59 protein-coding genes, 1 tRNA gene and 1 riboswitch (1 of these 61 running past the window's edge) are annotated in these 57,671 nt (G+C 48.4%); of the genes, 29 read left to right on the plus strand and 31 right to left on the minus strand.

Translation table 11 applies throughout. The features are described from left to right. Positions 1 to 2 precede the first annotated feature (2 nt). The 7 genes from C4S60_RS17960 to pncC form a co-directional block, all read right to left on the minus strand. A tRNA-Ser gene (locus tag C4S60_RS17960) sits at positions 3 to 95 on the minus strand. A 208-nt stretch (positions 96 to 303) separates the two neighbouring features. Further along, on the minus strand, positions 304 to 501 hold the full coding sequence (csrA, locus tag C4S60_RS17965) for a carbon storage regulator CsrA (RefSeq protein ID WP_004415691.1): 198 nt from the start codon (positions 499 to 501) through the stop codon (positions 304 to 306). Positions 502 to 593: 92 nt separating this feature from the next. Next, on the minus strand, positions 594 to 1,781 hold the full coding sequence (locus C4S60_RS17970) for an aspartate kinase (RefSeq protein WP_103881740.1): 1,188 nt from the start codon (positions 1,779 to 1,781) through the stop codon (positions 594 to 596). 217 nt (positions 1,782 to 1,998) lie between these two features. Further along, positions 1,999 to 4,584 (minus strand): alanine--tRNA ligase, encoded by a 2,586-nt coding sequence (gene alaS / locus C4S60_RS17975; RefSeq protein ID WP_103881741.1) that lies wholly within the window; start codon positions 4,582 to 4,584, stop codon positions 1,999 to 2,001. A 147-nt stretch (positions 4,585 to 4,731) separates the two neighbouring features. Further along, the gene (recX, locus tag C4S60_RS17980) at positions 4,732 to 5,196 is read right to left on the minus strand and encodes a recombination regulator RecX (RefSeq protein WP_103881742.1); all 465 of its coding nucleotides are present in this window, start codon (positions 5,194 to 5,196) and stop codon (positions 4,732 to 4,734) included. 90 nt (positions 5,197 to 5,286) lie between these two features. After that, on the minus strand, positions 5,287 to 6,324 hold the full coding sequence (gene recA, locus C4S60_RS17985) for a recombinase RecA (RefSeq protein WP_103881743.1): 1,038 nt from the start codon (positions 6,322 to 6,324) through the stop codon (positions 5,287 to 5,289). Positions 6,325 to 6,508: 184 nt separating this feature from the next. Then, complete coding sequence (gene pncC, locus C4S60_RS17990) at positions 6,509 to 7,009, minus strand: nicotinamide-nucleotide amidase (protein ID WP_103881744.1); 501 nt, start codon at positions 7,007 to 7,009, stop codon at positions 6,509 to 6,511. Between the two features lie 143 nt (positions 7,010 to 7,152). On the opposite strand from pncC, the gene mutS reads away from it, so the two are divergent. After that, positions 7,153 to 9,714 (plus strand): DNA mismatch repair protein MutS, encoded by a 2,562-nt coding sequence (gene mutS / locus C4S60_RS17995; RefSeq protein WP_103881745.1) that lies wholly within the window; start codon positions 7,153 to 7,155, stop codon positions 9,712 to 9,714. 93 nt (positions 9,715 to 9,807) lie between these two features. Here the strand turns inward: mutS and C4S60_RS18000 are convergent, their stop codons facing one another. Next, on the minus strand, positions 9,808 to 10,608 hold the full coding sequence (locus C4S60_RS18000; protein WP_103881746.1) for a glycosyl hydrolase 2 galactose-binding domain-containing protein: 801 nt from the start codon (positions 10,606 to 10,608) through the stop codon (positions 9,808 to 9,810). Positions 10,609 to 10,730: 122 nt separating this feature from the next. Beyond that, the gene (gene rraB, locus C4S60_RS18005; RefSeq protein ID WP_103881747.1) at positions 10,731 to 11,147 is read right to left on the minus strand and encodes a ribonuclease E inhibitor RraB; all 417 of its coding nucleotides are present in this window, start codon (positions 11,145 to 11,147) and stop codon (positions 10,731 to 10,733) included. A 563-nt stretch (positions 11,148 to 11,710) separates the two neighbouring features. Between rraB and arcA the strand changes: the two genes are divergently transcribed. The 5 genes from arcA to C4S60_RS18030 all read left to right on the plus strand — a co-directional run bounded on the left by arcA (position 11,711) and on the right by C4S60_RS18030 (position 16,241). Next, the gene (gene arcA, locus C4S60_RS18010) at positions 11,711 to 12,931 is read left to right on the plus strand and encodes an arginine deiminase (RefSeq protein WP_103881748.1); all 1,221 of its coding nucleotides are present in this window, start codon (positions 11,711 to 11,713) and stop codon (positions 12,929 to 12,931) included. A gap of 125 nt (positions 12,932 to 13,056) precedes the next feature. Then, positions 13,057 to 14,061 (plus strand): ornithine carbamoyltransferase, encoded by a 1,005-nt coding sequence (argF, locus tag C4S60_RS18015; protein ID WP_103881749.1) that lies wholly within the window; start codon positions 13,057 to 13,059, stop codon positions 14,059 to 14,061. A gap of 279 nt (positions 14,062 to 14,340) precedes the next feature. Then, on the plus strand, positions 14,341 to 15,270 hold the full coding sequence (pyrB, locus tag C4S60_RS18020) for an aspartate carbamoyltransferase (RefSeq protein WP_103881750.1): 930 nt from the start codon (positions 14,341 to 14,343) through the stop codon (positions 15,268 to 15,270). A gap of 13 nt (positions 15,271 to 15,283) precedes the next feature. After that, positions 15,284 to 15,745 (plus strand): aspartate carbamoyltransferase regulatory subunit, encoded by a 462-nt coding sequence (gene pyrI / locus C4S60_RS18025; protein WP_103881751.1) that lies wholly within the window; start codon positions 15,284 to 15,286, stop codon positions 15,743 to 15,745. Between the two features lie 106 nt (positions 15,746 to 15,851). Beyond that, a complete protein-coding gene (locus C4S60_RS18030) occupies positions 15,852 to 16,241 on the plus strand; it encodes a RidA family protein (RefSeq protein WP_103881752.1) in 390 nt (129 codons plus the stop codon). Positions 16,242 to 16,289: 48 nt separating this feature from the next. Here the strand turns inward: C4S60_RS18030 and C4S60_RS18035 are convergent, their stop codons facing one another. From C4S60_RS18035 to mlaF, 8 genes are all read right to left on the minus strand, one after another. Continuing rightward, on the minus strand, positions 16,290 to 17,018 hold the full coding sequence (locus C4S60_RS18035) for a 1-acylglycerol-3-phosphate O-acyltransferase (RefSeq protein ID WP_103881753.1): 729 nt from the start codon (positions 17,016 to 17,018) through the stop codon (positions 16,290 to 16,292). Between the two features lie 72 nt (positions 17,019 to 17,090). After that, positions 17,091 to 18,356 (minus strand): UDP-N-acetylglucosamine 1-carboxyvinyltransferase, encoded by a 1,266-nt coding sequence (murA, locus tag C4S60_RS18040; RefSeq protein WP_103881754.1) that lies wholly within the window; start codon positions 18,354 to 18,356, stop codon positions 17,091 to 17,093. 9 nt (positions 18,357 to 18,365) lie between these two features. Next, the gene (ibaG, locus tag C4S60_RS18045; RefSeq protein WP_103881755.1) at positions 18,366 to 18,620 is read right to left on the minus strand and encodes a BolA family iron metabolism protein IbaG; all 255 of its coding nucleotides are present in this window, start codon (positions 18,618 to 18,620) and stop codon (positions 18,366 to 18,368) included. A gap of 9 nt (positions 18,621 to 18,629) precedes the next feature. Further along, a complete protein-coding gene (locus C4S60_RS18050) occupies positions 18,630 to 18,929 on the minus strand; it encodes an STAS domain-containing protein (RefSeq protein ID WP_103881756.1) in 300 nt (99 codons plus the stop codon). Further along, positions 18,929 to 19,570 carry an MlaC/ttg2D family ABC transporter substrate-binding protein gene (locus C4S60_RS18055; RefSeq protein WP_103881757.1) on the minus strand — a complete coding sequence of 214 codons (642 nt, stop codon included), beginning with the start codon at positions 19,568 to 19,570 and terminating at the stop codon, positions 18,929 to 18,931. The genes C4S60_RS18050 and C4S60_RS18055 overlap by 1 nt, the downstream gene beginning before the upstream one ends. A gap of 4 nt (positions 19,571 to 19,574) precedes the next feature. Further along, positions 19,575 to 20,060, minus strand: coding sequence for an outer membrane lipid asymmetry maintenance protein MlaD (gene mlaD / locus C4S60_RS18060; RefSeq protein ID WP_103881758.1), 486 nt, complete (start codon positions 20,058 to 20,060; stop codon positions 19,575 to 19,577). Positions 20,061 to 20,076: 16 nt separating this feature from the next. Next, complete coding sequence (mlaE, locus tag C4S60_RS18065) at positions 20,077 to 20,865, minus strand: lipid asymmetry maintenance ABC transporter permease subunit MlaE (RefSeq protein ID WP_103881759.1); 789 nt, start codon at positions 20,863 to 20,865, stop codon at positions 20,077 to 20,079. A 1-nt stretch (position 20,866) separates the two neighbouring features. After that, positions 20,867 to 21,661, minus strand: a complete 795-nt coding sequence (gene mlaF / locus C4S60_RS18070; protein WP_103881760.1) for a phospholipid ABC transporter ATP-binding protein MlaF — start codon at positions 21,659 to 21,661, stop codon at positions 20,867 to 20,869. A 291-nt stretch (positions 21,662 to 21,952) separates the two neighbouring features. Here mlaF and C4S60_RS18075 point away from each other — a divergent pair, with 291 nt between their 5' ends. The 12 genes from C4S60_RS18075 to mgtE all read left to right on the plus strand — a co-directional run bounded on the left by C4S60_RS18075 (position 21,953) and on the right by mgtE (position 31,153). Then, complete coding sequence (locus C4S60_RS18075) at positions 21,953 to 22,924, plus strand: calcium/sodium antiporter (RefSeq protein WP_103881761.1); 972 nt, start codon at positions 21,953 to 21,955, stop codon at positions 22,922 to 22,924. An 11-nt stretch (positions 22,925 to 22,935) separates the two neighbouring features. Next, on the plus strand, positions 22,936 to 23,904 hold the full coding sequence (locus C4S60_RS18080) for a KpsF/GutQ family sugar-phosphate isomerase (RefSeq protein WP_103881762.1): 969 nt from the start codon (positions 22,936 to 22,938) through the stop codon (positions 23,902 to 23,904). Continuing rightward, entirely contained in the window at positions 23,904 to 24,461 is a 558-nt protein-coding gene (gene kdsC, locus C4S60_RS18085; RefSeq protein WP_103881763.1) for a 3-deoxy-manno-octulosonate-8-phosphatase KdsC, read from the plus strand. Before C4S60_RS18080 ends, kdsC begins: the two co-directional genes overlap by 1 nt. Then, positions 24,458 to 25,021 carry an LPS export ABC transporter periplasmic protein LptC gene (gene lptC / locus C4S60_RS18090; RefSeq protein WP_103881764.1) on the plus strand — a complete coding sequence of 188 codons (564 nt, stop codon included), beginning with the start codon at positions 24,458 to 24,460 and terminating at the stop codon, positions 25,019 to 25,021. Before kdsC ends, lptC begins: the two co-directional genes overlap by 4 nt. After that, positions 25,002 to 25,499: a lipopolysaccharide transport periplasmic protein LptA gene (gene lptA, locus C4S60_RS18095; protein WP_103881765.1), complete on the plus strand. Its 498-nt coding sequence runs from the start codon at positions 25,002 to 25,004 to the stop codon at positions 25,497 to 25,499. The genes lptC and lptA overlap by 20 nt, the downstream gene beginning before the upstream one ends. 7 nt (positions 25,500 to 25,506) lie before the next feature. Beyond that, the gene (gene lptB / locus C4S60_RS18100; protein WP_103881766.1) at positions 25,507 to 26,232 is read left to right on the plus strand and encodes an LPS export ABC transporter ATP-binding protein; all 726 of its coding nucleotides are present in this window, start codon (positions 25,507 to 25,509) and stop codon (positions 26,230 to 26,232) included. Between the two features lie 46 nt (positions 26,233 to 26,278). Then, entirely contained in the window at positions 26,279 to 27,745 is a 1,467-nt protein-coding gene (locus tag C4S60_RS18105; protein ID WP_103881767.1) for an RNA polymerase factor sigma-54, read from the plus strand. 25 nt (positions 27,746 to 27,770) lie between these two features. Continuing rightward, a complete protein-coding gene (gene hpf / locus C4S60_RS18110) occupies positions 27,771 to 28,058 on the plus strand; it encodes a ribosome hibernation promoting factor (RefSeq protein ID WP_103881768.1) in 288 nt (95 codons plus the stop codon). Between the two features lies 1 nt (position 28,059). After that, positions 28,060 to 28,506, plus strand: coding sequence for a PTS IIA-like nitrogen regulatory protein PtsN (gene ptsN / locus C4S60_RS18115; RefSeq protein WP_103881769.1), 447 nt, complete (start codon positions 28,060 to 28,062; stop codon positions 28,504 to 28,506). An 18-nt stretch (positions 28,507 to 28,524) separates the two neighbouring features. Beyond that, positions 28,525 to 29,385: an RNase adapter RapZ gene (rapZ, locus tag C4S60_RS18120; RefSeq protein ID WP_103881770.1), complete on the plus strand. Its 861-nt coding sequence runs from the start codon at positions 28,525 to 28,527 to the stop codon at positions 29,383 to 29,385. Between the two features lie 8 nt (positions 29,386 to 29,393). Next, a complete protein-coding gene (locus C4S60_RS18125) occupies positions 29,394 to 29,669 on the plus strand; it encodes an HPr family phosphocarrier protein (RefSeq protein ID WP_103881771.1) in 276 nt (91 codons plus the stop codon). A 125-nt stretch (positions 29,670 to 29,794) separates the two neighbouring features. Continuing rightward, entirely contained in the window at positions 29,795 to 31,153 is a 1,359-nt protein-coding gene (gene mgtE, locus C4S60_RS18130; protein ID WP_103881772.1) for a magnesium transporter, read from the plus strand. 68 nt (positions 31,154 to 31,221) lie between these two features. Here mgtE and pmbA read toward each other — a convergent pair whose 3' ends face one another. Next, a complete protein-coding gene (pmbA, locus tag C4S60_RS18135) occupies positions 31,222 to 32,565 on the minus strand; it encodes a metalloprotease PmbA (protein ID WP_103881773.1) in 1,344 nt (447 codons plus the stop codon). Between the two features lie 118 nt (positions 32,566 to 32,683). Between pmbA and yjgA the strand changes: the two genes are divergently transcribed. Then, positions 32,684 to 33,211: a ribosome biogenesis factor YjgA gene (gene yjgA / locus C4S60_RS18140; protein ID WP_103881774.1), complete on the plus strand. Its 528-nt coding sequence runs from the start codon at positions 32,684 to 32,686 to the stop codon at positions 33,209 to 33,211. Positions 33,212 to 33,287: 76 nt separating this feature from the next. On the opposite strand, the gene thiQ is transcribed toward yjgA, so the two are convergent. From thiQ to mpl, 5 genes are all read right to left on the minus strand, one after another. Next, positions 33,288 to 33,992 (minus strand): thiamine ABC transporter ATP-binding protein, encoded by a 705-nt coding sequence (gene thiQ / locus C4S60_RS18145; RefSeq protein WP_103881775.1) that lies wholly within the window; start codon positions 33,990 to 33,992, stop codon positions 33,288 to 33,290. Between the two features lie 2 nt (positions 33,993 to 33,994). Continuing rightward, positions 33,995 to 35,590 carry a thiamine/thiamine pyrophosphate ABC transporter permease gene (gene thiP / locus C4S60_RS18150; protein WP_103881776.1) on the minus strand — a complete coding sequence of 532 codons (1,596 nt, stop codon included), beginning with the start codon at positions 35,588 to 35,590 and terminating at the stop codon, positions 33,995 to 33,997. Between the two features lie 83 nt (positions 35,591 to 35,673). Beyond that, entirely contained in the window at positions 35,674 to 36,648 is a 975-nt protein-coding gene (gene thiB, locus C4S60_RS18155) for a thiamine ABC transporter substrate binding subunit (RefSeq protein ID WP_244183139.1), read from the minus strand. A gap of 68 nt (positions 36,649 to 36,716) precedes the next feature. Then, positions 36,717 to 36,823, minus strand: a riboswitch (TPP riboswitch). Between the two features lie 52 nt (positions 36,824 to 36,875). Further along, a complete protein-coding gene (locus tag C4S60_RS18160; protein WP_103881778.1) occupies positions 36,876 to 37,496 on the minus strand; it encodes a flavin prenyltransferase UbiX in 621 nt (206 codons plus the stop codon). Continuing rightward, positions 37,496 to 38,845, minus strand: a complete 1,350-nt coding sequence (gene mpl / locus C4S60_RS18165; RefSeq protein ID WP_103881779.1) for a UDP-N-acetylmuramate:L-alanyl-gamma-D-glutamyl-meso-diaminopimelate ligase — start codon at positions 38,843 to 38,845, stop codon at positions 37,496 to 37,498. Before mpl ends, C4S60_RS18160 begins: the two co-directional genes overlap by 1 nt. 284 nt (positions 38,846 to 39,129) lie before the next feature. Here mpl and fbp point away from each other — a divergent pair, with 284 nt between their 5' ends. Both fbp and ppa read left to right on the plus strand, forming a co-directional pair. Next, positions 39,130 to 40,140 carry a class 1 fructose-bisphosphatase gene (fbp, locus tag C4S60_RS18170; protein ID WP_103881780.1) on the plus strand — a complete coding sequence of 337 codons (1,011 nt, stop codon included), beginning with the start codon at positions 39,130 to 39,132 and terminating at the stop codon, positions 40,138 to 40,140. A 134-nt stretch (positions 40,141 to 40,274) separates the two neighbouring features. Continuing rightward, positions 40,275 to 40,805, plus strand: a complete 531-nt coding sequence (gene ppa, locus C4S60_RS18175; RefSeq protein ID WP_103881781.1) for an inorganic diphosphatase — start codon at positions 40,275 to 40,277, stop codon at positions 40,803 to 40,805. A 64-nt stretch (positions 40,806 to 40,869) separates the two neighbouring features. On the opposite strand, the gene C4S60_RS18180 is transcribed toward ppa, so the two are convergent. From C4S60_RS18180 to tamA, 4 genes are all read right to left on the minus strand, one after another. Then, positions 40,870 to 41,229 carry a DUF2799 domain-containing protein gene (locus C4S60_RS18180; RefSeq protein WP_103881782.1) on the minus strand — a complete coding sequence of 120 codons (360 nt, stop codon included), beginning with the start codon at positions 41,227 to 41,229 and terminating at the stop codon, positions 40,870 to 40,872. Positions 41,230 to 41,250: 21 nt separating this feature from the next. Beyond that, positions 41,251 to 41,598, minus strand: coding sequence for a DUF2799 domain-containing protein (locus C4S60_RS18185; RefSeq protein ID WP_103881783.1), 348 nt, complete (start codon positions 41,596 to 41,598; stop codon positions 41,251 to 41,253). A gap of 92 nt (positions 41,599 to 41,690) precedes the next feature. Further along, the gene (gene tamB, locus C4S60_RS18190; RefSeq protein ID WP_167390998.1) at positions 41,691 to 45,452 is read right to left on the minus strand and encodes an autotransporter assembly complex protein TamB; all 3,762 of its coding nucleotides are present in this window, start codon (positions 45,450 to 45,452) and stop codon (positions 41,691 to 41,693) included. Beyond that, the gene (gene tamA / locus C4S60_RS18195; protein ID WP_103881785.1) at positions 45,452 to 47,167 is read right to left on the minus strand and encodes an autotransporter assembly complex protein TamA; all 1,716 of its coding nucleotides are present in this window, start codon (positions 47,165 to 47,167) and stop codon (positions 45,452 to 45,454) included. Before tamA ends, tamB begins: the two co-directional genes overlap by 1 nt. A gap of 169 nt (positions 47,168 to 47,336) precedes the next feature. Here tamA and msrA point away from each other — a divergent pair, with 169 nt between their 5' ends. After that, a complete protein-coding gene (gene msrA, locus C4S60_RS18200; RefSeq protein ID WP_103881786.1) occupies positions 47,337 to 47,957 on the plus strand; it encodes a peptide-methionine (S)-S-oxide reductase MsrA in 621 nt (206 codons plus the stop codon). Positions 47,958 to 48,050: 93 nt separating this feature from the next. On the opposite strand, the gene C4S60_RS18205 is transcribed toward msrA, so the two are convergent. Further along, positions 48,051 to 48,257 (minus strand): DUF1107 domain-containing protein, encoded by a 207-nt coding sequence (locus C4S60_RS18205; RefSeq protein WP_103881787.1) that lies wholly within the window; start codon positions 48,255 to 48,257, stop codon positions 48,051 to 48,053. A gap of 278 nt (positions 48,258 to 48,535) precedes the next feature. On the opposite strand from C4S60_RS18205, the gene C4S60_RS18210 reads away from it, so the two are divergent. The 7 genes from C4S60_RS18210 (at position 48,536) to C4S60_RS18240 (ending at position 54,102) form a co-directional block, all read left to right on the plus strand. Continuing rightward, complete coding sequence (locus tag C4S60_RS18210; RefSeq protein ID WP_103881788.1) at positions 48,536 to 49,087, plus strand: YtfJ family protein; 552 nt, start codon at positions 48,536 to 48,538, stop codon at positions 49,085 to 49,087. Between the two features lie 139 nt (positions 49,088 to 49,226). Then, positions 49,227 to 49,544 carry a DUF2607 family protein gene (locus C4S60_RS18215; RefSeq protein ID WP_103881789.1) on the plus strand — a complete coding sequence of 106 codons (318 nt, stop codon included), beginning with the start codon at positions 49,227 to 49,229 and terminating at the stop codon, positions 49,542 to 49,544. A gap of 25 nt (positions 49,545 to 49,569) precedes the next feature. Further along, entirely contained in the window at positions 49,570 to 50,241 is a 672-nt protein-coding gene (zrgA, locus tag C4S60_RS18220) for a zinc uptake protein ZrgA (RefSeq protein ID WP_103881790.1), read from the plus strand. A 56-nt stretch (positions 50,242 to 50,297) separates the two neighbouring features. Continuing rightward, positions 50,298 to 50,990, plus strand: a complete 693-nt coding sequence (locus tag C4S60_RS18225; protein ID WP_103881791.1) for an ABC transporter ATP-binding protein — start codon at positions 50,298 to 50,300, stop codon at positions 50,988 to 50,990. Next, complete coding sequence (locus C4S60_RS18230; protein WP_103881792.1) at positions 50,987 to 52,246, plus strand: ABC transporter permease; 1,260 nt, start codon at positions 50,987 to 50,989, stop codon at positions 52,244 to 52,246. Before C4S60_RS18225 ends, C4S60_RS18230 begins: the two co-directional genes overlap by 4 nt. A gap of 43 nt (positions 52,247 to 52,289) precedes the next feature. Further along, on the plus strand, positions 52,290 to 52,787 hold the full coding sequence (locus C4S60_RS18235; protein WP_244183140.1) for a DUF3299 domain-containing protein: 498 nt from the start codon (positions 52,290 to 52,292) through the stop codon (positions 52,785 to 52,787). Between the two features lie 412 nt (positions 52,788 to 53,199). Next, entirely contained in the window at positions 53,200 to 54,102 is a 903-nt protein-coding gene (locus tag C4S60_RS18240; protein WP_103881794.1) for a TIGR03899 family protein, read from the plus strand. On the opposite strand, the gene cysC is transcribed toward C4S60_RS18240, so the two are convergent. The 3 genes in view from cysC to cysN are tightly spaced (at most 56 nt apart) and all read right to left on the minus strand, a layout consistent with a single transcriptional unit that may run on beyond the window. Continuing rightward, positions 54,099 to 54,731 (minus strand): adenylyl-sulfate kinase, encoded by a 633-nt coding sequence (gene cysC / locus C4S60_RS18245; protein WP_103881795.1) that lies wholly within the window; start codon positions 54,729 to 54,731, stop codon positions 54,099 to 54,101. The genes C4S60_RS18240 and cysC overlap by 4 nt on opposite strands. Positions 54,732 to 54,755: 24 nt before the next feature. After that, on the minus strand, positions 54,756 to 56,480 hold the full coding sequence (locus C4S60_RS18250) for an SLC13 family permease (protein ID WP_103881796.1): 1,725 nt from the start codon (positions 56,478 to 56,480) through the stop codon (positions 54,756 to 54,758). A 56-nt stretch (positions 56,481 to 56,536) separates the two neighbouring features. Further along, positions 56,537 to 57,671, minus strand: partial view of a sulfate adenylyltransferase subunit CysN gene (gene cysN / locus C4S60_RS18255; RefSeq protein WP_103881797.1) — the 3' portion only. Its footprint extends 278 nt past the window's final position; 1,135 of the gene's 1,413 nt are visible here — the last part of the coding sequence; its start codon lies off the right edge, out of view — the gene reads right to left on this strand; the stop codon is at positions 56,537 to 56,539.

Here is a 57,671-nt window from a genome sequence, read left to right on the forward strand (position 1 = left end):
AATGGCGGTGAGGGAGGGATTCGAACCCTCGATACGGCTACAAACCGTATACTCCCTTAGCAGGGGAGCGCCTTCAGCCTCTCGGCCACCTCACCGTCTTGCGGAGGCACATATTACGATTTACCAAAAATAAGTCAAACATTTTCTTGGTAAAATTAGGAAAAAACAGACCGACCGTTGGCAAATTAACCAAACCACCATTTAATCGTAGCTTTCCTGGGCAAAATCCGACTTTACACCTCTATAAACTGCCGAATTTCACGCATCAAAAAGGCCGGCATAATGCCAGCCCTCTTTTAAGGATTAGTAGTTGCCAGACGCAACGTTACCATTACCTTTTTCCGCTTGAATGCGCATGTAAATCTCTTCACGATGCACTGAAACTTCTTTAGGAGCATTTACACCAATGCGAACTTGGTTACCTTTAACACCTAGTACAGTAACAGTGACTTCATCACCAATCATCAACGTTTCACCAACACGGCGAGTCAAAATCAGCATTCTTAGCTCCTTGAGTATTCTCTAATTATCTTGCTACGAAACTTATTATCCAACAAAAGTTATATTTTCGTAAACTATCTTATGTAAAGTATTTACCCCAAATGTACCTGTTTTTCTGCTCTCTCAACGGATTCACTGGTGATAATGTAGTTATCATGCAGTACGTTAGCCGCTTTGTCGATAGTTCCCGGCTCCAATACCAATGTAATTGAGTGCTTATCCTCACAAAAGTGTAGAACAGAAATGTCTGATAAGTTGAGAAGTTGTTGATACTGTGATGCTTGCTCTATCGCTTGGCGACCGACTAACGTTAATAGGGCCACTTCTTGCTCAACGACAATTTTGTCGTCAATGACCATTTTTAGTTTGTCACAACAATCTAATTTCACCACCAAATGGTTGTAGGCAGAATCTGTCACCCAAAGGCTTTCCTCGACCCCAAGCATCTGTTTTTGCTTGTCGACTAAATCAACATGAGCCGTGTCAATGGTCAACGCCATCATCTGCTTTTGAATCGCCAGACCACCAATCCCAGGCTGAGGATCGTTACCAGCAACCAAAGTACCATTGCCTGCTTCGAAGCTGGACAACACCCTCAACGGCACCTGATGCTCCCAAGCGTAAGTCACACAAGGCATGTGGAGTACTTTTGCTCCTTTGTAGGCCATAGCATGCATGGTAGGGAAGTCGATAGTGTCCAGTTTCTTTGCCGCGCCAACCACGCGCGGATCGCAGCTGTACACACCATCAACATCGGTAAAGATTTGACACTCTTCCGCGTTCAGGGCACCAGCTAATGTGACGGCCGTTGTATCGGAGCCACCACGCCCCAAGGTGGTAATATCACCAATCTCGTTAATGCCCTGAAACCCAGCGACTATCACTATTTTATCTTGGGCAAGGTGATCATCTATCACGCTGGTGTCTATATCACTGATCGTCGCATTGTTGTGGTGATTGTTGGTTGTAATTCGTGCCTGACCGCCAGTCAGAGATACTGCTGAATAGCCCAGCTTACATAACGTCATAGACAGCAAAGCCATGGATATCTGTTCTCCGGCGGACAACAATACATCCAGCTCTCTTACGTTGGGCACTTTGTCCACTTGTTTAGCAAGTTCCACCAGACGATTCGTTTCTCCCGACATCGCCGACACTACGACTACAACTTGCTTACCTGAATTTTTAGCTCGAATTACATGCTCTGCAACATTATGAATACGCTCTACAGAGCCAACAGAAGTTCCACCGAACTTTTGCACAATAAGTGGTCTTTTCACCAGTCTTCACCTTCCCAAGGCAACTTTTGGTTGCCAGTTTTTCATCTCACGATCTTTAAAGACCGCTCCCTATTAGTAAGCGACACAAACAGCGCCGCTTATTAAATAAATGTGCAGTAATGCACTGTGCAATTGATCGTCTGAATAGATATCGACCAGAAGCAACAATGCCCAATCAATGTTCATTGATTGGGCATTTATTTAATAAATCAAATTGTTAAAGACGCTCTTCCAGCCAACCTTTCACTGATTTTAGTGCGTCAGGTAGTGCAGCCACATCGGTACCACCCGCCTGAGCCATATCAGGACGACCACCACCTTTACCGCCAACTTGCTCAGCGACCATTTTCACCAGATCGCCAGCTTTTACTTTACCAGTCAGGTCTTTAGTCACACCCGCAATCAAACCAACCTTGCCATCAGCAACATTAGCAATAAGTGCAATACCGCTACCCATCTGGTTCTTAGCATTATCCATCATGGTACGTAGGTTTTTGCTATCAGCGCCTTCCAGAGCTGCAACAAGTACCTGAACACCACCAATTTGCTCTACTTTGCCCATAATATTGGCACTTTCAACAGCCGCTAGTTTATCTTTTAGCTGCTGAATTTCTTTTTCTAGCGATTTCGCTTTGCTCGCTGCATCGCCAAGTTTCGCCTCAAACTGAGATGCCTGCGCTTCAACAGCATCAAGGGCCGCTTCTCCGGTTACGGCTTCGATACGGCGGATACCCGCGGCAATACCACCTTCTGAAGTGATTTTGAATAGGCCAATATCACCGGTGTTGCTTGCGTGGATACCACCACAAAGCTCAGTGGAGAACTCACCCATAGAAAGTACGCGAACTTCATCATCGTACTTCTCACCAAACAGAGCCATCGCGCCTTTTGCTTTTGCAGACTCGATGTCCATTACGTTGGTTTCGATCACGTGGTTAGTACGGATCTGTGCGTTAACCAGGCGCTCAACTTGTTTGATTTCCGCTTTGGTCATCCCCTCAAGGTGAGAGAAGTCAAAACGTAGGTTGTCAGGCTTCACTAGTGAGCCTTTCTGCGTTACGTGCTCACCCAGAACTTGGCGAAGTGCCGCATGCAATAAGTGCGTTGCTGAGTGGTTTAGTGAGATAGCCGCACGGCGCTCTGCATCGACAGTTGCCGCAACGTCGTCGCCTTTCGCCAGTACACCTTCAGTTAGCTCACCGTGGTGCGCAATCGCGTTACCAAGCTTCTGAGTGTCTTCGACTTTAAACAGGCCTGATGACGTTTTCAGTACGCCAGCATCACCACATTGACCACCTGACTCTGCATAGAACGGTGTCTCTTCAAGAACAACAATCGCTTTGTCACCAGCAGATAGCGCTTCAACTTCGCTGCCTTCAACAAACATTGCTGCAACGGTGCTGCTGCCTTCTGTGCCAGTGTAACCACAGAACTCAGTGTTAGTGTCAACTTTGATTGCAGCGTTGTAGTCAGTGCCAAATTGGCCAGCTTCACGTGCACGTTGACGCTGAGCTTCCATCGCCTTCTCAAAACCTTCTTCGTCGATAGCAAACTCACGCTCACGAGCCACATCGTTAGTCAGGTCTGCCGGGAAGCCGTAGGTATCGTAAAGCTTAAATACGGTTTCGCCATCTAGCACTTTCTCATCACCAAGATTATCAAGTGCTTCGGTCAGGATTGTCATACCACGTTCAAGAGTACGACCGAAGTTCTCTTCTTCGATACGCAGTACTTTTTCCACAACCGCTTGTTGCTTCTTAAGCTCTTCACCTGCCGTGCCCATTACCGATGCTAGTGTGCCAACCAGTTTGTAGAAGAAAGCACCTTGTGCACCTAACTTGTTACCATGGCGCACTGCACGACGAATAATACGGCGAAGCACGTAGCCACGACCTTCGTTTGATGGCATTACGCCGTCAACGATAAGGAATGAACACGAGCGAATGTGGTCGGCGATTACGCGCAGTGACTGGTTAGAAAGGTCTTCATAACCGATTACTTCTGCCGCTGCTTTGATTAGCGTTTGGAATACATCGATTTCGTAGTTTGAGTGAACGCCCTGCATGATTGCGGAGATACGCTCAATACCCATACCGGTATCCACAGATGGCTTAGGTAGCGGTTCCATCGTGCCGTCGGCATGACGGTTAAACTGCATAAATACGTTGTTCCAGATCTCGATAAAACGGTCACCGTCTTCTTCTGGAGTACCAGGACGACCGCCCCAGATATGCTCACCGTGATCGTAGAAAATTTCTGTACAAGGACCACAAGGACCAGTGTCACCCATCTGCCAGAAGTTATCTGACTCGTATGGCTTACCGCCCTTCTTGTCGCCAATGCGAATAATGCGATCGGCAGGTACGCCAACTTGCTTGTTCCAGATCTCGAATGCTTCGTCATCGGTTTCATAAACAGTAACCAGCAGACGGTCTTTTGGCAGTTTGAGCGTGTCAGTCAAGAATTCCCAGGCAAAGCTGATGGCATCTTCTTTGAAGTAGTCACCGAAGCTGAAGTTACCCAGCATCTCAAAGAAAGTATGGTGACGAGCAGTAAAGCCAACGTTTTCAAGGTCGTTGTGCTTACCACCAGCGCGAACACAACGCTGGGCCGTAGTGGCACGAGTGTAGTTACGCTTCTCAAGGCCAAGGAAGCAGTCTTTAAACTGGTTCATACCGGCGTTAGTGAAAAGCAGAGTTGGGTCATCGTGTGGAACCAACGATGAACTGTCTACGATTTGGTGCCCTTTGCTCTCAAAGAACTTAAGGAACGCGTTGCGAACCTCATCTGTGCTCATGTACATGCAGCTCTTCCTGAAATAATTCGAGTTAGATTTTGGGGGCATATTGTAACCCCATGAATAAGGATTCGCCTAGTGTTCTGGCAAAAAAGGCATGAAACGAAGGAAATTTGGAGAGTATTCACGACAAGACAAGCAGTTACAGGCAGGTTAATCACTCTCCAAAGCAGTTAAAGCATAGTTGATCTGCTCGAAACTATAGCCTCTATACTGTAAAAAACGGACTTGCTTAGCATATTCCTTGGGATCGGCCGACTTGCCGTTGCGGAACTTTTTCCCGGCGGTGGTCTTCGCCAGTTCAAACCAGTCCACTTCTTCTTCTGCCATTGCCTCATCAATGACCGACTCCGACACCCGTTTTTGGCTAAGCTCCTGACGAATACGTCGCTCCCCATGCCCTTTATACACATGTTGCCTGATCTGACTTTTTGCAAACCGCAGATCATCCAGATAACGACATTCTTTACAGAATGCGATGGCAGATTCGATGTCGCCGTCTTCATAGCCTTTGACACTGAGCTTCTGAAACAGCTCGTATTCACCGTGATCCCTGCGGCTCAATAGTTGGATCGCAGCTTCTTTTGCTGACAGTGTGGGCGGTTTACGTTGATACATACTATGTCATAACTCAAAGTGGATTAACGTCGTAGTGCAGATACAACAAAGCCCTGCATCGCAGGGCTTTGTCAGTCATACTGTGGTCAGTTACAACTCTTCTGCTGGCGCTTCACCTGCTTCTGCTTCTTCTGGCATCGCAGGAGTCAGTAGCATTTCACGCAATTTGCTGTCAATCGCCTGTGCTGCTTCTGGGTTTTCACGCAGGAACTTGCACGCGTTTGCTTTACCTTGACCAATCTTGTCACCGTTGTAGCTGTACCAAGCACCTGCTTTCTCAACAAGCTTGTTCTTAACACCCAGGTCGATAAGCTCACCGTAGCGGTTGAAACCTTGACCGTATAGAATTTGAGTTTCTGCTTGTTTAAATGGCGCAGCAATCTTGTTCTTAACTACTTTAATGCGAGTTTCGTTACCCACGACTTCATCGCCTTCTTTGATAGAGCCAGTGCGGCGGATATCAAGACGAACAGATGCGTAGAACTTAAGCGCATTACCACCAGTGGTGGTTTCTGGGTTACCAAACATCACACCAATCTTCATACGGATTTGGTTGATGAAGATACACATACAGTTAGACTGCTTAAGGTTACCGGTCAGCTTACGCATTGCTTGAGAAAGCATACGCGCTTGCAGACCCATATGGCTGTCACCCATCTCACCTTCGATTTCGGCTTTTGGTGTTAGCGCTGCAACCGAGTCGACAACCATGACGTCAATCGCCCCTGAACGTGCCAGCGCATCACAGATTTCCAGCGCTTGCTCGCCCGTATCAGGCTGAGAAACCAATAGCGCATCGATATCAACACCTAGCTTTTTCGCGTAGACTGGGTCTAGCGCGTGCTCAGCATCGATAAACGCACAAGTTTTACCTGCTTTTTGAGCAGCAGCAATACATTCAAGCGTAAGCGTTGTCTTACCCGATGATTCCGGACCGTAGATTTCTACGATACGACCCATTGGCAGGCCGCCGGCACCCAGGGCAATATCAAGAGAAAGTGAACCTGTAGAAATGGTCTCAACGTCCATGGTGCGGTTGTCACCAAGGCGCATAATCGAGCCTTTACCAAATTGTTTTTCAATCTGACCTAATGCAGCGGCTAACGCCTTCTGTTTATTCTCGTCCATTACTTTCTCCACAACTATCCTTTACGGATATACGCTCTTAGCAATTTGCTTGCTTTGGCTGTTTTTAATCGGGTAAGCGATGCATTCAAAAACATCGCGATATGAGTTTTATTATACTGTTGATTCATACAGTGTCTATACCTGTATGAAAATTTTCTTGCGATCGGGTTCAATTGTCGAAGAGTTAGCAAAAAGACTCATCTTCCAATACATGTCGATACAGGATAAGCAGTGCGTGCATGACCGCCTGTTCACGCACCGCTGCACGATCGCCTGAAAACAGGCAAGTGTCTACTTTCGACCAGCCCTCTTGTGAAGCCCATGCAAAGCACACGGTGCCAACCGGTTTTTCTTCACTGCCTCCTCCGGGCCCTGCAATGCCGCTAATAGCAACACTTAATGTTCCCTTAGAGTATCGCAAAGCACCTCGCGCCATCTCAGTTACCACAGCTTCACTCACCGCTCCATACCGACCAAGCGTTTCGGTAGCCACACCCAACATATCAATTTTTGCATCGTTACTGTAGGTTATAAATGCTCGATCAAACCACGCTGAACTGCCTGCTATATCGGTAATCGCCGCCGCTACGCCACCACCAGTGCACGACTCTGCTGTCACTACGATTTGATTCTTTTGCTCTAGCAACAGACCCAGATTCAAGCTTACCTCTGAAATACTGTTCATCCATCAATCTCCTAACGCCAGATAATATTAGACCTCGCCCCCTTAGGGTGGTCAGTTCTGCGTATCGCCAAGTAACCTCTTTCCGCTCAGGTCGGTTTCACGTATCCTTAGCTGCAATTGAAACCAGCAGCAAAGATGTGACAGTGAAAGCGGAACAAAAACATACGCCAATGATGCAGCAGTACCTGAAGCTCAAAGCCGAGAATCCAGATATTCTGCTCTTTTATCGAATGGGTGACTTCTACGAGCTTTTTTACGATGACGCCAAGCGTGCCTCGCAACTGCTCGATATCTCTCTGACCAAACGCGGCGCATCCGCAGGTGAACCTATCCCGATGGCGGGAGTTCCATTTCATGCAGTTGAAGGCTACTTAGCCAAACTGGTTCAACTTGGGGAATCCGTCGCTATTTGTGAGCAAGTTGGTGACCCTGCGACCAGCAAAGGTCCAGTAGAACGCAAAGTGGTTCGCATCGTCACCCCGGGAACGGTATCCGATGAAGCCCTGCTTTCAGAAAGACTCGATAATCTTATTGCCGCAATCTATCACCAAAACGGTAAATTTGGCTACGCTACTCTGGATATTACCTCTGGACGTTTTCAACTTTGTGAACCGGGTAGCGAAGAAGCCATGCTGGCCGAACTGCAACGTACAGCCCCCAAAGAGTTGCTCTTTCCGGAAGACTTTGAACCAGTAGAAGTGATGGCTGGACGCAACGGCAATCGCCGCCGCCCGGTGTGGGAATTTGAGATTGATACCGCGAGGCAGCAGCTCAATCAACAATTTGGCACCAAAGATCTGGTCGGTTTTGGTGTTGAAAGCTGCGAACTGGGTTTGTGCGCTGCTGGTTGCCTGATCCAATATGTAAAAGATACCCAAAGAACCGCCTTACCGCACATCCGCTCGCTGACTCTGGTCAGTCAGGATCAATCCGTGGTGCTAGATGCCGCAACTCGGCGCAATCTGGAGTTAACGCAAAACCTTTCAGGTGGCCAGGACAACACGCTAGCAGAGGTATTGGATTATACCGCCACCGCTATGGGCAGCCGAATGTTAAAACGCTGGATCCACCAGCCCATGCGATGCCAAAAAACGCTGAACTACCGACTGGATGCAATTGCTGAAATCAAGCAGGATGCCCTATTTACTGAACTGGCACCAACGCTGAAGCACATTGGTGACATCGAGCGTATATTAGCTCGTCTTGCGTTGCGTTCAGCAAGGCCACGTGACATGGCACGCCTTCGTAGTGCATTACAGCAGTTACCGGAATTAGCCGTCAGCTTGGAGACGGTGTGCCATCCTTATCTGCAGCAACTGGCCCAGTATTCAGCCCCCATGGAATCGCTGGCTGAGCTTCTGCAGCAAGCCATAAAAGATAATCCGCCAGTCGTAATACGAGACGGTGGGGTAATTGCCGATGGTTATAACGCAGAACTGGATGAATGGCGTGATTTGGCGACCGGGGCAACCGCTTATCTGGAGAAATTGGAACATGACGAGCGGGATCGCCACGGCATCGATACGCTGAAAGTAGGTTATAACAATGTACACGGCTTCTATATTCAGGTCAGTCGTGGCCAGAGTCACCTGGTACCGCCACATTACATTCGTCGTCAAACTTTGAAAAACGCCGAACGTTACATCATTCCAGAACTGAAAGAACATGAAGACAAGGTGTTGAACTCCAAGTCCAAAGCACTTGCGCTTGAGAAAAAGCTATGGGATGAGCTGTTTGATCTGCTGCTTCCACACCTTGAGCAACTACAAAACCTGGCTTCAGCACTGTCTCAACTGGATGTACTGCAAAACCTGGCCGAACGTGCTGAAAGCCTGGATTACTGCCGCCCAACGCTGAGTGACCGTGCAGGCATTCACATTCAATCGGGTCGCCACCCGGTTGTCGAGCAAGTAATGGATGAACCGTTTATTGCCAACCCAATCGCTCTCCACCCGGAACGCAAGATGTTGATCATTACCGGTCCGAATATGGGGGGTAAATCGACTTACATGCGCCAAACGGCCCTGATTGCCCTGATGGCCCACATAGGCTCTTACGTTCCGGCGGAGTCCGCAGAAATCGGTGCTTTGGATCGCATTTTCACCCGTATCGGTGCATCAGATGATCTGGCGTCTGGCCGCTCTACGTTTATGGTCGAAATGACCGAAACGGCCAATATTCTGCACAATGCGACGCAACATAGCCTGGTGCTTATGGATGAAATCGGTCGGGGTACCAGTACCTATGACGGTCTGTCCCTTGCGTGGGCAAGTGCCGAATGGCTGGCGACCAAGGTCGGCGCAATGACACTGTTTGCGACCCATTACTTTGAACTCACCGAAATGCCGAATCAGCTTCCCCATTTAGCCAATGTCCATTTAGACGCGGTAGAGCATGGTGACTCCATTGCCTTTATGCACGCCGTTCAAGAAGGCGCAGCAAGTAAATCATACGGTCTGGCAGTCGCCGGACTGGCTGGTGTACCGAAGGCCGTAATAAAGAATGCAAGACAAAAGCTGACCCAGCTTGAGCAGCTAGGACAAAAGCCAGCTAAAGCAGACTCTCCTCAGGTCGACATCGCGAATCAGCTAAGTTTAATACCTGAACCTAGTGAGGTAGAAGAAGCACTGGCGCAAATCAATCCCGATGACTTAACGCCACGACAGGCGCTAGAAGAGTTGTACCGATTGAAACAATTGCTGTAGCCCCGCTAACAGCAAAAAGCCCTCCCTTTGTGGAGGGCATCAATCCTGACTTTCAACAATGAGCTCGTAATAGCACCGACATCGCTGACGCATTTACACCGCGACATGAGTAACACACAACGACTCACTCAATGCCACATCAAACTGCTGTAACTGACCATCTAACTCCACATTCAACTTATAGAGATCCTTGGTATCTGGATTCTTTGGATCGGCATACCTTGGCGCTTCTATCTGAAACAGGGCAGACGCACGCTGCGCTCTTACATCAATTGGCAACTGATAGGTCATACCATCAAATTTGACCATAGCAGACACCAGTCCTGCCTTGAAAGTCTGATAATGCAGATCAACTTTGAACTCACAGCCACCACCATGGTGCCAGATCTGTTCCATGGCGACATGCTCAAGCCGAACGTGAGGAATGAACTGTAAGAACGGGACCTGCCATATCCCCATTCTCGATTCTGACAGTCGAGTTGGCACGGTTAACGGGCAGAGCAGACTCGGCTCGTCATCCATCAGATAGTCATCTTCATCATGTTCCAGAAACAACACTTCAATGCGATTGAGCCCCTCTTGGAGGTGAGCTCGGATCTCTCTGCGATAAACGGTTTCGCTTCCGTCGCAGTCCAGCACTGCGCGCCCATTAATACGAATTTCGGCATAATAGTCGATACCGCCGATCACCAGATCCACGGCCGGATTTTGTAGCTCCGCCTCACTAAGCTCGAAGTCGTGCATCAAATGCCATTCCTGCTCCGTGATCGCCTGTTCAGACAGAGCATCAGGTAAAACTTGGCTCAGTGCGCCAGGAAAAGAGAGATCATCTTGAGGGATGGAAAGATCGCTGAGGGGGGAAAGCTGCCATAAGCCAGCCAATTTTTTCTTCATGGTGTGAATTGACCTAGATCATATTTAGCGCAGTATAATCAAATCAATGGGGGAAAGATAGTCAACCTGAGGCAGACAACAAAAAGGCCAGCATGGCTGGCCTTTTCGGAAAACTAGAGGACTTATTCTTCGTCTTCATCATCTTCGTCAGTATACAGAGCATCCTCACCTTCGTAGTAAGTGCCCCAACCGTCATAAATGATGTCGTATTTTTCGGCCAGATTAACTAGCTTCTCAACTTGAGCGTCAATTTGCTCTGCGTTCAGCGTAGATTCCATCGTCGCATCACAACACAACAACTTGTTCCCGTCTTCGTCTTCTGTCTCTTCCGCTTCCAGTACTTCAAAGCCCATCTTGAATGCTTCAACAACCGCCTTTTCTAGTCGATCAAAGTCTTCAGCAAACAGGTGATGTTCGATCTCATACAACGCCTCTGGATCACTTCCATCTTCAATTAGGGCTTGAATGATATCGCGAGTTTCTTCTTTTTGAATCTCGATCAGTTCTTCAACGGACATATACTCATCTTGTTGAGACATAGAGTGCTCCAGCTATAAATAGGTTAACGGCATGAATGATACGAGATGTGAGCAAAGATCGAAAGATCAAAGCGAGATCTTTCATAACAAATTTTCGAATGCTTGGTTGCGCTTCAATCCGATCGAGATCACAGAAACATTATTTTAACATTTTTGTCTCCGCTGGTTATTTCAGCGTAATGTAAGTGGCAGGCATAACCTGTCTCCTGATTTTGTGCCAGCAAGGTTATGAGGCAATTTTGCATATCCTATTTGCAAGCTACACTGGATACTGTCCTTGTTTTAGTCACTAAACCGCGACAAAAATGCATAGATTCGTTTTTTTATGCAGTTAATGTTCATGAATAGTACGGCTGACATCGGACATTTTACTGCATAAGCACGCACTCTTCTCGCAGCAAAATCGAGAAATGACGGTAAAGACATTATCTGCATTTTTCTTTTTTTATCCTTAAAATCACTGCAAATTACAGCTATTGCAGCAACATACACTGACATTTTGACTTGCATCTTGATAACAAGCTTGTCATAAATAGCGGCAGTCAAAGCTGAAAGGAATCACAATGAGTAAGTTGTACGTTGGATCGGAAGTCGGCCAATTGCGCCGTGTACTGTTAAACCGTCCAGAGAGAGCCCTAACCCACCTCACCCCATCGAACTGTCATGAGCTGCTGTTTGATGACGTATTAGCGGTTGAAGCGGCTGGCGAGGAACACGACGCATTTGCCAACACACTGCGTAGTCAGGATGTGGAAGTACTGCTGTTACACGATCTTTTGGTCGAGACGCTGGCAGTCCCTGAAGCCAAGGCGTGGCTGCTCAATACTCAGATTTCAGATTTTCGATACGGGCCCATCTTCGCAGGAGAGCTACGTAACTATCTTGCCGACCTGGACGACGATCCGCTGGCGTCAATTCTGTTGGGTGGTCTGGCCTACTCGGAACTTCCGATCAAGACCCCTTCCATCCTTCAAAAAATGAGCCGACCGCTGGATTTTGTCATCGAGCCGCTGCCTAATCACCTGTTCACACGTGATACGTCATGCTGGGTATATGGTGGTGTCTCACTGAACCCAATGATGAAACCCGCTCGTCAACGTGAAACGAACCATCTGAGAGCCATTTATCGCTGGCACCCGATCTTCGCAGGTCAGAACTTCATAAACTACTTTGGTAATGAAGACCTTCACTATGACAACGCCAATATCGAAGGTGGCGATGTCCTGGTTATAGGCAAAGGTGCCGTTCTGATCGGCATTTCTGAGCGCACCACCCCTCAAGGGGTTGAGAATTTGGCAGCCAACCTGTTTAAATCCGGTCAGGCAAGTCAGGTTATCGCTATCGATCTACCGAAACACCGTTCATGTATGCATCTGGATACGGTCATGACACATATGGATGTGGATACCTTCTCTGTGTATCCAGAAATCATCAATGACAAACTGGACACCTGGAGGCTGACGCCAGCCAGCAGTGGTCAGATGCAAGTGGAAAAACTGCCCAACTACCTAAGCGCACTTGAAAGTGCTCTGGATGTTGATCACCTCAAGATCATCACTACGGGCGGTGACAATTACGAGGCCGAGCGAGAGCAGTGGAATGACGCGAACAACGTGTTGACCGTCAAACCGGGTGTTGTGATTGGTTATGAGCGTAACGTCTATACTAATGAAAAATATGATAAGGCGGGCATTCAGGTTCTCACGATTCCGGGTAACGAACTGGGACGAGGACGGGGCGGAGCCCGCTGTATGAGCTGTCCAATTGAACGTGACGGCATCTAAGAACATAATTATTTACCAAAAGCCCCTTTAAGGGGCTTTTTTTGCAAAAAAACAAAATAACTATTCACAAAATAAGAATTTATATGTTTAAATAGAACGCAAACTAGACAACAGGGGTACGGAATATGGCTTACAACTTAAGGAATAGAAACTTTCTCAAGCTTCTCGACTTTACGCCAAAAGAGATTCAGTTTTTACTCGACCTTTCAAAAGAACTCAAAGCAGCAAAGTATGCTGGCACGGAACAGAAAAAACTGGTTGGCAAAAACATCGCACTTATCTTCGAGAAAGCCTCAACCCGTACCCGATGTGCTTTTGAAGTGGCTGCATTTGATCAAGGTGCTCAGGTGTCTTATATCGGCCCGTCAGGGTCACAGATCGGACACAAAGAGTCGATGAAAGATACCGCTCGGGTTCTGGGCAGAATGTACGATGGTATTGAGTACCGCGGTTTTGGTCAGGAGATTGTCGAAGAGTTGGGCGCTCATGCCGGAGTGCCGGTATGGAATGGCCTGACAGACGAGTTCCACCCCACCCAGATCCTGGCCGATTTTCTCACCATGTTGGAACATGGCAAAGGCAAACGGCTCCACCAAATGACATTCGCTTACCTCGGCGACGCACGCAATAACATGGGTAACTCGTTGATGGTCGGCGCGGCGAAGATGGGCATGGACATACGCTTGGTCGCACCCAAAGCTTTCTGGCCAGAGCAGAGCCTTATCGATGAATGCCAGAGCATCGCTCTGTCTACAGGAGCCAGCATCACCTTGACAGAGGACGTGCAACAAGGGGTGGCTGATTGCGACTTTTTATATACCGATGTTTGGGTCTCTATGGGGGAATCGGCATCAGCCTGGGAAGAACGTATCACCCTTATGAAACCGTACCAGGTCAACATGGACATGATTCGTGCCACAGGCAATAAAAACGTGAAATTTATGCATTGTTTACCCGCTTTCCATGACGATCAGACGACGATAGGTAAAGAAATTGCGGATAAATATGGGCTCAACGGTCTTGAAGTGACCAATGATGTGTTCGAGTCTGAATATTCAATCGTTTTTGATGAAGCAGAGAACCGTATGCATACTATCAAAGCGGTCATGGTGGCGACGTTAGGCAGTTAACAAAGTTCACAATAATCGACGCTAAATGTTTGATGTAATCGCTTGCGCTCGCAAATTTTGGGCGTATAATTCTCGGCAATTTGTCAGGGGAACGATTAATGGCGCAAGCGAGTTTGACATCACTGCACACACTCGATAAGCAATTTGCTTATCACGCACCGTTATTATTTCCTATCGAATTCTAAGCCTCCCAATATGGGGGGCTTTTTTATGGTCGTTAATCTCTAACTTCGCTTAGAGAAAATATCTGGTCTGGTTGTCACTAAAGGGAAGATAAACATGGCGAATACGCTCTATCAAAAGCACATTATCTCGATTCCGGAACTGTCACGCGAAGAGCTTGAGCTCATTGTAAAGACGGCGGGTCAACTGAAATCCAACCCTCAACCCGAGTTAATCAAGAATAAAGTCGTCGCGAGCTGTTTCTTTGAGCCGTCGACACGTACCCGACTTTCATTCGAAACGGCTATCCAACGCATCGGCGGTGATGTGATTGGTTTCGACAGTGGTGGCAACACGTCGCTGGCGAAAAAAGGCGAAACGCTAGCAGACTCTGTGCAGGTAATTTCTTCCTATGTCGATGCCTTCGTGATGCGCCACCCGCAAGAAGGCGCAGCACGTCTGGCTTCTGAGTTCTCCAACGGTGTTCCGGTTATCAACGCAGGAGATGGCGCAAACCAGCATCCAACACAGACCCTGCTCGATCTCTACAGTATCTATGAAACCCAAGGCCGTCTGGACGACATCAATGTGGCGTTTGTCGGTGACCTTAAATACGGCCGTACCGTACACTCGTTAACCCAGGCACTGGCGAAATTCAACAACGTACGTTTCTTCTTCATCGCACCAGAAGCGCTTGCTATGCCTGACTATATCTGTGAGGAACTGGAAGAAGCAGGTATCCAGTTTAGCCTGCACACTGACATCGACAGCGTGGTGCCTGAGCTAGATATTCTTTACATGACTCGCGTACAAAAAGAGCGTTTTGATGAATCAGAATACGCCCACATCAAATCCGCTTATATCCTGTCTGCCGACACGCTAAAAGAAGCGCGCAGTAACCTGAAGGTGTTACACCCACTGCCACGTGTGGATGAAATCACCGTCGATGTCGACAAAACACCTTACGCCTACTACTTCCAGCAAGCTGAAAACGGTGTGTATGCACGCGAAGCTCTGCTCGCTCTTGTTCTTAACGAAGTACTTTAAGGGGATATCTGTCATGGCTAAAGAAACACAATTGCAAGTCGAAGCGATCAAAAACGGCACGGTAATCGACCACATCCCGGCAAACATCGGCATTAAAGTACTGAAACTGTTTGCGATGGACCAGTCAAAACAGCGCGTCACCATTGGCCTTAACCTGCCTTCATCGGCGCTGGGCAGCAAAGATTTACTCAAGATTGAAAATGTTTTCATCACGGAAGAACAAGCCAACAAGCTCGCACTGTACGCACCTCACGCAACCGTAAACCAGATTGAAAACTACGAGGTGTGTAAAAAGCTGGCGCTAGAACTGCCAGAAACCATCACTGCTGTGTTTGAGTGCCCAAACAGCAACTGCATCACCCACAATGAACCCGTAGACAGCAGCTTCAAGGTGTTTGAAAAGCACGACGATATCCGTCTCAAGTGTAAGTACTGCGAAAAGGTTTACTCACGTGAAATCGTGACAGAGCGTTAGTCTTATCATCAATAATGTTCAAGCCTGCTATTTGTAGGCTTGATTTTTATTGAGCCTGGAGGCAGTCTTAAGCCTCTTTACTACTCCAATAAGAATGGAAAAAACGATGACAAAAGTACTTCATACAGAAGCTGCTCCAGCGGCAATCGGCCCTTATGTTCAAGGTGTAGACCTAGGCAACATGGTGCTTACTTCAGGCCAAATCCCGGTAAACCCACAAACGGGTGAAGTGTCAGAAGACATCGCAGAACAGGCACGCCAGTCGCTGGATAATGTGAAAGCCGTCGTCGAAGCTTCTGGTCTGACGGTTACAGATATCGTGAAAATGACGGTCTTCGTAAAAGATCTGAACGACTTTGGTACCGTAAATGAAGTGTATGGCAAGTTCTTTGATGAGCATCAGGTGGCGCACTACCCGGCACGTTCATGTGTGGAAGTCGCTCGCCTGCCAAAAGATGTGAAAATCGAAATCGAAGCGATTGCTGTACGCAAATAATCCCGCTGCGAATGTAAAAAAGGGTTGTCTCAGACAACCCTTTTTTGTTTATTTTCGAGCATTCAGTTCAGCGACTTCAGCATCAAGCTGCTCCAGTTTCTCTGCCATTTGAGCATGACAGTTCTTCGCTAACGTTCTGACATTATCTTTGCCGTAACCTTCTATCGAAACTGGCGGAAGCATCTCTACAATAACATGTCCGTTATCCCATTTGTTCAGCTTTAAGTGACCCGTGCTGCTGCAAACGATAGGAATGATCGGCACCTCGGCACCAACTGCGGCATGAAATGCCCCTGTTTTGAAGGGCAGTAAGCCACGTCCACGCGAACGCGTACCTTCCGGGAACATCCACACTGACAAGTTACTCTGCTTCATGTTATCGACCACTTGATCGATCGTCCCTTTGGCCTTACTGCGATTAGCGCGGTCAATAAGGATATTGCCTGTCAGATAATAGAGCTGACCAAACAATGGCATCCACAACAAACTCTTTTTGCCCACAGTGACCACATTGGGCGTCACTGCTGACGATACGGTAAACAGGTCCCAGTTATTCTGGTGGTTGGCAATATAGACATGCTGACCACGTTTGTAAGCATCTTCAGGTAAGCGAAGCTCTAACTTAACACCAAAAATCTTCGACATAGCACCAAAGTAACGCCCAAACGTGAACACGTGTTTAGGGTTTCTCGGACTCAGTAAACAGTAACCACAGCCAAATACGAACATGATCACCGCAAATATAACCACTGCAATGCAGCGAAGGAAAGCAACCATTTTGTTCTCCGACAATTGCTTCAAAAAAAAGCCGAAACCTTCAGATTTCGGCTTATCAATATCTAGATACGGTTATTCAGAACCGGCGACACGCGTAATGTTCGCGCCAAGTGCTGACAATTTATCTTCAATACGTTCATAACCACGATCGATGTGGTAAATGCGATCGACGATAGTTTCACCGTGAGCAATACAACCCGCGATAACCAGACTGGCTGATGCACGCAAATCCGTTGCCATCACCTGGGCACCACTTAAGGTTTCTACATCACCACAGATCACCGTATTGCCTTCAATCTCCGCTTTTGCCCCCATACGCATCAGCTCAGGTACATGCATAAAACGGTTTTCGAAAATCGTTTCAGTGATGACACCACCACCTTTCGCCATCATATTCAGCAAAGTGAACTGGGCTTGCATATCCGTAGGGAAACCTGGGTGTGGTGCGGTACGAATCGAGACCGCCTTTAACTCACGTCCCGTCATATCCAGTGAAATCCAATCATCACCCGTTTCAATTTTAGCTCCCGCTTCTTCAAGCTTAGCCAGCGCCGCTTCAAGCAGGTGAGCATTGGTATTACGGCAGACAATCTTGCCTCCCGAAACCGCTGCAGCAACCAGGAACGTACCGGTTTCAATGCGGTCCGGCACCACAGAGTGCTTACCACCACCCAAGCGCTCAACGCCCTCGATCGTAATGGTATCGGTACCTGCACCAGATACCTTAGCTCCCAGTTTATTAAGGAAATCCGCGGTATCAACAATCTCAGGCTCACGCGCTGCATTATCAAGAACGGTCTTCCCTTCCGCCAGAGTCGCGGCACACATGATGGTGATAGTCGCACCTACACTGACTTTGTCCATGACAATGTGAGCCCCTTTCAGACGACCGTCGACTTCCGCTTTCACGTAGCCATCTTCAAGGGTAATAGTCGCCCCCAGTTGCTCCAGACCGTGGATGTGCAAATCCACTGGACGAGCACCGATCGCACAGCCACCTGGCAAAGAAACCTGGCCTTTACCGAAACGAGCCACCAGTGGACCAAGAGCCCAGATGGATGCACGCATGGTTTTCACCAGGTCATAAGGCGCACATAACTCGTTGATTTCGCTACCATCGACGAACACTGAGCCGTTGCGATGCACTTTGGCACCCAGGCGACCCAGCAATTTCATTGTCGTATCGATATCACGAAGATGTGGTACGTTGGCCACCTCTACCGGCTCTTCCGCCAGAATAGAAGCAAATAAAATAGGTAGTGCTGCATTTTTAGCACCAGAGATCGACACCTCACCAGAAAGTGGCTGGTTCGATCCAATTACTCGAAACTTATCCATCAATAAACCTTACAGAGACATCAGCTTTTTATCACGAGCCCACTCATCAGGAGTGTAGGCTTTAATTGAAACTGCGTGGATGTCATTACGCTGAATGTATTCCATCAGAGGACCATAGATCATCTGCTGCTTTTTAACTCGGCTCATGCCTTCGAATTGAGCATCTACCGCAATCACCTCATAGTGGCTGCCTTCACCTTTAACGTGCAGCTCTTCTAGATTCAATGCGTTTTGTAATAGTTCCTGTACTTTTGTGCTATCCACAAGATACTCCTAAATGTGTTTTTCAAAGACTGATTCAACGTTGTACAGCTGAAACAGTATTTTCAGCTCATCGGGCACGAAGCTGAGCATTATATGACACTTTTGATTTTTTGCATGCTCTAATAAGTGGATTAGCATCACCAATCCGGCAGAATCAATGCGATTTACCTTCTCCAGCATCAGCTCAAAATGAGGGCTACCGAAACTAACCGATTGAAACTGCTTCCAAAGCTCAGGAACAGTATCCCGATCGATGTCACCACTCAAGGCCATCACATTTTGACTTGTTTGCTTCAGTTGCGCCGGCATTATTTCTGACTACCCTCAAATCGAATCGGTGCCTCAGCCAGTGTTTCCAGTTCCTTAGCAACGGTGAGAATCCCCTCCTGACGGATTTTGGTATTCCATTCCGACTGTTTGCTGGATAGCAGACTGATGCCTTCGGCTATCATGTCAAACGCTTTCCATTCACTGGTTTTTTTATCCTTTCTCAACTTGAACTCAAGATTAATATTCGGCCTTGGTGAGTCCAATATCGTCACCCGAACCCCAATGATGGTTGTTTTGTCATCCATAACTGGCTCTGGCCCGAACTGTATATCCTGATCACTATACTGGGTTAGCACCTGAGCATAGGAAGTCACCAGGTAGGCACGAAATGCTTTGGCAAACTCCAGTACATCGGCACGCTTGGCCCCCTTCAAGTTAGGCCCCAACAGCTTGAGTGCCGCATACCGGTCATTGACGTACGGCATCAACTCTTCTTCAACCACTACTTTGAGGTGGTTCGGATTTTCCCGAATCAGCCCTTGCTCATCCGCCAGGCGCTTGAAGGTCTTGGCTGCGACTTTCTGCATCATATCGTAGGGTTTGGTCGCATCAATCTCATTAGCCAGAACTCCCAGAGAGACGAAACACGCACACAGCAATAACAACCACTTCCTCAGCATTTCCTTACTCCTTGTTCGTTCCGTCAGAGCCACCGATGCTGTATAGCACCTGACCAATCATATCTTCGAGTACCAGCGCTGACTTAGTGTCTTCAATTCGATCACCGTCCGCCAGATAGCCTTCATCATCAAAAATAAAGCCCGGTACCAGACCGATATACTGCTCACCAATCAGTCCGGATGTGAGGATCTGTGCACTCGATGTGTCTGGAAAGCGGTAATCACTGCTGATCGATAACATCACCATTGGCAAGTAACTCTCACTATCAAGACGAATCTCACTTACCCGACCAATCACCACCCCACCGACTTTTACCGGTGAGCGCACTTTCAGACTACCAATGTTGTCAAACCTGGCTTCAAGGGTATAGGTTTTACCAGAACCCAGCCCTTTCACGTCAGCGACCTGAAAAATCATGAACAGAATTGCGCAAAAACCAATAATGACAAAGCTGCCTACCCACAATTCTAATCGTTTTGTTTGTTGCATGAACCTGCCCTTAATCCTAATTGCCAAACATCAGTGCTGTGAGCACAAAATCCAGTCCTAGTACCGCCAAAGAAGAGTGCACCACCGTTCTGGTCGTTGCCTGGCTGATACCTTCAGAGGTCGGAATCGCATCATAGCCATTGAACAGTGCAATCCAGGTGACGGTGATTGCAAACACCAGACACTTAACCGTGCTATTACCAATGTCTCGGCCTAACTCAACCGATGACTGCATGGCTGACCAGAAACTGCCATGATCGATGCCCTTCCAGTCTACGCCGACCAACTGAGCTCCCCAGATACCTATCGACATAAAAATCATGGCTAATAACGGCATGGAAATCACCCCGGCCCAAAAGCGGGGAGCGATGACCCGTTTTAATGGATCGACTGCCATCATTTCCATGCTCGACAGTTGTTCAGTCGTTTTCATCAGGCCAATCTCGGCCGTTAGTGCTGAACCTGCACGACCAGCAAAAAGCAGCGCAGTGACGACGGGGCCCAACTCCCGCAGTAACGACAGTGCTACCATCTGGCCTAAACTGCCCTCAGCGCCATAGTCCACCAGTACCACATAACCCTGAAGGCTTAATACCATACCGATGAACAACCCTGACACCATAATGATAGCCAGCGACTGTACCCCGACATTGTGCAGTTGCTTAAGCAACAGAGGGAAATGTCTTTTGGGCTGCGGTCGAGACAACAGGACACCGGCTAACATGAAGCTGGCTCTGCCCCATGCCTGACATAAAGACAAGGTTCGCCGGCCAGCTTTCTGAATCCACAGAGTTGGTGATGACATATTAGAACAGCTCCTCACTCAACGACTTTGCAGGGTAACGGAACGGTACTGGGCCGTCGGCATTCCCCAAAAGAAACTGCTGAACACGCTCATCAGGATTATCCCTGAGCTCTTGGGGCGTGCCAACTGCGACCACCTTGCCATCGGCCAGCAGATACACCCAGTCAGCAATCGACATCACCTCTGGCACATCATGGGAAACCACAACCGAGGTCAGATTCAGCGCTTGGTTGAGCTTACTGATGAGTTCCACCAACACCCCCATGGTAATCGGATCCTGTCCGACAAAAGGTTCGTCATATAAAATCAACTGTGGATCCAAAGCGATGGCCCGAGCGAGTGCGGCCCGTCGCGCCATACCACCGGATAGCTCACTAGGCATCAGATTGGCCGCTCCTCGGAGACCAACAGCTTCCAGTTTGAGCAACACCAAGGTGCGGATCATCGATTCATCTAGCAAGGTATGCTCCCGGAGGGGGAAGGCGATATTGTCAAAAACATTCAGATCGGTGAACAGCGCACCCGACTGGAACAGCATGCTCATTTTTTTACGCACCTGATAAAGGCGCTTGCGGGAAAGTACGGGAATATTGTCACCTTCAAACCAAATCTCACCCTGTTCTGGCACGATCTGCCCGCCAATCAGTCGAAGCAGTGTGGTTTTGCCAATGCCTGAAGGCCCCATAATGGCGGTGATCTTTCCTTGAGGCACGTGCAAATCAATGTCATCAAAGATGACACGTGAGCCACGCGAAAAAGACAGTCCCTTAACGGAAACCAAGTCATTGTTTGACATACATTTCCCTACTTGTCACTTAACAATATCCTCTGTTCATCCATAATAATGACACACAGTGACAAATGAAACCCATAACGCTAACTTGCTGAACAATTTACACTCTTAGGCTTCCTCATCTGACACAACAAAACACTCCTTTATCCCCCCTAAAGAAAAAAGCACATAGTAATAGCGTATTAGGTTCTGCTGACTATTGTGATTTTATTTGTTGTTCGACTTCCATTTTGGTCGCCAAAGCGTCAAAATTAGCCGCCAAATGTCTCAGAAAAAATAAAAGTGGATAAAAACATGCTCGAAGCTGTGGTGTTTCTGATAATCGGATTGGTTTTTCTGGTCTGGAGTGCCGACAAGTTAGTATTCGGTGCAGCCGCTCTGGCGCGCAATGTAGGAATCTCTCCTCTGGTCATCGGTATGACTATTCTGGCCATGGGTTCTTCTGCACCAGAAATGATGGTCTCCGCCACGGCGGCACTGGAAGGCAAAACCGACACCGCTGTGGGTAATGTTTTAGGGTCTAATATTGCCAATATTGCGTTGATTCTTGGGATAACCGCGATGATCAAGCCGCTCTCTATCTCATCGGCGGTGTTACGACGCGAACTTCCTTTGATGATTGCTGTCACATTAATTGCTGGCATGATCCTGTGGGATGGCCACTTAGGTTTCTATGAAGGCATCGTTCTGTTTGCCTTATTCGCCGCCTTTATTCTGGCGATGCTCAGAATCAGCCGAGCGGAAAAAGAAAGTGGTAATAGCGACGCAATGCTCGAAGAACAAGAATCGGAAATTCCGGAAGGCGTGAGCAATGGTAAAGCCGCGATGTGGGTAGTGATAGGTCTGATTATCCTACCGCTTGCGGCGGATCGACTGGTCGACAGTGCCGTGACCATTGCCCAATATTTTGGAATGAGCGATTTGGTCATCGGTCTGACTATCATTGCCATTGGTACCAGTCTGCCCGAACTTGCTGCGTCTCTGGCGGGCGTACTCAAAGGCGAAGACGATATGGCGGTGGGTAACATCATTGGCTCCAACGTATTCAATATTCTCGCCGTAATGGGGATTCCGGGCATCCTCAATCCGTCAATCCTCAGCGAACACGCTATGGGGCGAGATTTTTGGGTCATGTTAGGCGTGTCACTGTTACTGGTGATCATGGCATTAGGAAAATCAAAGAGCATCAACCGTTTTGAGGGCTTTGCCTTATTCGCCCTGTTTCTCGGTTATCAGATCTATCTGTTTGCCAATATGTCCGCTTAGGAGTTGTTACCATGTCTGATTTTGATTATATCAGTGCCGCCAAGCGCGTTCTAAACACAGAAATTCAGGCTCTTCAGCATCTGGAGCGTTATTTTGACGCACAATTTGATGCCGTCTGTGATGCGATTTTGAACCATCAGGGCAAAGTCATAGTGATGGGAATGGGTAAGTCAGGGCACATAGGTAAAAAAATTGCCGCCACCCTGGCCAGTACCGGAACATCTGCTTTTTTTGTCCATCCAGGAGAAGCCGCTCACGGTGATCTGGGAATGATCGAAGCCCGTGATTTAGTGATCGCCATTTCTAACTCAGGTGAGTCACATGAAATCATCAGCCTGTTTCCCGTTTTCAAGCGTCTGGGTATCACCACTGTCAGCATGACCGGGAAACCAGAGTCCAATATGGCTAAGCTGTCCGATTTCCATTTGCAGATCACTGTCCCGAAAGAGGCCTGTCCATTAGGTCTTGCCCCAACATCAAGCTCTACCGCAACGCTGGTCATGGGCGACGCACTGGCTATCGCACTGCTGGAAGCCCGGGGATTTGGTGAAGAAGATTTCGCTCTTTCTCACCCGGGTGGCGCGTTAGGCCGAAAACTGCTACTCAAACTTAGTGATATCATGCATCAGGGTGACGCCCTGCCAATGGTCGGTCCCGATACGCTGATCCGCGATGCGTTATTGGAAATCTCCAACAAAGGACTGGGGATGACCACCATTGTTGACCAGAAACAGACGCTACTGGGGATATTTACCGATGGGGATCTGCGTCGAATTCTGGATAAGCGTGTCGACATTCACACCACGACCATCGGTGAAGTGATGATTGCCAATCCAACCACGGCGACACCAAATCTGTTGGCAGCAGAGGGGCTCAATCTCATGCAGTCAAAGAATATTAACGGGCTCATCTTACTGGATGACCATAAAGTCGTGGGTGCTCTGAACATGCACGATCTACTCAAAGCGGGAGTGATGTAGTGTCTGATAAAACCGAAACTCTTTACGGCCCTGTCGCCACTTCTACCGTGGAAAAGGCCGCCAATATTCAGCTATTGATTTGCGATGTCGATGGGGTTTTTTCGGATGGCCTGATCTACATGGGGAATCAGGGTGAAGAACTAAAAACGTTCCATACCCGTGATGGCTACGGTATCAAGGCACTAATGAGTGCGGGCGTTCAGGTTGCCATCATTACTGGCCGACGTTCACAGATCGTCGAGAACCGAATGACCGCGTTGGGCATATCCCTGATTTATCAGGGTCAGGATGACAAGGTTGCGGCCTATCAGGACATTTGTCAGAAACTGGCGATTCCAGCGGAACAAACCGCCTACATTGGTGATGACCTCATCGATTGGCCGGTGATGGAGCAGGTCGGTCTCAGTGTTTGTGTGGCAGATGGTCACCCACTACTGGCCAAAAAAGCGACCCACGTCACGACGATACCAGGTGGTCGCGGTGCTGTTAGGGAAATTTGCGATCTGATCCTAGAATCAAAAGGAGAACTTGAGCTTCACAAGGGTCTGAGTATATGAGTTTGTCTCGTATTCTTTATAGTTTACTTGCCATTGTTTCCATTGGGTGTGCCTATTACCTGTACACCAAGGACGACTCGGACGTGATTCTGGTGTCTCCCGATATTGAGTTACCCGCGTTTAGCGGAATGAACGTTACCAACACTTCATTCGGTGACGACGGCATACGCAGTTATAGCATCACATCCGATCATCTGGAGCATTTCTCGAAGAAAGGGGAAACCGTATTTCAGAAACCAGTACTGCGCATTTTTGCCGATGGTTCAACCCAAGAGTGGGAGATTTCTGCAGCGAAAGCCGTACTGGATAGTGAAGAAGTGCTTACGCTTTACAACGATGTCGTTGCACACAATTTGCTTCCTGAATCAGGTTTTGACACTCTATCGACAACGCAGATGAGCATTCAACTTGATAATCGTGATTTTTGGGCCGACAACAGCGTACTGATGTTGGGCCCGCAATTTGAAACTCGTGGGGAGGCAATGAAAGGAAACTTTGCCGACAACCTCGCTGAGCTCTACAACAAAGTGAACAGTAAATATGAAACTCTCACACCTTAGTCTTGGTCTTTGTCTACTGCTGCCTCTACCGGCCATGGCATTATCAACCGATTCTGAGCAGCCAATTTACATCGATTCGGACACGCAGCAACTCGACATGAAAAGCAATCGTGTTACCTTCGAAGGCGATGTGAAATTGAAACAAGGTAGCATCAACATCAATGCGGATAAGGTCATTGTTACCCGAGACGCAAAAACAGGAGCCATTCAAGTCATTGAAGGCTTTGGCAACCTTGCGACTTTTTCGCAGCTAACGGACGATGGCAAAACACTCTATGGCGAGGCAAAAAACCTGTATTACTCGTTGAAAGACGATCAATTGACCATGACAGAGCAAGCCATGCTGTCGCAAGATGACAGTGAAATCAGGGGCACGACGATAAATTATCGCATTTCGTTACAAAAACTGGTTGCGGATGGCAACTCAAAAGAGCGAGTCTCTACCATACTGCAACCTCAACAAGTGCAAGAGAAATAGATCGACCATGGCGTTATTAAAAGCATCGCACTTAGCAAAAAGCTATAAAAACCGTAAAGTTGTTTCAGATGTCAGCTTGTCGGTCGAATCCGGACAGATCGTTGGTTTGCTCGGCCCAAATGGCGCGGGTAAAACCACATCATTCTATATGATTGTGGGGCTAGTCGCTCGCGATGAAGGCACCATCACCATCGACGACAAAGACATTAGCATTCTGCCAATGCACAGCCGTGCCAAAATGGGCATAGGTTATCTGCCACAAGAAGCGTCGATTTTCAGAAAACTGAGTGTCGAAAACAACATTATGGCGGTACTGGAAACCCGAAATGAACTGACTCAGGAGGAAAGACAGGACCGTCTGGAAGATTTATTGGATGAGTTTAATATCCAGCATATACGCAAAAGTGCTGGTATGGCGCTCTCCGGTGGTGAGCGACGACGAGTTGAAATCGCTAGAGCACTGGCAGCAAACCCGCAGTTTATTCTGCTTGACGAACCCTTCGCTGGGGTTGACCCCATATCGGTAATTGATATAAAAAAAATCATCGAACATTTGCGCGACCGAGGATTGGGTGTACTCATCACCGACCACAACGTTCGTGAAACACTCGATGTGTGTGAAAAAGCTTATATCGTGAGTCAGGGTCACTTGATTGCCGAAGGAACTCCTGAAGATGTTCTCAATAATGAACATGTAAAACAGGTTTATCTCGGTGAACAATTCAGACTATGATTTAATAGGCTTGGATAAAATTTTAATAATAGGCTAGCAATACTGCATGAAACCCTCATTACAACTCAAGCTAGGTCAACAGTTAGCAATGACGCCTCAGCTGCAACAAGCCATTCGCTTATTGCAGTTGTCGACGCTCGATCTGCAACAAGAGATTCAAGAGGCTCTGGACTCCAACCCACTTCTTGACGTGGAAGAGACCACTGAAGAAACGTCGTCTGGCGAGGATAAATCGAGCACTGAAAGTAAAGATGAGGGCAACAGCGAAGTTGCCAGTGAACCGGAGCCCAAAGATAGCTCAGAGCAAATCGAAAGCTCCGAAATCGCGACCGAACTGGAGATGGACACCACATGGGATGATGTCTACAGCGCGAACACTGGCAATACCGGCATCGCTGTTGATGACGAATTGCCTCTCTATCAGGGTGAAACAACTCAGTCATTACAAGACTACCTTGTATGGCAACTGGATTTAACGCCGTTCACCGAAACTGACCGAGCGATCGCTCTGGCCATCATAGATGCGGTCGACGACTATGGTTATCTAACCCTTTCCTGCGAAGAAATTTTAGAGAGTGTCGACATCGAAGACGTAGAACTGGATGAAATTGAAGCGGTTAGAAAACGCGTCCAACAGTTTGATCCTCTGGGTGTCGCCTCCCTGAATCTTCAAGACTGTCTGTTGCTGCAATTGGCAACCTTCCCTGAAGATACCCCCTGGCTGGCTGAAGCGAAACTGGTCTTAAGTGATCATATCGATCAATTGGGCAACCGAGATTACAAACTTGTCATCAAAGAGACTAAGCTTAAAGAAGCGGATCTGAGAGAAGTTCTTAAGTTAATCCAGCAACTTGACCCTCGTCCGGGCAGCAAAATCACTCCGGACGAAACCGAGTATGTGGTGCCTGATGTTTCCGTTTTTAAAGATCACGGCAAGTGGGTAGTGCAAATCAACCCCGATAGCGTACCGAAACTCAGAGTCAATCAGCAATATGCCAAGTTGGGCACCGGAAACAGTGCAGACAGTCAATATATTCGCTCTAACCTGCAAGAAGCGAAGTGGCTGATCAAGAGCCTCGAGAGCCGCAATGAAACCTTGCTGAAGGTTGCCAAATGTATTGTGGAACATCAACATGACTTTTTTGAGTACGGTGAAGAAGCCATGAAACCCATGGTTCTCAATGATGTAGCTCTGGCTGTGGACATGCACGAATCAACCATTTCTCGCGTCACCACGCAGAAATACATGCACACGCCTCGCGGCATCTTTGAGTTGAAATATTTCTTCTCAAGTCATGTGTCCACAGATAATGGTGGTGAATGTTCTTCTACCGCCATTCGAGCCTTAATCAAGAAACTTGTTGCTGCGGAAAACCCAGCCAAGCCATTGAGCGATAGTAAAATCGCAGCTCAACTAGCTGACCAGGGAATTCAGGTTGCTAGGCGAACCATAGCTAAATACCGTGAATCGTTGGGGATTGCCCCATCCAGTCAGCGTAAACGCCTACTATAAGGCCAATAACCAAGAAGGAAAGTCTATGCAAATTCAAATTACAGGCCACCATGTTGATCTCACTGATTCAATGCAAGACTACGTTCATAGTAAATTCCAAAAGCTTGAACGCTTTTTCGATCATATAAATAACATTCATGTTGTATTAAAAGTTGAAAAGTTGAGCCAAATCGCGGAAGCTACGCTCCACGTAAATCAAGCTGAAATTCACGCAGCATCGGACGACGAAAGTATGTATGCTGCCATTGACTCGTTAGTCGATAAACTAACCAGACAGTTGAACAAGCACAAAGAAAAACTAAGTAATCACTAAAATGCAAATAAGTGAAGTATTGACTCTGGACTGCACCAAAAGTGCAGTCCCTTGTACAAGTAAGAAGCGCGCCCTTGAAATCATCAGTGAAATTGCCGCAGCGCATACTGGCCAGAATTCCACTGAACTGTTTGAATGCATGCTAAGCCGTGAAAAAGTGGGCAGCACCGGTATCGGCAATGGTATTGCGATTCCCCATGCCCGTATGCAGGACAGTGATAAAGCTGTCGCGGTCTTAGTTCAGTGTCAGGCTCCTGTTGACTTTGACGCTATTGACAACCGCCCTGTCGACCTTATGTTTGCTCTGCTTGTTCCTGATGCGCAGTGTAAAGAACATTTAAAAACTTTGTCATGTATGGCAGAGCGATTAAATGATAAAACTGTCCTCAAACAACTTCGTAATGCTCAAAGTGATCAAGAGCTTTACGATATCATCGTCAGTCACTAGAGATAACTGAGAAACATCATGCGATTAGTCGTTGTGAGTGGTCATTCCGGGGCGGGCAAAAGCGTCGCCTTACGCGTATTGGAAGATTCTGGTTACTACTGTGTCGATAACTTACCTATCGACTTGTTGGAGCCGTTTGTCGATTCCTCAAAAGACTCACAACAAAGCGTTGCCGTGAGCGTTGATATTCGTAACCTGCCGGACAACCTTGCCAACCTTTCAGCCAAGCTCGACGAGCTCTCACAGTTGCACGAAGTGAAAGTACTGTTTCTGGATGCATCAAAGCCTGTGCTGCTCAAACGCTACAGTGAAACACGTCGTATCCACCCTCTCTCGCAACGTAAAGACAAGCTCTCCCTTGAGCAGGCAATTGACCTTGAGCGTGAACTGCTCAAACCGTTAAAAGAGCGTGCCGATTTCCTGATTGACTCCAGCGAGCAATCCATTCACGACCTCAGTGAAACCATTCGCTTTGAGCTAGAAGGTCAGGAAAAGAAAGAGCTGGTGATGGTATTCCAGTCGTTTGGCTTTAAATACGGCATGCCCAGTGATGCCGACTATGTGTTTGATGTGAGGTTTTTGCCTAACCCACACTGGCAACCTGAGTTGCGACCGCTGACCGGCCTGGACGCCCCTATTAAATCGTTTCTGGAATCCTACCCGGATGTGATTGAACTCAAACATCAAATTCAGAGCTTCGTTGAACGCTGGCTTCCACTATTGGAAAAGAATAATCGCAGTTACCTGACGGTCGCCATTGGCTGTACTGGTGGTAAACACCGCTCGGTGTATATCACGCAACAACTCGGAGAGTACTTCGAACGCCTCGGTCACCAGGTCAAAATACGTCACGCCTCATTAGAAAAAAACCAGTCATAGGAGCCCCGATGTCGCTATCTCGTACCGTACTGATCCAAAACCGCCTGGGTTTACATGCACGGGCCGCAGTGAAACTGGTAGAGCTTGCACAAAGCTTTGAAGCCACAGTGACCATCTGCAATTACGAGAACAAAGAAGCGACCGCTGACAGTGTTATGGGGCTACTCATGCTGGAGTCCGCTCAGGGCGAAAACATCACCATCAAAGCGGCAGGAGCGGATGCTGAAGCGGCCCTGACCGCCGTTTGTGATTTGGTTGAACACCGATTCGACGAAGACGAATAACATCGTTCCAATTCACAGGAAATTTTCCAATCTTTGGCAACTTCTTTCCCGACTCTTGGTTACTTGAGTATAAAATTAGGCTACTATTCAGTACATTAAAAAGCAGTTGAGTGTAGGGGGCATCCATGGCAGAGCAAATAGAATTCGATCAAGCTCACCAAACCCTCCAAGAAGTTAGTGAAGCACTAGAAAATGGTCGCTTCGTTCACGTCCGCAGACAACTTCAGGATATGGAGCCTGAAGACATCGCCCATCTTCTCGAAGCATCACCACGTAAAAGTCGTGAAGTTCTCTGGCAACTGACCGATCCTGAAGATTATGGTGAAATCCTCGATGAACTGAATGAGGATGTCAAAGACAGCTTAGTGTCCAAAATGGCCCCGGAGAAACTCGCCGAAGCCACCGAAGGTATGGACACTGATGACGTCGCCTATGTCTTACGTAGCCTGCCCGATGATGTATCACGCGAAGTCCTGTCACAAATGGATACCGCTGACCGTCTGCGCGTTGAAACCGCTCTGTCCTACCCGGAAGACACCGCTGGTGGCATTATGAACACTGACGTTATCACGATTCGTGGTGACGTAGACGTCGATGTTGTACTGCGTTATTTACGCATGAAAGGCGAACTCCCAGAGGCTACCGATGCACTGTATGTCATCGACGAAGAAGATATGCTGATTGGTCACCTTTCTCTTACTACTCTGATCACCACTCAGCCCGATATCAAAGTCAGTGATGTGATGGATGATGCGGACGAAGCGATCCACGTAGAAACCAGTGACTCGGACGTGGCCTCGCTGTTCGAACGTCGTGACTGGGTCTCGGCACCTGTCGTCGACAGCAATCATCACCTCGTGGGTCGTATCACCATCGATGACGTCGTTGATATTATCCGTGAGGATGCGGAGCACTCGATGATGAGTATGGCCGGTATGGACGATGACGAGGATACCTTTGCGCCAGTAGTCAAGTCTGCCCGCAGGCGCAGTGTCTGGCTGGGTGCCAATGTACTGGCGGCCCTTGCCGCAGCCTCGGTCTCCAACATGTTTGAAGCCACTTTAGATCAAATGGCGGCCATAGCGGTATTAATGACCATCGTACCCTCAATGGGAGGCGTGGCTGGCAACCAAACCGTCGCACTGGTCATTCGCGGCCTGGCTTTGGGTCATATCGGTGAGAGTAACCGCCGAGAGCTTCTGTTAAAAGAAGCGGCAATCGGCTTCTTAAATGGTATGTTATGGGCACTGATCATCGGTGGGATTGTAGTGGCCTGGAAGGGCGACTGGATGTTAGGTGGTATTATCTCCGCCGCCATGATGACCAACTTGCTGGTCGCCGGTATCGCTGGGGTGACCATCCCGATCTTGCTGAAGAAGATGAACATTGACCCCGCGCTGGCGGGTGGAATGGCCCTGACGACTATCACCGACGTGATCGGCCTGTCGGTTTTCTTAGGATTGGCCACCATCATGATTATGTGAGCGGATACCAGTAATAAAAAAGGGGCCTTCGCCCCTTTTTCATTAATCAGTGCTCAGAGAGCCCCGGTTTACTCACCGGCCACTTTCATCGACTCTAACAAAATGGAGCCGGTCTGAATTTGTGAGCGGGTTTCGACATCAGTCCCAACGGCAACAATTTGTTTAAACATGTTAGCCAAATTACCCGCAACGGTAATTTCCGAAACCGGGTATTGAATTTCACCGTTTTCGACCCAGAAACCAGCGGCACCACGAGAGTAATCACCGGTAACGATGTTCACACCTTGACCCATCACTTCAGTCACCAGCAAGCCAGTTCCCAGCGCTTTCAACATGGCGTCAAAGTCCTGACCCGTCGAGTTGACAAACCAGTTGTGAATGCCACCCGCATGACCGGTAGGAGTCATCTTCAGTTTGCGTGCTGCATAACTGGTCAGCAAATAGGTCGCCAACTTGCCATCCGTAATGATATCCAGGTCTTGAGTCGCGACTCCCTCATTGTCAAATGGGCTAGAGGCCAGCCCTCTCAATACATGTGGCTTCTCTTCAATGGCAAACCACTCTGGCAGAATTTGTTCTCCCAGTTTATCGAGTAAGAATGACGACTTACGGTATAGGTTGCCGCCACTGATAGCCATCACTAGATGACCAATAAGACCTGTGGCCACATCATTGGCGAACAATACCGGATACTGCCCCGTCTTCACTTTACGAGGGTCCAGACGTTGTACCGTTTTAATCGCAGCTTTTTCTCCCACCGATTCCGGCGTCCAGAGGTCATCACAATGGCGTGCCAGCGTATAACTGTAGTCACGCTCCATATCGCCATTTACCCCCTGACCAATCACACTGCAGCTGATGCTGTGTCGGCTCGATGCATAACCTGCCAGTAAACCATGAGAGTTGCCGTAGACCTTGACACCATAGTGACTGTCATAGCTGGCACCATCACTTTGCTTGATCTTATCGCTATAAGCCAATGCCGCCCTTTCTGCAGCAATCGCCTGCTCTGCAGCACGGTCAGGATTCGGCTCATCCGGGTGAAACAGATCCAGATCGGGGATAGTCTTCACCATCAGCTCTTTTGGTGCTGGCCCTGCAAAGGGATCTTCCGATGTGTATTGAGCAATATCTAACGCGGCTGCGACCGTTTGTGCTATGGCTTTCTCGCTCAAATCTGATGTTGAGGCACTACCCTTACGTTGACCACGATATACGGTGATACCCAGCGCTCCATCACTATTGAACTCTACATTCTCTACCTCACACATACGGGTAGAGACACTCAGGCCAGTACTCTTGGTAATGGCAACTTCCGCCGCATCCGCACTCACCGATGCCATGTCCAGTGCTCTGGCGACCGCAGCTTCTAACTCAGCCTGCTGCTGAGCGACTTGCTCTCTTACATCCATAATTCATCTAACTTTTATCGTTCAATTGAGACTAGAATAACAAGGTTTTCGCATTCTCCCCAGATTTCTTGCTAAAATAGCCAATATTCGTAATGAGATAGTGATATAGGCAATAATCATGGCCCGCAAAAATCAGAAAGCGCCTTGGGAAGAAGAAGAAGAGATCATTTGGGTAAGTAAAACCGAAATGAAAAACGACATGGAAGAGTTACAGAAACTCGGTGAAGAGCTGGTTAATCTTAAGCCAGCAGTGTTGGATAAATTTCCTCTGAGTGACGACCTGCGAGAAGCTATCGCAGACGCGCAACGCTTCAAGAATGAAGCCAGACGCCGTCAACTGCAGTACATCGGAAAGCTGATGCGTAACGAAGATCCTGAGCCGATTCAAGCGGCATTAGATCGAGTTCGCAATAAACACTCTCAATCAACCGCTGCCCTGCATAAACTTGAACAGTTGCGCGATCGCATTGTTGAGGAAGGTGACGAAGCTATTGCTGCGGCAATGACGCAGTATCCAAATCTGGATCGCCAACGTCTTCGTCAGCTCGCGCGTCAGGCCAATAAAGAGAAGAAAGCCGGTAAGCCAGCAAAAGCATTCCGTGAAATTTTCCAGGCACTGAAGCACGAAGAAGAACAAGAGTTTTAATCACTCTGTTGGACCGTACAACGGCAGCCTGTTTCTGGCTGCCGTTGTTATTTCTGCGATCCGCTCGTCGCCGGTGTCAGTGTGCTGCCTGAACAAAACGAGCCAGTTTTTCATTGGCGTGCTCTGGCGTGAGGGCTGCGATCTCTCCGTGATTGGCGATAACACCATCGGCTAAATAAGCAAAGCGATTGGCGATGGCACGCGCATCGCTCAAATGATGGGTAACCATAATGACTGTTGCCTGCTTTTCTTGCGCCAGCTGTTGCACCACCGCCAGCATCTCTTTCCTCAATATGGGATCCAGAGCCGAAAAAGGTTCATCCAACAACCATATCGGGTGAGGCTGAACAAAACAGCGTGCCAGCGCGACCCGTTGTCTCTGCCCGCCAGACAACTGCCCCGGTAAACGAGTCAGTTTATCCTCTAACCCGACTTTCTCAGCAGCCTGATTCACCGCCCGCTTGTCTTGTTGAGAAAGACGCAAGGCGGGGCTTAAACCTAACGCGATGTTGTCAAACACATTGAGGTGGTCAAAAAGATTGTGTTCCTGAAACAGCATCGAGAGCGGACGTTGATGAGGCTCAAGCTGCTGGATTGAGCGCCCGTTAACCAGCACCTCACCGGATTCGGGATGACAAAAGCCAGCGATTAACGCCAGTAGCGTCGACTTACCCGCGCCACTGGGACCGATCAGTGCCAGAATGTCTCCCTGTTTCACCTGTAACGAGAATTGAAACCAGTCGCTGTGATAGCAATAAGTGACGTCATTCAACACTAACATATCTATTTTTCTACCTCTCGAGAAGAAGGATTCATCAATGAATCGGTCAAAGAAAACACGCCGATACTCAAGGCAAACAACACCAATGACACTACGGCCGCGGCCTGCAGTTGGTAGCTGCCCATCAATTGATACAGGTACAGTGGTAAGGTATTAAAGTCCTGGCTACCAAACAGAGCAATCACGGTTAAGTCGCCTAATGACAGGACAAAACTGATCGAAAACGCATGCAGTAACGGTGCTCGTAAAGCTCGCCACTCCATCAACCAAAATCGGCGCAATCCGCTCATTCCCAGACTTTGCCAAAGAGGGTGATATTGTTGGGCCATGCGCAGCATCGGTTGGTTCAGTGTTTTAATCACATATGGCAGCGCCATTAGCGCATTCACCATCACCACAATACCCAGAGACAGGCTGAAAACATTGGTCATCCCTCGCAGCAACAAAAATGTCGCGGTACTCAGCACCAGTGCCGGTGTCACCAGAATGATGGTGCCCACCAGCTCGAGACAGTCCGCTTGTCCGTAACGTACTTTCAACCTGAGTACACGGGCGGTATTCAACAGCACAATACCTGCCATTAACGCGATACTTGCCGCCAAAGCCGCCACTTCCAGAGAGGTCATTAGCGCATGCCAGAAACGCTGATCGGTCACGACCGGCCATAACCTGTCATTCAGACCGCTGGCAACAACAGCAACCAGTGGGGGCAATACTAGCGTTAGGGTTGCCATGATCCAAAAGCTATCCCAGCTCTTTTTCCATCGTGAATCTCGCGGCTGTAAACCTGGCTGCAAAGAAAAACTCGTCCGGCCATCCAGATTACGAGACAGCTTACCAATCAAGAGCACTAATCCTGCGCAGATCACCATCTGCCACAAGGCGAGCACTGCGCCGGTCTGCAGATCAAAATCAAACTTTATTGCCTGATAGATTGCCAATTCAATGGTGGTTGCTTTAGGCCCCCCCCCTAATGCCATCACCGTCGCAAAACTGGTGAAACACAGCATAAACACCAGACCTATGACATGAGGCAAATGCGCTCTGAGCCTCGGCCATTCGATCAGACGAAAGCACTGCCAACTGCCCATGCCAAGATGTAACGCCAGCTTTCGTTGCTCTTGGGGAACACTCTCAATGGTCGTCAACAGTAACCGGGTAGCAAAGGGCAGATTAAAAAACACGTGCGCAAGCAAAATCCCGTTAAGACCATACAATGAGAAGGGCATGGTGATATCCAGCAAATTCAGCAATCGGGCAATCCAGCCTTGATTGCCGTATACGGCGATAATACCAAACACCCCCACCAATACAGGCAGGACTAGGGTGGTGGCAAACAATTTTAGGATCAGGGAACGTCCTTTGAATTGACGCCTTGATAAGGCATGAGCAACCGGAACCGCAAACCCCACGCTCAATATGGTTGATAAACTGGCCTGCCAGAAGCTGAATTTGGCGACATGACGATAATAAGGATCACTGAACAGCAGCCCGATGTCCTGCAGTGACGAGTATGACAGCAGAGTCCACAGCGATGCCACGACATACACTACGATGAGTAGCGCGACAACCAATCCGGTTTTTGGTGTTCGAATCACATCCACCTCAATGAAAAACGGCCCTGAAGGGCCGTTACGAACCAAGTCAGTTTGACTGAAACTGCACTGAGCCCACAGTGTTATTACTTAATTAACGCCGCCTGCCATTCTCTGATCCAGGCTTTACGGTTGCTGGCAACATCATCTGGACTGAAAGACAGCGCTTGCGTAGGAACGGTCAATGCCTCAAACCCTGCAGGCAATGAACGGTTCACCACTGGGTACATCCAGTTGCCAGTTGGAATCTGTGACTGAAAATCTTCAGACACTATAAACTGCATAAACTCATCCGCCAGCTTCTGATTGCTGCTACCAGCCACTTTGGCGGCGACTTCCACCTGCGTGTAATGTCCTTCAGAAAAATCTGCCGCAGCAAAACGTTTGTCTTGCTCCGCAATAATATGATACGCAGGAGAAGTGGTATAAGAAAGAACTAAGTCTGACTCTCCCTCGAGGAACATCGAGTAGGCTTCCGACCAACCTTTCGTTACCGTAACTGTTTTTTGTGCCAGCTGTTGCCACGCTTTACTGGCATCTTCGCCATAGACCGACTTCATCCACAATAATAATCCCTGCCCCGGTGTTGATGTACGTGGATCCTGGTAAATCACCTTCAGGTCATCCCTTTGCTCCACCAGCTCCTTGAGACTTTTCGGCGGATTTTTTACCGTTTCAGTGTTATAAACAAACGCAAAGTAGCCATAATCAAACGGAACAAACACGTCACTGCTCCAACCGTTAGGCAAGGTGACGGCTGAAAGGTCTGCATTGTGTTTGGCAAGCAATCCCGATGCCAGAGCTTCACTCATCAGGTTGTTGTCCAGTCCCAGAACTACATCCGCCTGAGAGTTACTGCCTTCCAGACGCAAGCGATTGAGGATAGACACACCATCATCTAGCGCGACAAAATTGAGGTCACAGCCACACTGAGCTTCAAACGCTTTCTCGATAGCGGGACCAGGGCCCCAGTCAGACGCAAAAGAATCATAGGTATAGACGGTCAGGGAATTCGCAGCAGCGAGTTGAGGGGCACTTATTAGCGCGGTGATTAGCGCAATTTTCGAGAATTGGTGTACTTTCACTGGTTCTATCCTTAGTTAGTAGTTCTTGATCCAGAAAAGCCCCCATAGTCTTGAGTTCTCATCCCTACGCCAGCATTATCTGGATCAGGTATACGGGTGTCAGGCTCAACCTTCTCTCAGCACCACTACTAGTGCACCCCGTGAGTCACAATCTTGCTCGGCGAATTGTAACCTTTTTGTCACAGATTCGCCAAATCTATTAATTACCTTTGATCATATCCCCAGCGCGGAACCAGTGCCTGGTCTATCCCCATGTGATCCAGAACCCGGGCAACAATGAAGTCGATAAGATCATCGATTGACTGTGGTTGATGATAAAAACCCGGTGCTGCCGGCATGATCGTCACCCCCATTTGTGACAGCTTATGCATGTTTTCCAAATGAATGGTTGAGAACGGCGTTTCTCTCACGACTAATACTAACTGCCCCCGCTCCTTAATGACGACATCAGCAGCACGTTCTATCAGATTGTCCGACATGCCGTGAGCGATAGCAGCAACACTGCCCGCAGAGCATGGACAGACGATCATTTTTTTCGGCGCCGCAGAACCAGAAGCTACCGGCGAAAACCAGTCTTCTTTGCCACACACCACCAGTTTGTCAGCTGCACAGTTAAGCCGCTCAACCAGCACCTTATGTGCCGCGTCCGGGCCACTTGGTAGTTTAATATTGTGTTCTGTTGCTAACACCACTCTGGCTGCCGACGATATCAGCAGATAAACGGTATAGTCCTGTGCCAGTAAGCATTCCAACAAGCGCATTCCATAAGGCGCGCCAGACGCTCCGGTGAACGCCAATGTTATCGCTTTTTCTACAGGTTTCATTACGCTAAGGCCTCTAATAGTTTCTGATGGATCCCACCAAAACCGCCATTGCTCATCACTAGTATCTGGTCACCGGGCAGAGCCTCTTGACTCAATGCCCCGACCAGAGCCTCTATGCTGTGACTGACCATTGCCGGTTGGGAGCAAGTGTCTGCGACGTCCTGTACCGACCAATCAATATTGTCCGGCTGAAACAGGAACACCGCGTCGGCCTTAGCCAGTGAGTGCGCCAGCGCTTCTTTGTGTACGCCACGCTTCATAGTCGCTGAGCGCGGTTCGAGGACGGCAAGAATGCGGTTTTCACCGACCTTGTTACGCAGCCCATCTAACGTCAGTTCAATGGCGGTAGGATGATGAGCAAAATCATCGTACACCGTGATTTGATTCACTTCGCCTTTATATTCCATTCGACGCTTGGTATTGATGAACTTACCCAGCGCTTCACACGCCAACTCCGGAGTGACCCCCACATGCCTGGCACCGGCAATAGCCATCAACGCATTATCGACGTTATGGTCGCCGACCAAATCCCAGCGCACCTCACCGACTTTGGTTCCGTGAAGGCAAACCTCAAAGTGAGAACCATCTTTGCTCAGTTTACACGCGCTCCAGTCCGCATCGGCACCGGTATGTTCAACCTCGCTCCAGCACCCTCTCCCCAAGACATCAACCAGAGCCTTATCGGCTTTAGGTGCCATGATACGTCCATTACCCGGCACCGTACGCACCAGGTGATGAAACTGGCGCTTGATGGCCTCGAGATCATCAAAAATATCCGCATGATCAAATTCCAGATTATTCATGATCAACGTACGGGGGTGGTAATGCACAAACTTTGAACGCTTATCGAAAAAAGCACTGTCATATTCGTCCGCTTCTACCACAAAAAACATCGACTCACCCAGACGGGCGGACTGGCCGAAGTTGCCTAGTACCCCACCCACTAAAAAGCCAGGCTGATAACCACAGTCTTCCAGGATCCAACTTAACATGCTTGAGGTCGTGGTTTTGCCGTGCGTACCGGACACCGCCAGCACCCAACGGTCATGAAGCAAGAACTCCTGCAACCATTGTGGTCCAGAGGTGTATTTAAGGTTGTGGTTCAGTACATACTCTACACAGGGGTTTCCACGACTCATGGCGTTGCCGATTACCACGAGATCAGGTGCCGGATTCAACTGTGCCGGGTCAAACCCCTCAATGATTTCGATACCTTCTGACTCTAGCAAAGTACTCATGGGTGGATAGACATTGGCGTCGCTGCCTGTGACTTTGTGCCCTAACTGTTGGGCCAATACGGCCGCGCCACCCATAAAGGTGCCACAAATACCGAGAATATGAATATGCATAGCAAGCTCTCTTAAATCTTTGCGCTGTATTTTACGCACTTGTCGCTATATATACCCAAAGCGCGTGTCAAAAGCGAGAAAGTTAGTGGTTGGACAGATAAATGTGACCTTGGTCAAATATAATCCCCGTCGCCACCGTTACTTCATTACCATTAAAAAGTTCTGCCCCCTACAATACACATGTGTGTAGATGAATACCCCCAAAATACGCAATCGTTTGGTTGCGTGTCACTCCAATCACACACGCTCCCCCAAGAAATAAGCAGAAAAGTTAAGGATATAACATGTCTGAAATGCGCACCCTAGGCGAGTTCATTGTTGAAAAGCAAAATGACTTCCCCCATGCTAGCGGTGATTTATCTTCCCTTTTATCTTCAATTCGACTCGCTGCAAAAATCGTAAACCGTGAAATCAACAAAGCAGGTCTCGTGGATATTACTGGTTCAGTCGGTACAGAGAATGTTCAAGGCGAAGCTCAGCAAAAGCTGGATGTCTATGCGAATGAAAAGTTCAAAGCCGCTTTAGAAGCGCGTGACCAGGTTTGCGGCGTCGCGAGTGAAGAGGAAGACGAGGCCGTTGCGTTCAATAAAGAACTCAATAAAAACGCTAAGTATGTAGTATTAATGGATCCGCTGGACGGCTCCTCCAATATTGATGTGAATGTCTCTGTTGGTACCATTTTCTCTATTTACCGCCGAATTTCTCCGGTTGGCACACCACCGACACAAGAGGATTTCCTGCAACCAGGTAACAAACAGGTAGCGGCAGGCTACGTCGTGTATGGCTCTTCAACCATGCTGGTTTACACCACAGGTAAAGGAGTCAATGGCTTTACCTACGACCCATCTATTGGCAGCTTCTGCTTGTCTCACGAGAACATGATGATCCCGCAAGACGGCACCATCTACTCGATCAACGAAGGCAATTACATCCGCTTCCCTATGGGCGTGAAAAAGTACATCAAGTACTGCCAGGAAAATGTACCAGAAGAGAACCGCCCTTATACGTCACGCTACATCGGTTCACTGGTGTCGGATTTCCACCGAAACCTGCTTAAAGGCGGTATTTACCTGTATCCAAGCACATTGAGTCACCCGAGTGGCAAGCTACGTCTGCTGTATGAGTGCAACCCAATGGCGTTTCTGATGGAACAGGCTGGCGGATTGGCCTCTGACGGCAAACAGCGCATCATGGACATCAAACCCACCGAACTGCATCAGCGTGTTCCTTTCTTTGTCGGCTCAAGACATATGGTTGAAAAGGTCGAGTCTTTCCTCGAAGAATACCAAGACTGATAGCTTAGAAGTGCCTCTCAATAGAGGCACTTTTTGTTTTAAAAGTAACCAAGTATACTCAAGTAAACGATTCGTATTTCAGCCCTACATTCCTGTAGTTCAAAGGAATGAGATACTAAGAAAAGGAAAGTCAAATGAGCTTAAACAATGTTCCGGCAGGTAAATCGCTTCCTGATGACATCTATGTCGTCATCGAGATCCCAGCGAACGCCGACCCAATCAAATACGAAGTGGACAAAGATTCTGGCGCTGTATTCGTCGATCGCTTTATGTCTGCCCCCATGTTTTATCCGTGCAACTATGGCTATGTAAATCATACCCTGTCTCTTGATGGCGATCCGGTCGATGTGTTGGTCCCGACCCCCTATCCTCTGATGCCAGGCTCCGTCATTCGTTGCCGCCCTGTTGGCGTCCTTAAGATGACCGATGAATCGGGTGAAGATGCCAAGGTATTCGCGGTACCACACAGTAAATTATCCAAAGAGTATGATCACATACAGAATGTCGACGACATTCCGGCGCTACTCAAAGCACAAATCACGCAGTTTTTTGAACGCTACAAAGAGTTGGAATCAGGGAAATGGGTAAAAGTCGATGGTTGGGCTGATGTGCAGGCCGCCAGAGAAGAAATTCAAACCTCTTTCGAACGGGCTCAGGCAAAATAATCGATAAAAACAGCAGCTCTGTCAGTTGGACAGAGCTTGTTGTCATCCCGCTAACAGTGCCGGTTCAGTAGCTATAGCGCCCCCGGGACGCCTTACCATTCATGTACCAGGTTCGGAAAGTCGGCCTTAGCTCATCACAGATACCCCGGTACATTTCACCCCGCTTACCCAACAGCCGCGGATCTTGCTGGCAATACTCCGTCCGCCCCTTTTCATACCCGGATGAGTACGCCTGATAAAGCGGATCCGTCAGTTCAATTTTCGCCGACGACTGCAGTTCCTGAAAACTCAATTTCTCATAACCGACCTGAGCCTGCTCTTCACCGAACAAAGTCCAGTCCTGCGCCAATGAAGTGCCCGGCCCAAGCTGTGATGCACAAGCGGTCAGCATTACCGCAACCAGAGTAAAAAACAACCGCACCATAATAGACTCCAAAGCAAGCCATTAACGTTTTGAACGTGCTCGTTTGCCACGCCAGTATTCATCCAAAAACCGTCTGTCGACATCATTACAAATGCCATAGTAGATTTTGCCGTTCCGCCCCATCACAAACGGGTCTTGCTGACAGTATTCATCCTTCCCAACTTGATACCCAGCCTCGTAAGCAGCAAACTGGGCTGAAGTCAATTCCGCTACTTTCTGCGTCAGCTTACCTTCCGGTTCGATAACATACCCTTTGAGTGCCCACTGCTGACCAAACGCTTGCCAGCTTTGTTCACTTCCCTCTACCGGTGGCTGAAGCTGGACACATCCGGCTAGCAGTACCAAGCCGATGGCGGCCAAGATTCTCATCGCCTCTCTCCTTTTATTCTCATAGTGAGTATACGAGAAAATCCGACCTTTCGATTACCAAAAAAAACGGAGCCCTATCGGCTCCGCTGTGTTTAATCGACTTCAAACTGATACAGGAAAGTCACCGAACTGTACAGGCCGGAGACAGCTTCGACATAGAAGTCTTCGATAATACGATAGCGAACGGTAAACTCACCCAATGAGTTAAATATGCCTACTCCATATTTGACCTGAAGTCCCGGTAATATATATCCACTGACCGTTACTTGTGACTCCTGACCGCTTCCTGCCGTGTCCAACTGCAGATCCTGTACGCCAAAAGCCTGACCCAGTTCTCCGACGACTTTACCGCTTCGTGCCAGACTCAAGCCAATTAAGGTGGTCGTCAGCGCATTGCCCCCGGTCTCACCATCGATATCCTGACCACGTAACAGGTAGGACAGTGCATTTGCCTGTGGCATCGTTGGATCAGAGAATATCTCCACTCTTGGCTCGCTGGCCAACCCGGTTACTTTCACTCCGGCTTTCACGTCATCAGCCGTTGTATCCGGGTTGCGTACTGCCGTGATATTGACATAAGGTTGATCTACAGGCCCTGTCATCAAGATCTTCCCCTCTTCTATCAGTAGATCCTGACCAAACGAGCTGTAAGAACCATTGACAATATTGACTTCACCCTGAACAAACGGACCCTGATCTTTTTGAGAAACATGCAACTTGCCCTGCAATCCCCCTTTCAAACCGAAGGCTGAGATCCTAAAGTCGTTGCCAATAGAGATAGAGACGTCCGTTTCGATATTGAACGGTACCGCTCTTTCTTCATTAATTGGCGTCATATCCGGATTCAATAACACCTGATCACCGGACACCGCGACCGCACTCTGAGGCAGTTGCTCAACCAGTATACGTCCCCAGGGCAAGTTGATGTTCCCCGTGACTTTTGCCAACGTCGGCGTGGCTTCTATGGTCATATCCGGAATCACCTTCACTTTGACCATAGGGGGTACATTCACATTCAACTCATCCGCAAAGACACGTAATTTTGTACGCCAGGCTTTTAGATCTTGCCAATTCCCGTCACCATTGAGCTTCAACTCACCATCACTGGTCTGAATACTGGCATCCAATTTGGCATCGTAACCATTAAAGGCAATATCAATATCGCCTGAATCCACTTGTATGGGTGAGATATCGCCGTGTAACAGCAAATCGGACACCGAAAAACGTCCGAATATCTGGGGATGCAGCACATTCCCTTTGATTCGGATACTGGAGTCCAAATTGGCTTTGACCTGATTAAACTCTCCAACAATGGGCTGTAAGAAATCGAGGTTAAACGTGGAAAGATTCAACTCCCCATCAAGCTGTTTCTGCTCGGCAAACACATCCGGTAGCATCAGCTGACCGGATAAGTCTCCATTATCAGTGACATCAACTATCCAACTGGCTTGCAGTTTGTCATTGGCCAGATTGGCTTTGACATTCACTTTGTCCCACCCCACCACCAGCGGAATATCCAAAGACTGAGTCACGGTGCCTTTTGGTAGAGCCACATCCAGTTTAACTTCTGGAGAGGTTTCCGGTGCCCACCTGGCCCAGGCTGTGATATTGGCACTACCCTTAAGCTTCGTCTCCTTTGGAAGATAAGCTTTGATTTGCTCAAAGTCGAAGTTCTTAACCGTCACCAAAGCCTCACCAGAGTTGCCCGCCTGTATGTCTTTTTCCAGACATACTCTGGAGTCAGCTTGCGCCCAACAGTGAGCGGAGACATCTGCAATCTGCTTGTCGACATCAACCTTAATATCTATGGGATCCACCAAGTCGAGTGGTCCCTGCTCCGTTTCAATATGCACATTCGACAGCTCTCCCTGCCAAACCAGTGACGGTTTCTCACTAAGCATACCTTTCAGGGAAATATTGGTAGACAACAGGCTGGAAACCATGTCCAGCGTCAAAGTGTGCTCTGCCTGCGTACCGGTGAGGTCAACCGTTAAACGGTCCACCGTATGCTCTTGATACCGGATACCAGAAGACTGAATACGGATGTCAGCCTGCGCACTCGTCAGTGGAAGCGGTTGCGCCTGACCGGACAACGTCAGTGTCTCAACACTGGCCTCCTGCTTCCAACGCACTTTTTCCGCCGTAATGTCGGTACTAATGTCCGGTTCAAGCATGGCCCCTGACAACTGAACCCGGCCCTGAAGCAAACCTGACACATCAGGAACTGAGCTACTTAATTCTGGAAAATCAATAGATAGGCTCATATCCCAATCTTTGTTAAGACGTCCCTGGGCACTAAGTGAATTAGGACCATGAGCAACGGACAACCCTTGAGTTTCGACCTGATATTCCCCTTTGCCCGTCACATCCGAGGCATCAAGCTGACCCTGGACATTCAAGGGGTACTCCCGCAAAACACCGACAATATCCAGAGTTGGCACTTCAACCTGCCACCCACCGGTATCGGTTAACGCACCAGACGTCACAATATGACCACTGATGTCCCCTTCAGCTTCCGGCCACTGCAATCCTGGCTGGATATGTGTGAGCTGAAGATCACCCTGCCAATTAACCGGCGATTCCCAGTTCGCCATGACTTGTCCTGCCACGTTGCCACCTAGGGTATCGACTGACAATTCGCTCAGCGCAATGTGTTTAAGATCGCCACTTCCTTTCAGTGTTACCGCAACATCTGGGATCGGGGTCCCCGAGGCTTGCGCTTTCAGAGACACATCATAACCATCCAATGACCCTGAGGCTGATAAGTTGTCTATCTGCAACTGGTAGTCACTGTCTCCTTTGAGCGGCCAACTCGCCTTAGCATCTGAGAGAATGGCATCGAATGGCAACGTCGGTTGCAAAGGTTGAATATCCCCTTTCAGCACCCCGGCAACGACCCCGGAAAACTCACCATCCAGAGACAGTGAGTCGACACTGCCATTGGCTTTCAGGACCAAATGTTGTCCGGCCAGTTCAGTCTGTTTTAAGTGAGCCCGCAAATACAGATCCAATGGGTAACCTTGTATCAGCGAGATATTGCCATTTAACGATGCCTCGATCTGAGGCATTACCAGCTCTAAATTATCGACATGAACATCGTGCTCGCCAGCCCGACCGACCAATTTGAGCTTATCGACAACGATAGGCTCTGCCTGATCCAACTTAAAATCGCGAATTTCAATCCCAGCAATTTTAACAAACAAAGGGATCAACACGTCAGGCAAGATGACAGCTTGCGATTCCTCACTGCTACTCACAGCCGGCTCGGGTTCTACTAAGTCCGGATCGGCTGGTACGAGTTTGACAACGGGTGAGGTTAACAAGGTATCGCCTAACGACAGGTTAGAGCCTGTCATCGAAAACGACGTCTTAAACGTATCCCAGGCCACTTTTGTACCCAGAATATCGAGATCAATGTCATTGAAAGACACTTTGCCAACCGCAATAGGCAGTGGCACCGTGATCGATGTCAGAGGTTCACTGGGTTCCGCTGAAGACTCACTGGGTGGTAGCTGTGGCATGCTGAAATTCAGGCCCTGAATCGCCAGTTCATTAATACACACGCGGGGATCGGACAGACAGTTCAAATCCACTGCCAGTGTCAATGATTGCGCATCGAGATCAATGAACAGATCCGGATCGGCAAACTTGACTTGATTGAGAGTAAAACGTGGGAACAGCGCACCTTGAGTATCGCCCACTTCTAACTGAGGCAAAGCTTTGTTCACGCCCCATAGAATGGTATTCAGCCCCGGATTGGTGAAGAGGGCAAACGCCAACGCCGCCAGAATCAATATAGTCAGGGTGACGATGCCGATAGAAAACCACTTGGTAAATCGCCAAACTTTTAACATCATAGCTCTGGCCCCAAACTGAAGTGTATACGCCACTCGGCTTGCGGTTTTTTGTCCAAACCTTTGGCGTAATCGAATTTAACCGGTCCCACTGGCGACACCCAACGTATTCCGAAACCTGCACCACGCTTCCATTCCGGTGTGTCATCAAACGCATCACCCACGTCATAAAAGGCCGCCCCCCACCAGTTGCCAGTAATTCGATACTGGTATTCCAGGGTGCTGGTTGCAATATACTGACCACCGGTCTTATTGCCTGCATCATCGACGGGCGAAATGCTCTCATAGTCGTAACCACGTATACTATTGTCACCACCAGCGTAGAAACGCAGTGAAGGGGACAACTTGCTCGGGTCATCGGCAATATTGGCGCCGACGTCCACTTTAAACAGACCACGGTGGTTCTCACCAATACTGGAGATCCAGGTTGAGGTGCCCCTCAGTCTGAACAGTGACGTTTCAGAGAACGCGTTTTTATCGCCCACTTCAAACATAATGGTTTGCTTGTTGCCACTCATTGGCAGAACGCCGCCCCGAGATCGGACCCGTGAGTAAGAAATCCCGGGAAGTACAAATTGACCTAACTCGCCTTGCGCATTGAACTCATAATTTTCAATAAGATAACGAATATAAGCGGTGCGATGCCAACCGCTGTCCAGTACCCAGTGTCGCTCGAGCGCCAAGTTTGACTCCAGGGTCTTTTTGTCACTTCGGTCGACGTTTTTCAGGCCGTATTGAATGAGGTAATAATCTTTAAGCACGTCATCAAGCGGGATCTTGTAACTAGCCGTGACCTGTTGTTCCGGAATGGACAAATCCAGGCTGGTATTAAAACTATGTCCGTGTTCATTGAGCCAGGGCTTTTTCCATTTGAATTTTACCTTAACACCCACGTCCGTTGAGTAACCCAAACCAGTCTCGAACTGGTTTTTGACCTGCGGCGCCAGTGATACTTTCATTGGCAGTTCACGCCCCTGTCCCACCTGACTCAAGTCAGGCTCAACGAATACCGAAGAAAACCACTCGGTATTAGACAGGTTCTGGTTGTGTTCGCCTACTTTGGCGACCTGATAGTTATCGCCGGTTTTGTAAGGTTGAAGAGACTGCACTTTCTGGATATCGATTTGACTGCCAGTAATGGTCGCTTCACCAAATTGATAGCGGATGCCACTGTTATAATGCAGGCGCACAAACGCCTGATTAAGCTCAGGCACCACTTCCAACCGGCTAAGCTCATAAGCGCCATCAAAGTAGCCCTTCTGCAACGACAAGTTCCGAATACTGGACTTCAATCCATCATATTGACTGTGATTCAGGCGCCGGCCTTCCTTAACAGGAGACAAACGGATAAGGCGCAGGAAGTCTTCATCGTGTCTCGCTTCCCCCTGAATCTCGATATCAACCAGTTTTATCAGTGTAGCGGGGCCCGGATTGACTTGCGCAGTGAGTACATCCCCTTTGTCACTGACCGAGAAGTCGATCGAGGGATTGTAGTAGCCCAGAGCATTTAGAGCTGCGGTAATTTCTTTGGTCAGCCGAGACTGAAAACGCAATGACGTGGAATACTCACCAGAGGCTATAGCTGAGACATACGCATCCACATTGTCTTTCAGCGCTCCACTGAGACCTGAAATGTCCAAAGACACATTGTCGTCTGCAAAGGTATAACCAGACGACAGGATCAGAATTAGCGGTGGTAAAACTCTCTTTATCATGCTTTATTGTTGAGACTGTGATGCGTTGTTATTGTTGTTACTCAGAATGATAACCCCGTTCAATTTAGAAGTCTGTAGGTAACAACACACATGAATACATATTGCTGTTATTTTTCATGCAATTCGGACATAGCGCACCAGCAATGTTAGTCGACAAGAGGAATCTTTAATGCGAAAAACGGATATGATTTCGGCCGATCAGGCATTACCGGGAAGAGCGACCGCTATCGCCCAAATGGAGCCGCACTTCATTAACCAAACCGATCTGTCCGCTCCATTACTGCCTCATGAAGAATGTATCGTACTGGGGTTAGGATGCTTCTGGGGTGCGGAACGCTTATTCTGGCAACTAGATGGCGTGATTTCGACATCAGTAGGCTACGCTGGTGGCTATACATCAAACCCAACCTATGAAGAAGTATGCTCTGGCCTGACCGGACATACCGAAGTAGTCAGAGTGGTGTTTGATCCACAAATCATCTCGCTACAACAGATACTCCGTGTCTTTTGGGAAAAGCACGATCCCACTCAGGGCATGCGTCAGGGCGGTGACATTGGTACTCAATATCGTTCGGCCATCTACACCTTAACGGCGGAACAACAGACCGTTGCCAAAGCCACAATGGAACGATATCAAGAGGCTCTGGGAGCGGAGCACGTCATCACTACAGAGATTCAGTCACTACCCAACTACTATTTTGCCGAGGTGTATCATCAACAGTATCTGGCCAAGAATCCGGACGGTTACTGCGGGATTGGTGGCACTGGCGTTTGCTTCCCACCTCAGTAATCGGGTTCCAGCAACGTAACAACGCCCTTGCCTGCTGGCAGGGGCGTTTGTCAAATCTTGCTCATTGTGATGGCGCTTTTCTCTACGACTCAGTTACGCCGCGACGGCGAGAGCCGCTATCTCCCCATTAATTTCTTTATAAGCATCCAGCTTTTGCTTATCTTCCACTTCCGGTAATAGCACCTTGCCATTATCAAAACGGAATAAGCCAATTCCGGCGATAAAAAACTGCCCTTTAAAAAGAGTCTTTACAAACTTAGCGATCTGTCTTGGACGATAGACAGCGAATTTTCGCAGCATAACCTAACCTCAATATCCGTTTGAGTACAACATCATGTCTTTTGCTTTATGCGAGTGATTTCGCAATATTTTTTTGTTTTCGTCTGCAATTATACTGCAAAACTCAAAAGACACAAAACGCATTTAACAACTTTGCAACAAACTATAAATTACTGGTATGCTTGCTATGATTTTATCAAGTTAGGGACATCTCTTGGTCAAATCATCAAAACATCGTTGTGGTTACCACACGCTTAACCTATGGTAGCCACCCCAATTAAGCAATGGAAACAATTATAATGAATCTAAAGCCTCTCCTAACTCTAGCCATGCTATGTTTACCTACAATTGCTATGGCCACCAACTTACAAGTGGGTAGCAATGCCCGTTCCGTCTCTGTCAAGGATCACGGTGAGATCGTCCTAAAGGATGGCGCCGTTGATTATCAGGCATGGACCAGCCAGGATATGCAGGGCAAAGTGCGTGTCATTCAGGCCATCGCTGGACGCAGCAGCGCCAAAGAGATGAATGCACCGTTGATGAGTGCCATTACTGCAGCAAAATTTCCGGAAGACCAATATCAGACGACGACCATTATCAACCAGGATGATGCCATCTGGGGAACAGGTTCATTTGTTAAGTCTTCGGCAGAAGACAGTAAGCAAGAGTTTCCCTGGTCATCCATGGTACTCGACAAACACGGTCTGGTCGCCAGCGCCTGGCAATTGCAGGAAGAAAGCTCTGCGATCATTGTTCAGGACAAACAAGGAACAATTCTTTACGTCAAACAGGGCGTCCTGAGCGACAGCGAAGTGGAAAACGTGCTTGCTATGATTCGCGACAACCTATAACGCCAAGCGATATAAACACAGAGAGTTTGCTCTCTGTGTTTGCTTACTATCCAAAACCTCGTGCCAATTCTCGTTTACGCTGGAAAATAATCCTCATTGTTATAGTATAACAATCCACTACTGAACGAGAACCAGTCGCATGTCGCTCATTTCATCAATACATCCCAAGCTGAAACTTCGCTTTGCGCTGAGCTTGGCTGCTTTGCTGCTTGCTTTGAATGCAGTGGCACTGGAGCACAGCTACGATGTAAAGAGTGATCATCATGAACACCAGTGTTCCCTTTTCAGTAAAGGCACCCATTCCCTCACGACCGATTCACCTTGCCTCATCCCATCGCGTTTAACTGAACCGCCGCGGATTACCCAAAGTAACGGTATTGTTGATGTTAAACCACAAGTCATTTTCGCTCGTGCTCCCCCTCGAAATGGCGACGCAGCAAAATTCACCTATTGTTAGAACATATAAGATTTGAGGAAACAGCATGAAATTGCACCTAACACTTGTCGCGGGCCTTATGGCGTCCCAGTTCGCGGTAGCAGAAGATAACTTCCGTCAACACGATGCTCACGTACACGGCCATGTAGAATTTAACATTGCACAAGATGGCCAGGACTTGTTGATAGAAATCACGGCTCCGGGTGCCGATGTGGTGGGGTTTGAACACTCACCAAAAACCGATGCGGAGAAAGCAAAACTAGAGGCTGCAACGTCGACACTATTGAATGTGGCAACCCTGTTTGATATTCCTGCGGCGGCAGGCTGTAAAGTCGTGGACGCCCATGTCGAGCATAGCCTGAATCGCGATAGTGAGCACGAAGACCACGACGATCATGGTCACCACGATGATGGTCACCACGATGATGATAAACATCATGACGAACATGATCACCATGACGAGTATAAGGATCATGATGATCATAAAGCTCACGATGATCACAAAGCTCATGATGATCACCATGACCATAATGATGGCCATGGTGAATTCAGTGCGCAATACCAGTTCAGCTGTGCAGACTTTAGCAAAGTGAATCAAATCGACAGCCAATGGTTCAAGCACTTCCCTGCTACTGAAAAAGTGTCTGTCAATCTACTGACTGACCAAACCCAATCAGCCACAGAGCTGACTTCAGGTAGCAGCACTATTAAATTCTGATCGTCCTGCCCTAAGGTGATGACACACGCCTTAGGGCATTTTCTGAAGAGAACAGTATGGCTAGAGTAATTGAACTCAAAGACGTCACGTTTCAGTGGCACCCAGATCAATCCCCGACGTTGAATATTCCTTCCCTTCACATTGAGCAAGGGGAACACCTGTTTCTTAAAGGCCCCAGTGGTTGCGGTAAGTCCACTCTGCTCGGGCTTCTCACGGGCATCAATACTGCCACATCCGGAGAAATCTTTGCGCTCGGTAATAACTTAAAGTCGCTTTCTGCCAGTGCACGGGATAAATTTCGGGCTGACCATATCGGTTATATATTTCAACAATTTAATCTGCTTCCCTACCTCTCCGTGATAGACAATGTCACCTTACCCTGCCAGTTTTCTGCGCGACGGAAAAACAAAGTAACCGGCTCATTGCGGGATGAGGCAAAGCACCTACTCAGTCACCTTAGGCTGCCAGAAGCCTTATGGAGCAAACCAGTCATTGAGCTTAGTATTGGTCAGCAGCAACGCGTTGCCGCCGCCCGTGCGCTGATTGGGCAACCCGAATTCCTGATTGCCGATGAGCCTACTTCTGCTCTGGATCATGACAACCGAGAAGCATTCATAGAATTGTTGATGGAGCAAGCGAACCGGGCTCAATCGACGCTGATCTTTGTCAGTCACGATCCCACACTGGAGTCACTATTCTCCCGCACAGAGAATCTTCAGGATATCAATCAGGTAGGGGCAATATTATGAGCATCACCTTCAAACTGGCGTGGAAGAGTCTGTTAAACAGAAAAACAACCGCCATGCTCACCATACTGACTGTGGCAATTTCTGTGATTCTATTGATGGGAGTCGAGCGCATTCGTACTCAGGCCAAAAGCAGTTTTGCCAATACCATTTCCGGAACAGACCTAATCGTTGGAGGACGCTCAGGCCAGGTAAATTTGCTGCTTTACTCTGTGTTTCGAATTGGCAACGCCACCAACAACATCGACTGGAAAAGCTTCAAAGAATTCAGCGCTCACCGTTCAGTAGACTGGGCGATTCCCATTTCACTGGGAGACTCCCACAAGGGCTTTCGTGTGATGGGGACCAATCACAGTTACTTCGAACACTATCGATATGGGCAAAAGCAGAATCTGACGCTGGCCTCTGGCCGAGAGTTTGATGGATTGTTCGAGACCGTATTGGGTGCCGATGTTGCCAAATCTCTGGGTTACGATATCGGCAGTGACATCATAATTGCTCACGGTATCAGTGATGTGGGTTTCAGTCGCCACGACAACCTGCCGTTTACGGTCGTAGGCATTCTGGCACCAACGGGTACCCCTGTCGACAAAACCGTTCACGTTTCTCTGGAAGCCATCGAAGCCATACACGTTGGTTGGGAATCGGGCGCCAACCTTGGCAATACGCCGACCAAAAAACAACTTGAACAGTTTGACTTTCAGCCAAAGCAGATCACAGCGATGATGATAGGCCTGAAAAGTAAGATTCAGACCTTTGCTCTACAGAGGCAAATCAACACCTATAAACAGGAGCCACTTAGTGCCATCCTTCCGGGGGTCGCCTTACATGAATTGTGGGGCATGATGAGCGTGGCAGAACAAGCCCTTTTGGTGGTATCCATCTTTGTTGTGGTCGCGGGACTAATGGGGATGCTCTCGAGTCTGCTCACCAGCTTACAGGAACGACGCCGAGAAATGGCCATTCTCAGAGCCATGGGGGCCAGGCCACGCCATGTCTTTACGCTGTTAGTTAGTGAGGCGACCGTGCTTACCAGCATAGGTATCCTATGTGGTGTGGTGGGCATGTACACCATGCTTGCCGTCGCCGCCCCCATCATTAGTGCAAATTATGGTATAAATATCGCCTTGTCGGGTATCACATCTCATGAGTGGATGCTTCTAGGATTCGTTCAAGTGGCTGGAATTGTGATTGGATTCTTCCCGGCATTGCGTGCATACCGCCAGTCATTAAGCGATGGTATGACAATCCGAATTTAGTGAGAACAACATGAAAACACTGCATAAACTGTTTTATATCCTGATGCTGTCTCTGGGGATATTCACGCCTCAGGTCGCATTGGCAGAATCAGAAGCCGACCTCCTCAAACTGGACTGGATCGATCTCATTCCAGAAAAAGAAAGGAATCAATTTGACGCCATGGGGATGCCTGCGGTTGATCACTCCGGAGACGTCATGGCACAGTCTAAAGTGGGTACAGTGCGTCAGGAATTAAATGGCAGTACGGTGAAAATTCCTGGGTTTGTAATTCCACTTGAAGGGGATGAAGATACCGTCACTGAGTTCTTATTAGTGCCCTATTTTGGAGCCTGTATTCACGTGCCGCCACCTCCGCCGAATCAAATCGTTTATGTAAAATTTGCAGAAGGCGCCCCGGTTCACCGCTTATGGGATGTGATCTACGTGGTGGGGACGTTGAAAACGGAAACCATCAACTCTGAGCTGGCAGAAACCGGCTACCTCATTGATGGAATCCGAATCGAAGATTACGACGATTACGACGATTACGACGAAAACTAGGATGCACGCAGCATTGTGCGCAAATGTCGAAAAGTAAACAATTCGTTAACAGTGTTAGCTTGTCACTTAGCTGATAAACGTGGAGAGATACGCTAACACTCCAATGTAAACACAAAGCAGTAACGCGACTGACACGTGTTTTTTAACTTTATTTTCTTCCGAGTGCCTCATAAAGCCCTCCTTAACTAGCCCTTTAAATTTAACAAACTCTTATCATTTAGCCCAGCCTTTTTTACAATCATCTGTACGTTATTGTTAAATCGGAAAATAGCTCACACAAATAGTTCTAGTCACCACCGAAAATTCCCGCTAAATTGGTGAACTTATACTCACATTGACATAATATCGCGACAAGTTGTTCCGCTTTGTTGTGTAATCACCCATGATCCTTGCTACTGTTTGAGCCTGTTTTATGAGCAAACCTGCTGTCGATACCACCTCCACCATTACAGAGACCGCTTCGCACACTGAATCTGGCCAGAAAAAAACACATCATATGAAAGACAGTGGCAGCCGTATTCGCGCCATTGCTCGAGCGCACAGCCTTGATGCACTGATCGCAGAAGAAACCCCGAGCAAAACCTTATTTGAACGGGCGATGATCAGAGAAAAGCAGAGCAAGGAACAGCGTCAAAAAAACCTTGAGCAAATCGTCAAGGCCGCTCTGGGGTCCTGTAAAAATGAGGTGGCCGGGGAACCGGATTTTGACTGGTTGGTGCGGTACTTCGATATGGCCAAGGAAATCCACAACAGCTCAATGCAAAAGTTGTGGGCACAGGTACTGAAAAGAGAAGTCACCAATCCGGGCTCAACATCACTAAAGGCACTGAAAACCTTACGGGATATGACACCAAAAGAAGCACAGACGTTGCAGCGTGCGGCGTCTTTGGCGTGCAGTTTTGGCACCGATACCAGCCGGAAACTGCTGCTGGGCATTCGTCATCAGTCCGGACTTTTTAGCTTTTCGAAACGAGAAAGCCTTGATGAGTTGAGTTTAGGCGAATTTCAGCTTCCCTATTCCAGTCTTCTGCTGTTGGTGGAACTGGGGATTTTATTGACCAGCGAACTGGTTTCGGGCGAAATAGCCAAAGAGCCGGCATTAAAGCTCAGCTATCAGGGTAAAGAAATGACCTTACAACCTAAATATAAGGGCATCACACTGACTTACTATCGCTTTACGCCAGCTGGCAACGAGCTATGTCAGTTACTCGGTAACCGACCCAACCATCAGTATCAGGAAAAGCTACTTGAATTACTCAATCGCAAATTTACCGTGAAAGGCGACATAGCCAGCTCATTTCACCATACCGTTTAGCCAATCACGCCTTGTGCGCGAAGCACGCTTAGACACTGTTCCACCAGCTCAGCAACCGAGTGTTCGTCTGCCTTCAAGTGGATTTCCGGTTTCTCCGGCTGCTCATACTCAGAATCGATTCCGGTAAAGTTCGGGATCTCACCAGCTCGGGCTTTTTTGTACAAACCCTTAGGATCGCGAGATTCGCACACCGCCAGACTAGCATCGACAAAGACCTCCAGAAACTCCCCCTGAGGCAACAACTCTCTAACCAGAGCACGCTCTGCACGATGAGGAGAGATAAACGCAGACAGTACAATCAGTCCCGCATCTGCCATCAGTTTAGTCAACTCCCCTACCCGTCGGATATTCTCTCTTCTATCCTGCTGGGAGAACCCCAGATCCCGGCACAGGCCGTGTCTGACATTGTCACCATCCAACAGATAGGTGTGATAGCCCTGATTGACAAGCTCCGTTTCTAATGCACCCGCAACCGTTGATTTCCCCGCACCGGAAAGGCCAGTGAACCACAACACGACGGGCTGTTGGCTTTTTAGCTGTGCTCGCTCCGCTTTGGTCACATTGTGTTGATGCCATATTACATTGTCATCTTTTTCGATTGCAGCAGTTGTCACCACACTGTTTGACATATTAAATCCTTTCATAAACATCGGTTAAAACGGGAAAAAGTAAGGGATCAGCGTCAATACCAATACCGAGTAGACGATGGAGATGGGAATACCGATTCGCATATAGTCTTTCAGTTGGTAATTCCCCACGCTGTACACCAGAAGATTGGTCTGATAACCATAAGGGGAGACAAAACTGGCACTGGCTCCGAACAGCACCGCCATAATAAACGGCATAGGATCCACACCATAACCCACAGCCATACTGTAGCCGATGGGAAACGCCAGAGCAGCAGCGGCATTATTGGTGACGAGCTCGGTAAGCACTAAAGTCACTAAGTAAGTAGCCACTAACGCGCCAAACACCCCCCAGCCATTAAACAGTTCGATAAACATATCACCCATGCGCGCAGACAAGCCGGTGGATATCATCAACTGAGCTATAGAGAGTGCAGAGCCAACAATCACCACAATGTCAGTTGGAAAACGACGTCGTAGTTCACCAATATTCACAATACCAAACGCCAGTACGGCAATCAGGTACAGTGCTAACCCTTTGATAATGGGCAGAACGTGAGTAAGCGCTAACCCAATAACCGCAACGAAACCGATTAATACGTAACTTGATTTGGCAAAATCCAGTCTGGCACTGGAGTCCAGATCATTTACCAGTACAAATTCTTTACGGTGCTTGCGACGCTCGGTCTCAAAACGCTTACCGGGTGCCAGTACCAGCGTATCACCGGCCTGAAGCAGAATATTGCCCAGACCGCCTTCGAGTCTTTCGTGTCCGCGCCTTATCGCGACCACAACCGCATCGAAACGATCTCGGAACTGGCTTGATTTAAGCGTCTTATTGCAAAACGTCGCCGAAGAGCTAACCACCACTTCCAATAAATTCTGCCCGTTGAGGTGATGCTGTCCAAAGAACGTCAAGCCCTGGATTTCCTGTAAGGTGGCCACACTTTCGACATCCCCACAAAACAGCAGGCGATCTTTGGCCTGCAACACAAAGTGAGGGTCGACCGAGGCCAACGTCTCGCCATCTCTAACCACCTCAGCAAGAAACAGTTTACGTAGTGCCCTGAGGTTGTTCTGTGAAATGCTGCGCCCCACCAGAGGAGAGCCCGGCTCGACTCGTGCCTCCAGAAAGTACGGCAGTTCATCCTGACTGGCATCATCGTAATTTGGTAGCAGATAGCTGAGTGGGATCAGCACCAATACGCCCCCTACCAGCACACTGAGTCCAATCCAGGTCGGTGCAAAAAAATCCAGACTGGGCAAGCCGACATCTTCAACGAAACTATTGATGATCAGGTTGGTTGACGTACCAATCAGCGTCAGCGTGCCACCGAGAATTGCTGCATAAGAAAGTGGAATCAACAACTTGGATGGAGCGTGGCGCTGATTGCGTTTGATTGCCCCAATCAAGGAGACGACCACGGCGGTATTGTTGGTAAACGACGACAATAGCGCCGTTGAGACACCAAGCTTGGCCACCACCGCCCCCAGGCGTCCTGTCGCTATGCTACGACTGACCCAACTGATCAAACGTGTCTTCTCCAGTGCCGTTGAAGATAAGATCAACAGCACCAGTGTCAGCAACGACGAATTGGTAAAATTGGTTGCGATAGCATTGAGCTCAATCATTCCCGAGATGAACGCCAAAAACGCAGCACCAGCAAAAATAAAGCTCGGTTTAATTTGGGTTGCTATTAAGCAAGCGATGATAGACATCAACAATGCAAGCACCACTCCTTGTTCCCACATTTACCTCATCCTTATTGCTGAGTACTACGTTTCATTATTCGTACTACTACGAACGATTAAATTTTGGCATCCCACTCAGGGAAGTGCTTCATAATCAGTGCCTTAAGCTCGATTTCAAACGCACTGATACGTTCTTGCGGTGAGCGTTGTTGCTCAGCCAGCGCATCACGAACTAAACCGGCACCAACAGTCACGTTCGTCAGACGATCAATAACAATAAAGCCCCCGGTATCCTGCACCGCATCGTAACTGTCGATCGCGACTGATTCAGTAAGTGACCACTCACACAAGCCAATACCATTGAGTGGTAATGAATCTGATTCAAACGACTTCAGAGTATTAATATCGTACTGATGGCGAATCGCATCCAACGAGCCCTGAGTCTTCTTACCAGCAATCTTGATGTCATAGCTGCGACCTGGTGCCAATGGCTCATCCGTCATCCACACCACATCTGCCAGTAAGCGATTCGAAGAAGCAACTTTGGCATCTTGTTTCACTATCAAATCACCACGACTGATATCAATTTCATCAGTCAGCGTTAACGTCACTGCTTGACCAGCAAATGCGCTAGGCAAGTCACCATCAAATGTCACGATACGCTCGACTTTTGAAGTCTTACCAGACGGCAATGCTTTAATTTCATCGCCAACACGGATTTCACCCGAGCCAATCGTGCCCGCAAAACCGCGGAAATCGAGGTTTGGTCGGTTAACGTACTGTACAGGGAAGCGGAATTCGCCTTGCTGCTTACCCTGGTCGATATCTACTTTCTCTAGTAGATCGAGCAAAGGCTCACCTTGATACCAGCTCATCTTGTCACTGAGATCTACGACGTTATCCCCTTCAAGCGCAGAGATAGGGATCATCTGGATATCAATATCCTTACCAAGGTTTTCCGAAAACGTCAGATACTCATCGCGAATTTCTTCATAGCGCTGCTGTGAGTAATCAACCAAATCCATCTTGTTCACCGCAACAATAAAGTGCTTTAGACCAAGTAGGCTGGAAATGAACGAGTGGCGACGAGTTTGATCGAGTACGCCTTTACGCGCATCAATCAAGATCACCGCAAGATCACACGTCGATGCGCCCGTAGCCATGTTTCGTGTGTACTGCTCATGTCCTGGCGTATCGGCGATAATGAACTTACGTTTTTGGGTCGAGAAGTAGCGGTATGCCACATCAATT

Origin of the sequence: Vibrio hangzhouensis (genome assembly GCF_900107935.1) — a bacterium.
Lineage (GTDB): Bacteria > Pseudomonadota > Gammaproteobacteria > Enterobacterales > Vibrionaceae > Vibrio > Vibrio hangzhouensis.

Bases quoted from the DNA above. Each gene is read 5' to 3' on its own strand.
- csrA (WP_004415691.1), bottom strand. From the start codon at position 501: ATGCTGATTTTGACTCGCCGTGTTGGTGAAACGTTGATGATTGGTGAT.
- alaS (WP_103881741.1), bottom strand. From the start codon at position 4,584: ATGTACATGAGCACAGATGAGGTTCGCAACGCGTTCCTTAAGTTCTTT.
- recX (WP_103881742.1), bottom strand. From the start codon at position 5,196: ATGTATCAACGTAAACCGCCCACACTGTCAGCAAAAGAAGCTGCGATC.
- recA (WP_103881743.1), bottom strand. From the start codon at position 6,324: ATGGACGAGAATAAACAGAAGGCGTTAGCCGCTGCATTAGGTCAGATT.
- pncC (WP_103881744.1), bottom strand. From the start codon at position 7,009: ATGAACAGTATTTCAGAGGTAAGCTTGAATCTGGGTCTGTTGCTAGAG.
- C4S60_RS18000 (WP_103881746.1), bottom strand. From the start codon at position 10,608: ATGAAGAAAAAATTGGCTGGCTTATGGCAGCTTTCCCCCCTCAGCGAT.
- rraB (WP_103881747.1), bottom strand. From the start codon at position 11,147: ATGTCTCAACAAGATGAGTATATGTCCGTTGAAGAACTGATCGAGATT.
- arcA (WP_103881748.1), top strand. From the start codon at position 11,711: ATGAGTAAGTTGTACGTTGGATCGGAAGTCGGCCAATTGCGCCGTGTA.
- argF (WP_103881749.1), top strand. From the start codon at position 13,057: ATGGCTTACAACTTAAGGAATAGAAACTTTCTCAAGCTTCTCGACTTT.
- pyrB (WP_103881750.1), top strand. From the start codon at position 14,341: ATGGCGAATACGCTCTATCAAAAGCACATTATCTCGATTCCGGAACTG.
- pyrI (WP_103881751.1), top strand. From the start codon at position 15,284: ATGGCTAAAGAAACACAATTGCAAGTCGAAGCGATCAAAAACGGCACG.
- C4S60_RS18030 (WP_103881752.1), top strand. From the start codon at position 15,852: ATGACAAAAGTACTTCATACAGAAGCTGCTCCAGCGGCAATCGGCCCT.
- C4S60_RS18035 (WP_103881753.1), bottom strand. From the start codon at position 17,018: ATGGTTGCTTTCCTTCGCTGCATTGCAGTGGTTATATTTGCGGTGATC.
- murA (WP_103881754.1), bottom strand. From the start codon at position 18,356: ATGGATAAGTTTCGAGTAATTGGATCGAACCAGCCACTTTCTGGTGAG.
- C4S60_RS18050 (WP_103881756.1), bottom strand. From the start codon at position 18,929: ATGCCGGCGCAACTGAAGCAAACAAGTCAAAATGTGATGGCCTTGAGT.
- C4S60_RS18055 (WP_103881757.1), bottom strand. From the start codon at position 19,570: ATGCTGAGGAAGTGGTTGTTATTGCTGTGTGCGTGTTTCGTCTCTCTG.
- mlaD (WP_103881758.1), bottom strand. From the start codon at position 20,060: ATGCAACAAACAAAACGATTAGAATTGTGGGTAGGCAGCTTTGTCATT.
- mlaE (WP_103881759.1), bottom strand. From the start codon at position 20,865: ATGTCATCACCAACTCTGTGGATTCAGAAAGCTGGCCGGCGAACCTTG.
- mlaF (WP_103881760.1), bottom strand. From the start codon at position 21,661: ATGTCAAACAATGACTTGGTTTCCGTTAAGGGACTGTCTTTTTCGCGT.
- C4S60_RS18075 (WP_103881761.1), top strand. From the start codon at position 21,953: ATGCTCGAAGCTGTGGTGTTTCTGATAATCGGATTGGTTTTTCTGGTC.
- C4S60_RS18080 (WP_103881762.1), top strand. From the start codon at position 22,936: ATGTCTGATTTTGATTATATCAGTGCCGCCAAGCGCGTTCTAAACACA.
- lptC (WP_103881764.1), top strand. From the start codon at position 24,458: ATGAGTTTGTCTCGTATTCTTTATAGTTTACTTGCCATTGTTTCCATT.
- lptA (WP_103881765.1), top strand. From the start codon at position 25,002: ATGAAACTCTCACACCTTAGTCTTGGTCTTTGTCTACTGCTGCCTCTA.
- lptB (WP_103881766.1), top strand. From the start codon at position 25,507: ATGGCGTTATTAAAAGCATCGCACTTAGCAAAAAGCTATAAAAACCGT.
- C4S60_RS18105 (WP_103881767.1), top strand. From the start codon at position 26,279: ATGAAACCCTCATTACAACTCAAGCTAGGTCAACAGTTAGCAATGACG.
- hpf (WP_103881768.1), top strand. From the start codon at position 27,771: ATGCAAATTCAAATTACAGGCCACCATGTTGATCTCACTGATTCAATG.
- ptsN (WP_103881769.1), top strand. From the start codon at position 28,060: ATGCAAATAAGTGAAGTATTGACTCTGGACTGCACCAAAAGTGCAGTC.
- rapZ (WP_103881770.1), top strand. From the start codon at position 28,525: ATGCGATTAGTCGTTGTGAGTGGTCATTCCGGGGCGGGCAAAAGCGTC.
- C4S60_RS18125 (WP_103881771.1), top strand. From the start codon at position 29,394: ATGTCGCTATCTCGTACCGTACTGATCCAAAACCGCCTGGGTTTACAT.
- mgtE (WP_103881772.1), top strand. From the start codon at position 29,795: ATGGCAGAGCAAATAGAATTCGATCAAGCTCACCAAACCCTCCAAGAA.
- pmbA (WP_103881773.1), bottom strand. From the start codon at position 32,565: ATGGATGTAAGAGAGCAAGTCGCTCAGCAGCAGGCTGAGTTAGAAGCT.
- yjgA (WP_103881774.1), top strand. From the start codon at position 32,684: ATGGCCCGCAAAAATCAGAAAGCGCCTTGGGAAGAAGAAGAAGAGATC.
- thiQ (WP_103881775.1), bottom strand. From the start codon at position 33,992: ATGTTAGTGTTGAATGACGTCACTTATTGCTATCACAGCGACTGGTTT.
- C4S60_RS18160 (WP_103881778.1), bottom strand. From the start codon at position 37,496: ATGAAACCTGTAGAAAAAGCGATAACATTGGCGTTCACCGGAGCGTCT.
- mpl (WP_103881779.1), bottom strand. From the start codon at position 38,845: ATGCATATTCATATTCTCGGTATTTGTGGCACCTTTATGGGTGGCGCG.
- fbp (WP_103881780.1), top strand. From the start codon at position 39,130: ATGTCTGAAATGCGCACCCTAGGCGAGTTCATTGTTGAAAAGCAAAAT.
- ppa (WP_103881781.1), top strand. From the start codon at position 40,275: ATGAGCTTAAACAATGTTCCGGCAGGTAAATCGCTTCCTGATGACATC.
- C4S60_RS18180 (WP_103881782.1), bottom strand. From the start codon at position 41,229: ATGGTGCGGTTGTTTTTTACTCTGGTTGCGGTAATGCTGACCGCTTGT.
- C4S60_RS18185 (WP_103881783.1), bottom strand. From the start codon at position 41,598: ATGAGAATCTTGGCCGCCATCGGCTTGGTACTGCTAGCCGGATGTGTC.
- tamB (WP_167390998.1), bottom strand. From the start codon at position 45,452: ATGTTAAAAGTTTGGCGATTTACCAAGTGGTTTTCTATCGGCATCGTC.
- tamA (WP_103881785.1), bottom strand. From the start codon at position 47,167: ATGATAAAGAGAGTTTTACCACCGCTAATTCTGATCCTGTCGTCTGGT.
- msrA (WP_103881786.1), top strand. From the start codon at position 47,337: ATGCGAAAAACGGATATGATTTCGGCCGATCAGGCATTACCGGGAAGA.
- C4S60_RS18205 (WP_103881787.1), bottom strand. From the start codon at position 48,257: ATGCTGCGAAAATTCGCTGTCTATCGTCCAAGACAGATCGCTAAGTTT.
- C4S60_RS18210 (WP_103881788.1), top strand. From the start codon at position 48,536: ATGAATCTAAAGCCTCTCCTAACTCTAGCCATGCTATGTTTACCTACA.
- C4S60_RS18215 (WP_103881789.1), top strand. From the start codon at position 49,227: ATGTCGCTCATTTCATCAATACATCCCAAGCTGAAACTTCGCTTTGCG.
- zrgA (WP_103881790.1), top strand. From the start codon at position 49,570: ATGAAATTGCACCTAACACTTGTCGCGGGCCTTATGGCGTCCCAGTTC.
- C4S60_RS18225 (WP_103881791.1), top strand. From the start codon at position 50,298: ATGGCTAGAGTAATTGAACTCAAAGACGTCACGTTTCAGTGGCACCCA.
- C4S60_RS18230 (WP_103881792.1), top strand. From the start codon at position 50,987: ATGAGCATCACCTTCAAACTGGCGTGGAAGAGTCTGTTAAACAGAAAA.
- C4S60_RS18235 (WP_244183140.1), top strand. From the start codon at position 52,290: ATGCTGTCTCTGGGGATATTCACGCCTCAGGTCGCATTGGCAGAATCA.
- C4S60_RS18240 (WP_103881794.1), top strand. From the start codon at position 53,200: ATGAGCAAACCTGCTGTCGATACCACCTCCACCATTACAGAGACCGCT.
- cysC (WP_103881795.1), bottom strand. From the start codon at position 54,731: ATGTCAAACAGTGTGGTGACAACTGCTGCAATCGAAAAAGATGACAAT.
- C4S60_RS18250 (WP_103881796.1), bottom strand. From the start codon at position 56,480: ATGTGGGAACAAGGAGTGGTGCTTGCATTGTTGATGTCTATCATCGCT.